This window comes from Providencia sp. PROV122 (assembly GCF_028482365.1).
In the GTDB taxonomy this organism is placed as follows: Bacteria; Pseudomonadota; Gammaproteobacteria; order Enterobacterales; family Enterobacteriaceae; genus Providencia; species Providencia stuartii.
Window position 1 is genome coordinate 115,343 of record NZ_JAMPQI010000012.1, and the last position, 48,490, is coordinate 163,832.

The following is a 48,490-nucleotide window of genomic DNA, read 5'->3' on the forward strand; positions in this document are numbered from 1 at the left end:
CTCAAGCCGCAGAGTATCTTAGCTTTGCGCTGGCGAGAACGCCTATTGAATTAGTTTACAGTAAATATGCTAGAGACCTTGTTGCCGCCTTGCAAACTCGGTTAGAAGACGCCCATATGTGGATAGACTTCAACCGTTCCCAACAAAACCTTGCAGGCCGCTATGCTCAGCGTTGGGCATTGATTCAAAACTGGTTACAAGGGCTATGTTCAGTGCCTGAATTTGCCCATCTTACGCCTTATATTCCGGGTGCAATCGCCATTATTATTTTAGACAAAGTCGCATCAGCACGTTATAGCGAAGCTGATCTGTACTTCAAAGTTAATGGGTTATTAGGCGAACATCCAACGATAGAAAATCAAACCCTCTCGTTGAGCTTAGATAACTATTTCAGTCGCATGCGTTTTCAAAGAAAACGGTTTATTCCCGCATTCCGTGAATATCAAGCGTTACGCCAACGTGTTGTCATTGAAGAGCGCCGTCGTTTGAAGCTGCATGAGTTTAAAGCGCACCCTCTTAGCTCCTTTGTTCGTAATAAACTGATCAACGACGTCTATTTACCGATTATTGGTGACAATATGGCGAAGCAAATCGGTGCTTTAGGGGAAGGTAAACGTACCGATTTGATGGGGCTACTCTTGATGATCTCCCCGCCTGGTTACGGTAAAACCACATTGATGGAATATGTTGCTGACCGCTTAGGCCTCATTTTCATGAAAATTAACGGGCCTGCGTTAGGTCATGACGTGTTATCACTCGACCCAGACCAAGCACCAAATGCAACTGCACGTCAGGAGCTAGAAAAACTCAATTTAGCGTTAGAGATGGGGAATAACGTGATGCTCTATGTGGATGATATTCAGCATACGCATCCTGAGTTTTTACAGAAATTTATTTCTCTGTGTGACGGAACAAGGCGCATTGAAGGGGTTTGGAAAGGAAAAACGAAAACCTATGACATGCGTGGTAAAAAATTCTGTGTTGTTATGGCAGGTAACCCATATACCGAATCAGGTGAAGTGTTCCGCATACCGGACATGCTCGCCAACCGCGCTGATATCTATAACCTAGGGGAAGTGCTTGGCGGCATGGATGATGCCTTCGCATTAAGCTACATTGAAAACAGTCTAACCTCAAACCCTGTACTTGCGCCGCTTGCTCTACGTGATCTCAATGACCTCTACCTTTTCGTTGATAAAGCAATGGGTAAATCAGTCTCAACTAATGCTTTGAGCTACCCCTATTCAGATGCAGAAATCAGTGAAATTGTCGCTGTCATTAAGCGCCTAATCACGCTACGCGATGTCGTACTCAAAGTGAATCAGCAATATATTGCCAGTGCAGCACAGTCCGATAAATACCGCACCGAGCCAGCCTTCCGTTTGCAAGGTAGCTATCGAAATATGAATAAACTGAGTGAAAAAGTGTCCTCTGTCATGAATGAAGAGGAGCTTGAACGTTTATTGGATGATCACTACCTCGGTGAAGCACAATTACTCACCACAGGAGCAGAAGAAAATTTACTCAAATTAGCTGAAATTCGCGGTAAGCTCACGGAGCAACAGGCCGCACGCTGGCAACAAATCAAAAAGGACTTTATGCGCAATAAAGCACTAGGTGGGGATAATGCAGATGTGGGTGACCGTGTTGTTGCACAACTTGCTGATCTGGTTGAAAGTGTACAAGCATTAAGCCAGCAAGCATGAAACAGTGGTTGAACCAACGACTGAAACTACTTGCTATTTTGGCTGGGCTATTGGTCATCATCCAAGTGATCAATAGCCTAACAGGCTATTCGTTAAATCGCTTTGGTATCATACCCAGAAGCTTAGAGGGCCTCATCGGTATCCCCCTTTCCCCCTTTATTCATAGTAGTTGGGGACATTTACTGAGTAACCTTCCTCCTTTACTGATCCTCAGCGCAGTACTGCTACATAGAGAGATCCGTGAATATCTATTAGCTTCGCTCTTTATTATTATTACTGGTGGATTAGCTGTTTGGTTAGTTGGTCGCTACGCCATTCATGTTGGCGCAAGTGGTTGGATTTTCGGGCTTTGGGGGTTACTGATCGCCCAAGGTTATTTTCGTCGCAAACTTTCTGACATTATCATCACTGTCTTGGTGCTATTTTATTTTGGCGCAATGACATCCGGCTTGCTGCCCGTTCATCAATATATTTCAACTGAATCGCATATTGCTGGTGCAATATCGGGTATTTTCTATGCATGGTGGGTTAATCGCCGCAAGAAAAGCGCCCTTTCACCTACAGAAAGCTAATTTTTAGCTAACGTGATCAGATTCACTTTTAATATTTTTTTATTTTTATGTATCCTTTTTTATCTACTTGGTTCACATATTAATAATTTAACTATTATTTAACTCTTCATTTACAAATTAGTGATTGTTAGTCTCATAAAACAATAAAAAATGGAGACTCACCTGATGAAGATAAACAACTTATTATCTGCGGTTATTATTTTTGGATTAACAACACTTTCATCTACTGGCTATGCCGAACCGAATAAAATCAAAATCGATCGAGATAGCTACGGCGTTCCTCATATCTATGCCGATGACGTATATAGCCTTTTTTATGGTTATGGCTATGCTGTCGCCCAAGACAGGCTTTTCCAGATGGAAATGGCAAAACGCAGTACCCAAGGCACCGTTTCAGAAGTGCTCGGCAAAGATTTTATTGCCTTTGATAAAGATATCCGCAGTAATTACTGGCCTGACTCCATCCATCAACAAATTAAAAATCTCCCTAAAGAAGAACAGGATATCCTACGTGGCTATGCAGACGGCATGAACGCTTGGATCAAACAAGTGAATGCGACACCAGATAAATTAATGCCTAAACAATTTATTGATTATGGCTTCACACCATCTCAATGGAACAGCTTTGATGTTGCCATGATTATGGTGGGCACTATGGCTAACCGCTTCTCAGATATGAACAGTGAAATCGATAATCTAGCCTTATTAACCGCCTTAAAAGATAAGTATGGTGAGCAAACAGGGTTAGCAGTATTCAACCAAATAAATTGGCTAAACAACCCTAATGCCCCCACCACTATTGATGCTCAAGAATTTACCTATTCAGATACAAAAAATAAAAACAAGCAATCTCAGGTGAATCAAATAAACGATTACCGTCTAATTCCCCCTATGTTTGAGCGCCCTGCAAAGGATGCCTCCGGCAAATTAATCGCATTAACAGCACAGCAAAATAGCCAATTGATTGCCAAGCAATATGAGCAAGGCGGTGCGAACGGGTTAGCAGGTTACCCAACGACGAGTAATATCTGGGTTGTCGGCAAATCAAAAGCCGATGGCGCTAACGCAATTTTGCTCAACGGCCCACAATTTGGCTGGTTTAACCCAGCCTATACCTATGGCATTGGTTTACATGGTGCTGGTTTTGATTTGGTTGGCAACACCCCTTTCGCTTATCCAGCAATATTATTTGGCCATAATGGCAACATAGCATGGGGATCAACGGCTGGTTTTGGTGATGGTGTCGATATTTTTGCAGAGAAACTCGACCCAAAACGTCCTAACTATTACCAACATCAAGGCCAATGGAAAAAAATGCTCAGCCGCCAAGAGGTCATTAACGTGAAAGATGCTTCGCCTGTCACATTAGATGTTTATCGAACGGTGCACGGCAACATAGTCAAACAAGATAACAGCGCTAACATCGCATACAGCAAGGCTCGAGCGTGGGATGGAAAAGAAGTCTCTTCTTTGATGGCATGGGTAAAACAGGCACAAGCCAAAAATTGGCAGCAATGGCAAGCTCAGGCACAAAATCAAGCACTGACCATTAATTGGTATTATGCCGATCGAGATGGCAATATTGGTTATATCCATACAGGACATTACCCTGAGCGCCAAGAAAACCATGACCCTCGCCTTCCAGTGCCAGGTACCGGGGAGTGGGATTGGCAAGGTATGCAACCCTTTGCCAATAACCCAAAAGTGTATAACCCGAAATCCGGTTATATTGCCAACTGGAATAATTCCCCAGCCAAAAACTACCCCACTAGTGATTTATTTGCTTTCTTATGGGGTTCGGCTGATCGAGTGACAGAAATAAATAGACTGATAGAATCAAAAGCTTTGTTAAACCAAGAGGATATGTGGGATATCCTAAAACAAACCAGCCGTGTTGACCTCAATCATCGCTTATTCACCCCTTATATCATCCGTGCTACGCGTGATTTACCTGCCGATGATGATGCAGTAAAACTTGCTAATATACTGAACCAATGGGATGGCATTAATCATCTTACAAAGGATGGTAAGCATTATATTCAACCAGGCTCGGCAATATTAGATATCTGGCTCAAGGAGATGTTAAAAGCGACTCTCGGTCAAGCTGTACCGGCTCCCTTTGATAAATGGTATTTAGCCAGTGGCTATGAAACAACACAAGACGGCCCTACAGGTTCACTGAATATTAGTACGGGGGCCAAAATCTTATATGAATCGTTATTAGGACAACGCTCTGCAATTCCTCAAGCGATTGATCTCTTTGCAGGCAAACCTCAAGATGAGGTCATTCGCCAAGCATTACGCAATACTTATCAGCAGATGACCCTAAAATATGGTGATAATCTTGCAAGCTGGCAAACCCCTGCCACGGCACTCACTTTCAGAGCCAATAATTTCTTTGGCGTTCCTCAAGCTAATGCAAAAGAGCGTTTTCATCAAAATGAGTATCATAATAGAGGCACAGAAAATGATTTGATCGTGTTTAGCGATGGTAAAGTGAAAGCTTGGGATGTCGTCGCACCAGGCCAAAGCGGTTTTATTTCACCTCAAGGCAAACCATCACCTCATTATCAAGACCAATTGCCACTCTACGAACAATTTGAAAAGAAACCATTATGGCTCACAACGGAAGAATTGACGCCGCACATCGAATCTAGCGAACAGGTTGAGATCGAAAAATAGTCAATCTCAACAGGGCCGAGGTAACACTCGGCCCTATTTCATTTGCCGTACACGATAGACACAACGTCCCGCGCCATTTAACAAATATTGCTCACGCTCAACTGTCACATCACTTCCCATAATATCGCGAAACAGTTGCAATTCTGAACGACAAAAATTTTGGCAGACCGTCGCCGCAGCACAGATAGGGCAATGATTTTCAATAAATAACCAGCTATTACCATCTTGCTCAACATGTGCCATATAACCTTCTTCGTTGCGAACATCGGCTAATGCCTGTAATCGTTCAACGAAAGGTAAAGAGCCACATCGCGACAAATATTTCGCCTTAACTTCCCCTTCTCGTTGGCTAATTAGCTTTTCCAGCCCTTCATTACCAAAAATATTTTTTACAGAATCAATGAGCTGCAATGTTAATTGAGCATGTGTGTCAGGAAAGCGCTGATGCCCTAATGCTGTGAGCACCCAATTCTGCCTTGGTCGGCCCGCTCCGGTTTGAGAGGTACATTGCACCCCTTCAACTAAACCTAAAGACGTCAGTTTCTGAATATGCTGGCGTGCCGCTTCCCCCGTCATTGCCAAGTCTTTTGCAATCACAGCTGTCGAGATAGGACCTTTTGTTTTTATGCAAAACAAAACCTTATCAACCGCTTGGCTGATATTTAAATTATCAAAGTAATCACTTGCATTAATCATTCTGTCACTCTAATATCCAAGTCAATACTTGGATATTAACGTTTTTTTAACTCTCTCGTCTAGCAGGTCTCGCTATGAGCAATGAACCCTCCACGACAACTCAAGCTAAGTGGGCTGATTTACTTAGTGGTCGTAACGCATTATTGACGATTGCCCTCACCGGTGGTGTCGCTCTTCATGCTATCAATATTTATATTGTGACAACTATCTTACCTAGTATCGTCAATGATATCGGTGGTCTTGAATATTATGCGTGGAATACGACGATTTTTGTTGCTACTTCAATTGTGGGTTCAACACTGTCGAGTAAAATACTCAATCAATTAGGGCCTAAATTCGCCTATTTAACGGCTCTGCTTATTTTCTCATTAGGCTCCATTTGGTGTGCACTGTCACCATCAATGTTAATGTTACTTGGCGGGCGAGCGTTACAAGGGCTAGGCGGTGGAATTTTATTCGCCTTAAGCTACGCCCTTATTCGCGTTGTGTTTACTGAAAACCTTTGGTCACGTGCCATGGGCATTGTTTCCGGTATGTGGGGAATAGCGACACTTTGCGGTCCTGCTATTGGTGGAGTATTCGCTCAAACGGGTCATTGGCGCTGGGCTTTTTGGTCATTACTTCCCGTTGCACTTCTACTCGTTCTAATCGTGATAAATCAATTGCCTAAAAGGACAAATCAATCCCAACAGATCAGTAAACTGCCTGTTCTCGCCATTTCACTATTAGTGATTTCCGTCTTAGCGATTTCCATCGGTAGCTTATCCAGTCAGTTGATATTCAATGCCATTGGCCTATTCGTTGGCCTTATCTTATTGGTCACTATCGCAAAAATCGATGGTAAAAAAGGTAAGCGATTACTACCAACAGACACTTATTCATTAAAAAATTCACTCGGTGTGATTTATTTAACGATGAGCTTGTTGGTGGGTGGTATGACAACGGAAATTTATGTTCCTTATTTCTTACAAACCATCCACCACTTCTCCCCATTATCAGCAGGCTATCTTACAGCGATTATGGCAGCAGGTTGGACGATTGGCGCATTATTAAGTGCCAATAAAACTGGCCCAATCGTGTTAAAAATACTTCGTATAGGGCCAATCATCATATTTATTTCATTAATTGTGTTAGCCATTTTGACTCCTCATACGGAGCTTGTGAGTTCAATCTTACTGTTTACAATTTATTTAGTCGCAATGATGGGAGTTGGCCTTGGTATTGGTATTTGCTGGCCACACTTGGTGTTAAAAGTGTTCAGTGTCGCCCCTAGTGGTGAAGAAAATCTCGCGTCTTCATCCGTCATTACCGTTCAACTATATGCGACTGCGCTTTCTGCCGCGCTCGTGGGTGTCGTCGTGAATAACAGCGGGTTGATTTCCCCTGGTGGAATAGCAGGCGCTCAACAAGCCTCTGTTTGGTTATTTATTTTATTTGCCATTTGTCCATTCTTTGCCGCACTGTTGATCAGGAAAGTGAAGTAATACTCCCGCGTGGGGGATACGTGGTAAAAGCAGGGAAGTGTCATTTAATTCACTTCCCTTTATTCATTAACGTTAATTTTTACGGAAAAAGTAAGGGATACACAGCGTGCTGATTATGACAATAATCGCTGTCGATACCATGACACCAAAAAAGGCTTGATCAAACGCTATGTGCGCTTGATTTATCAATAAATTAGCACTTTCGTGCGGCAGATGCTCCGCAACAATAAAAGCTTCATCAATACTATCATAAGCTTTATTATCAACGACTAAGCTATCGGGCAATGATAATTTCATTGTATAAATGGCACTCATCAATCCGCCCATAAAGGTTACACCCAACACACTACCAATTTCATATGCGACTTCTTCAATAGACGCGGCCATACCGGCTTTTTTATCTGGCGCATTGAGCATCACGGTTGTTGAAGCTGTCGTAAAAATAATTCCTAAACCAAAACCAATTAAAAACAGGAATAACAATAAGATGAAACCTGTTGAGGTTTGATAAATAGAAATGAGACCAAGTACCCCTGCCAAAGTACAAACAAAGCCAATGACGGTTAAACGTCTTTCCCCCATTGTATGTAATAACATTCCAGTTAATGGGCCTGCTAATACAGAAGCAATCGGGATCGGGATAATATACAGCGCCGCTTGAAGTGGCGTATACCCCTGAACTAATTGTAGTCTTTGGCTCAATAGGAGTTCGACACCCACAATAATCACCATCGATAATATCGCCATTAAAATACCGGCACTAAAACGAGGGTTAGAAAATAATTTAAAATCAATCATTGGTGATTCAGACGCTATTTGTCTGCGGCTAAATAACCATAAAAATAGCCCACCGATAACCCCAACAATAGTCAACTCCCACCAATTGGTATAAGGCTTACCCAGCTCTTTTAGAGCATAAATAATGCCAACTAACCCGACTAGCACTAACCCAGAGCCAAGATAATCAATTTTTTGTGAGCCTGTTCCGCCACATTTAGGAATTAAAAAATAGGCAAAAGGTAATACCAGCAATACCACAGGAACATTAATTAAAAAGACCGATCCCCACCAAAAGTGGTTAAGCAGCGCACCACCAACCAAAGGGCCTATCGCAGCACCACCTGATGCCACCGCCGACCAAATACCTATCGCAAGTGCACGCTCTTTTGGATCTAAGAAAACGTGTCTAACAATCGATAAGGTTGCAGGCATACTCAGCGCCGCTCCCACAGCTAAAAAGCCTCTGGATAAAATTAGGCTCATTGCCGTCGGAGAAAATGCCGCACATAAAGAAGCGACCGCAAATAAAGGTAGCCCTAACAGAAACATGACCTTATGGCCAATGCGATCACTAAGCATACCCGCAGCAGGCAACAGCCCAGCGACAATTAATGGGTAAGCATTCATGATCCACAATTTTTCAGAAGATGTGGCGCCTAAATCATGCGTTAATCGCGGTAACGCGGTATATAACACCGTCACATCGATGACAATCAGAAAGAGTACACTTGATACTAAAAGTAAAATAATCCAGCGTTTATAATTTGCTAGCATAAAATCATCTCAACAAGTTTATTTAATCACTATTTATTCATGATCGTGCTACAATATAAATCCATACGTATGTATTGAAAAGAGGTTTTTGTTAAATGGGACGTCAACGAACTATCGATCGAGATAAAGTGCTCGATGCCGCTGAAAACATCGTACTTAACCAAGGTGCTGCTGCTCTGACGATTGATGCAGTCGCAAAATCCATGGGGATCTCTAAAGGAGGGGTTCAATACTGTTTTGGTAACAAAGATGCCTTAATCGATGCAATGTTTGAACGCTGGGGTTATACCTATGAGCAAATATTTAACCGTGAGATTGAAAAAGACAGCTCCCCAGAAAATCGTATTAATGCCCATCGGCTTGCAACCTATGAACATGACAAAGTCGCGATGGCGAAGGGGGCAGCATTAATGGCAGCTTTACTACAAACCCCTGAATACTTAGAAAGTACCCGTGTTTGGTATCGTGATAGATTGCGCCATTTAGACACCTCAACAGAGCATGGCAAACGCGCTCGGCTGATGTTTCTTGCTACCGAGGGCTCCTTTATGTTGCGCTATTTTGGTTTGATGGAAATAGACGAAAACGAGTGGCAAGAGATGTTCCATGATATGTCACGTTTTTTAGGCTAACGTGACAAACCTAGGAACTTATCCTATAAAAAAACAATCGTTCGTTGTATCGATACAGAGATACAAAAAATCGCTATTTTTCATTACGACGAAATAAATGGACGGGAATGATGCCAGAAACGGTAAGCAAATTAGGCGTATTTTTATTTGTGGGTATTTAGCCACTTCTTTGCCTGCAAAATTAAAGGTAAATCTACCATTTTGCCATCCACTTTAAAGGCATACTGCTCTTGAGATTGTTGTAATACTTTTTTTGACCAAGCCAGCTGCTGCTGTGTTATATCAAACGATCGCTTGATAATAGCAATTTGATAGGGATGAATAGCTAATTTTGCTGTAAAACCAAGAGCTTTAGCATGCAAACACTCTTGCTCTAAAGCAGCCAAATCATCAATATCTGGTGTGACACAGTCGATAGGAGCTAAAAGATTTGCAAGGCGAGAAGCAAGCACCACTTGTGTTCTTGCAAACAACAGTGATTCACGAGACATGTCACACTGCATATCAAGAGAAAAGTCTAAAGAGCCGAATGCAAGGCGCTCAACACCTGAATGTGCGATATCATAAATACGGTGTAACCCCCATGCCGTTTCAATGATAGCAATCATCGATAGTTGCGGATTATCAAAGAGATGTTTTTTAACATCGTTGATCATCGCTACAGATTCAACTTTAGGTATAACAAGGTGAGATAAATAGATGAATAAGTTATTTTTCTTTAGCCAATCAATATCTTGATTATATTCAATACTATTTGGCTGGTTAATTCTAATGGCTATTTTTTGCGTTACCTCCTTTTTTGGATAATGGAGTAACCAATCCATAACTTCCTGCCTAGCAAGAGATTTATGTAAAGGATGGACTGAATCCTCCAAATCTAAAATCAACACGTCTGAGCCACTAATACACGCTTTATCAAAGAATTGAGGGTGATCTCCGGGTACAAATAAATAAGTTACAGAACAATTAGTCATCGTGAACCTTCCTAATCAATCATTTGAATAACATATTATTTTCCCTTACATCTCAATTGAGAATAAAAAAAACAATAATTATCATTTACTATTTTTTTCGGCAATGCTAACTTTATTACCAATATCTTTCAAGTATTCAAAATTATTTTTCTAGTTAATGATATTCATCATTAATTAATTCGTTCTCATAGCTATAAGAGGCTAATCATGACGAATACCCCTAAACAAACAAATGTTTTAAATATTAATGCTGAATTTTCTCATCATAATAGCTTTAGGCGTTTAATTCATTGCTTGTTTGCAGAAAAACTGATTGATAAAAAACAATTTTATTGGGATTTTGATTATTGTGGATATATTTATCAATCCATAACATCATCATTTAAAATCCTTTTCACCGATGTAGATATATACCCTGCCAATACCGTATTAAGTTATGGAAATATTTATATAATCGATAAAAACAATCAAAAGGAAATTATTCAAACGATAGATGACATGCTTGATATATTAAAAGAAGATTTAAATATAGCGTTTACCCCTAACAATTTAAATAAATTAAAAAATGATATAAAAAACAGTGTCGATAATGACATTAATGCACGCAACTTCCGCATTAATTGGTCACACGATATTAGCCAACAAATGTCTAAATACGGTTTTAATGACTTAACTGATTGGGTCGTTCATAAATACAGTATCCGCGATGCGGCTTTGTTTCTCGACCAATGGGGCTCACTTGAAGGGCATCCCTATTATCCAACATGGAAAAGCCGACCAAACATGAAAGCCAAAGATGTTATGGCTTACTCTCCTGAATTTAATGCTACGGTGAATCTTACTGTCGCAGCTCTACGCCGAGATATGGCCTATATTGAAGCATTGCCGCATGTCGCTAATATTCACCTCTGGTTTCTTCAACAATTTCCACTTATTGGTCAACAATGGTGTGATTGGCTTGGGCAACAAGGTAGGGATCCTCAACAATGGCTTCCATTACCCATTCATCCCTGGCACTTAAATCATTGGGTAAAAGAGCAAGCAGCAGAACTCATTCAAGATGAAATACTGCTTATTGATGGGCCTCAATTAGAAACCAAACCGACGATGTCCTTTAGGACCATGCTCCCCACAGATGCCACTAATAAGGCATTTGTTAAATTACCCATCGCAGTTTGGATGACAAGTGAAATGCGTAGCTTGCAAGCAAAATCCATCCATATGGGGCCTAGAATTAGTCAGTTAATCGATACCATCTTAAAACAAGAGAAAAACTTTCATGGGAAATTAGAATCTCTACGTGAAGATCTCGGTATCCACTACCGACATGCCATTGAACAAGATGATTCAGCTGGGCGCTTTCTTTCTGTCGTATTTCGTTGCACGAATTCTTATGAAAGAAGTGACAATTTATTGCCTATCACGGTTGCAACACTCTTTACTGCTTTACCAAATCAACAAAAACCGATTTTCACTGAACTCATTGAAAAATCAGGATTAACTCCTCGTGAATGGTTCCGCAGCTATACAAAAGTTATTTTAGAGCCTGTTATATCTATGTATTTGATATATGGCATTGCTCTTGAAGCTCATCAGCAAAATACCCAAGTACTCTTCACATCAGAAGGTATCCCTGAAAAATGTTTAATCCGTGACTATGGTGATGGCCGAGCCTTTTTACCCCTATTGCACCAACAAGGCTATCAATTACAAGCCTACTCTTGGCCCGGTATTTTACCGACCGTTTTTGAAGAGGATATAGAACCTGTACGGAGTTTTTTGATTGACGCTTGTTTTGTAAGCCATTTACATGAACTAGCTGTCCATATTACTCGTTTTTACCGCTTAACTAACCACCAGCTTTGGAGGGAATTAAAAAATATAACTCAATATATTTTTGAATCAGTTAAGCCTCGAATTGATGAAAGTTTTTGGAGGCAAGAATATGAAATATTTATGAATTCACCTTGGCAAACTCGCTCACTACTCACTATGCATATCCAACGATATATTAATTACCGAATACAACATGGTTTAACGAACCCATTTTTATTATTTCAATAGAAGGTAATACTAGGTTTGTTTCCTTCCTTGTAAATAAAGCGAATAAAACGACTAATTCAATATGAAAAATAACTTATTAACTATACCATTTAAAGACATAGCAAAACATAAAATTACCTATCACTCTTTATTTTGTGTAGTAATTTCATTCTTTTATCCTAATACCCTTTTTGCTAAATCAGATAATAAGCTCAGCAAAGATAGTATCATCGTATCAGCTAAGGGTAATAATAACCTACAACCTAACCTTTTTTCTTCAAGATCAATGCAAGCGGGGCTATTAGGGGATAACGATATTATGGATATTCCCTTTAATATCACTAATTACAATTCAACTTATTTAGAATCACAACAAGCACAACAAATTTCAGACATTCTTTCTCACGATACTTCGATACAAATTAGTAGCTCTAAAGGTGGACTACTTGACTCATTATATATTCGAGGCTTCCCTATAACGGAAGGTAATATCGGTGAGTTTGCGCTTAATGGTATCTATGGTGTATCCCCTAACTTTCAATTATTAGCAGACTACGCTGAACGTGTTGATATTCTAAAAGGACCAGCATCTCTGTTATATGGTATGTCACCTGAAGGGGGGGTTGGTGGTGTTATCAATGTCGTAACCAAACGTGCCAGTGCGCAGCCTATCACTCGCTTAACCGCCCAATATCTAAGTGACTCTCAGTTAGGTGGTAAATTAGATGTTGGCCGTTTATATGACCTAGGGAATAACCAATATTTTGGTATTCGCGTGAATGGAAGTTACACCAATGGTAATACTGCCGTTGACCATCAAGACCGTCGGCTCGGCGTCGGTGCTATCGCGCTAGATTATTCTAGTGAACGCTTTCGCGCTTCATTGGATCTCATTACTCAAAACCAAAATATGAATGCGACTAATCGTCCATTTTTTTTAGGGGAAAATGGGGTTGTTCCACCTGCGCCTAGTGGGAAAACCAATTTAGCTAGCCCATGGACATGGTGGAAATCCAATGATGATTCCGCCTTATTACATATGGAATATGATGTGCTAAGCAATACCTCATTATTTATGGATATTGGTGGTGCTCGAACCCGTATCGATCGGGTTAATGAACAAACCTACACCGTCCTTAATGATCAAGGGGATATCTCCACATATATCATGAATTTTCAAAGCAAAACCCAGCGTTACTCTGTTGGCACTGGTATCAAAAGTGAATTCATGACAGGAAATACCTCTCATCAACTCGCATTACAGTGGAACCGCTATTTTGATCGTTATAATGTCGGTACAAATGCAGGCACGCCATACAATACCAACTTATATCACCCTACTTATATTGATAAACAAATCCCTGATTACCCAGAAATAACAAAACGCTCCGAAAATACACTTTCAGGGGTTTCATTGGTCGATACAATTGGCTTTTTTAACGATAGCTTTATGGTCACCCCCGGTATTCGCTATCAAAATATAAAATCTGATAGCTTTACTTTAGGGGCTCTTTCAACAACTTATGATGAATCCGCTATTACCCCATTAGTCGGTTTATTGTTTAAACCTACTGATAATATCTCGCTATATGCGAATTATGTTGAAGGTCTCAGCAAAGGAAGTACTGCTCCGGTTAATGCTAAAAATAGCGGCGAAATGATGAAGCCATTTCGTTCTAAGCAATATGAGTTAGGCGTTAAATATGAACAACCCGTCGCAATAACAACACTGAGCCTTTTCCAAATCAGTAAACCAAGCGGGTCATTAGACCCTAACAGCCTGATTTATTCTGCCAACGATGAACAACGTAATCGTGGTATTGAGCTAAGTGTCTCTGGTAAGCCATTTGATTCTCTCCGTTTAACCGGCGGCGTCACTTATATTCAAGCAGAGCTCACCAAAACTGCATCTGGGCAAAATAAAGGAAATGAACCGATTGGCGTTTCCCCTTGGGTCGCAAATTTTGGTGCGGAATATGATATCCCTTCTGTTTCAGGTTTAAGTATCAATGGCAATATCAATTACCATACTCGTCAATACGTTAATAAAGAAAATACTCATTCAATACCTTCATGGACAACCGTCGATATTGGCTCTGCCTATAAGACTAAGATATCGAATACGCCTGTTACGTTGAGACTAAATATCACCAATATTTTAAATGAGCGTTATTGGTCTGGTGTAGCCTCCTACAGCACATTCGCTCAAGGCTCTCCGCGAACCGTACTCGGTTCTATTTCAGTTGATTTCTAAGAGGTGAAATCATGGTGAACCAAACTAACTTAACCCATTTTTTATCGGTACCTTATCAATCTATCAAAACCGTAGCGCCAACAGAATTACCGCCGCTCATGGATGAGCAGGTCAAACGGCTATGTTTTGAAAATAATGAAAGGCTGGTAGAACTGGTTAAGCAGTATGGTTCCCCATTAAATGTGATTTTCCCTCATACCATGCAACAAAATATTCTAAAACTGAATGCTGTTTTTCAAGAACATGGTGTAACAGGGCGCATTATGTATGGTGTGAAAGTTAACCAATCCAATATCCTAGTCAAAATAGCCGTTGAAGAAGGTATTGGCGTTGATGTATCAAGCCTTCATGAATGGCAAGATGCCTATGACTATGGGATTTCACCAGAGAAAATTTGTGCTACTGGTCCTGCGAAGACCAATGAATTTCTTTGGAAACTGATATTACATAACTCACTGATTATCGTTGATTCTCTTGAAGAATTACAAGATATCCTCAACCTATTATCAGGAACATCATTCATCGCGAGGGTTCTATTTCGCTATCAACCACAAATGAGCCGCTCTAGGTTTGGCATGAAATCTGCTGCATTTATAACGGCACTTCAATTAGCCAAACAGCATGCAGGCTTACTTTGGCAAGGTATCCATTTTCATTTAGGTGGCTATAAAAGCGCTTCACGCGTACAAGCTTTCCGTGAATTACAGCCACTTATAAAATCAGCACTGTCATTGGGGTTTGAAATTAAAACCATTGATATTGGCGGCGGGCTACCTGTTCAATATGTTTCAACGAGGCAATACCAATCATGGATAGATAATCAAACGAGCCAATATTACCAAAATAACCGTATACCAACCGATTTTTACCCTTATGGAGGGGAACAATCAGCCACCCAATGGTTAACTACATTCCTATCATCCCAATACACAGAAAACGAAACCATCTCTCAATACCTTAAGAAAAACCATATCACACTAACGATAGAGCCCGGCAGATGTTTAGTCGATCAAAGTGCAATATCGCTATTTCGAGTTGTGCGCGTTAATCAGCAATTCCAACATCCTATTATTTTTGTTGAAGGCAGTAGCTTTAGTGCCTGTGAAACTTGGTTTAACTCAGAGTTTTTACTCGATCCACTACATGTTTTAGTACCACACTCAAAACAACATAAACAGCGCCCCACCCGAGTATGGATAGCAGGACATAGCTGTTTAGAAAATGATGTGATCACCCATCGCTTAATTTTATTTACTCACCTTCCTCAAGCCGGTGATTTGCTCATTTTCATAAATACAGCCGGATATCAAATGGACTTACTTGAAAATCAATTTCATCGGCACCCTATTCCTTGTCGATTGTATGCACTGGAAAATCATGATGGGCAGTTTATTTTTTTCAAAGATAACAAATAGGAATATTTATGATCAGCAGCAAAGTCACTGATTTGATCGGCAATACACCTGTTTTACGTATCGCTGTTCCCCACAAAAAAAGTGCTCTATTTCTAAAAATGGAAAAGAACAATCCAGGGGGAAGTATGAAAGACAGAATGGCTCGAAACATGGTTATTGCTGGCCTTAAATCAGGAAAAATAAAACCTAAAAGCACTATTATCGAATCCTCATCAGGTAATACCGGAATAGGACTCGCGCTGGCAGCAATCGAGTTTGATTTGCATTTTATCGCGGTTGTTGACCACCATGCCGCCCCCGACAAAATTTCTATTATGAAGGCGCTAGGCGCAGATATTCGCTATGTTACAGGTGATTATCAAGAGGATGAAGTGGCTGTTGTTGAACGGCAACGCCTTGCCAGCGAGTTAGCATCTCAACTGCCTAATGCAACCTTTTTGAATCAATCAGATAATGCCGCTAATTCAGGAGGTTATGCAGCTTTAGTCTGTGAGCTTATTGAGCAAATAGGTAAAATTGATGCTTATGTCGGTTGTGTCGGTACAGGTGGCTCTATTACTGGCATCTCTCAAGGGTTAAAGGCTCATAACCCACAAACGATTACCGTCGCTGTAGAGCCTGAAGGCTCAATTATTTTTGGTAACCCAGGCAAACCCTATTATCAATCAGGAACAGGGACGCCAAAAGGGGACACCGTAGGCTTAGTGCTCGATTACAGTTGTATTGACCATAATGCTCAAGTTTCTGACTGCCAAGCTTTTGAAACAACCCGTTTTCTCGCCAACAAATACGGTTTATTAGTAGGAGGGTCAACCGGAGGCATTGTCTATAAAGCCTTAGAATATATAAATACAGATATTCTTAGCGGCAATGTCGTGGTCATTGTTGTTGATGGCGGTGAAAAATACCTGAATACAATATTCAACGAACAATGGTTAAGCGCTCGCAACCTGATTTCAGAGGAGATTTCGCATCAACTCAATCGTTGGCTAACGAATACCATTCCACTAGAGCAAGCTAACTAGAGGAAACCATGATGATAGATAACAAACAGCTCAAGGTTGTTGTCTGTGGGGGAGGCCAAACCGGTCATTTAGCGGTTGCTCTGTTTAGCCATTTCGCTCATGTTAAGGCATCATTACTTACCCAAAATCCTATAACCGTCGAACGCCACCAGCAGCAGAACCAAAAATTATCAGTTCACTATCATGATGGAAAAGTTATTGATTATTCAATTGAATTAATAACTAATTTACCGCAAATCGTCATACCTCATGCCGATATAATTATTCTTACTGTTCCTTCCCACCAACAAGCAAATTGGCTAAATTTTATCTCACCCTACTTATCGACATCCCACACGGTGTTTATTGGCGCCATTCCCGGTATAAATGGCTTTGATTGGCTTGCTGAACAATTTTTTAAAGATAAACCTAATGTCGTAATATGGGGCATGAAAGATGTGCCTCATATTGCATGGGGTTTAGAACTTGGCACAAAAGTTTGTTTCGGTGGTGAGAAATCTGAACTCTTTATTGCGTTTCATCATCGAGAAAATGAAACAAATAAAAACCAACTCCATTGTTGGTTATCGGAAATATACTCGGCTCCTATTACCATTCTTGATAATTACTTAGAAATAACCCTCACTCCCGCAAATCCTATTATGCACAGCTCAGTCATTTATGGGCTGATAGGCCCCTACGCTCAATGGCATCAACGCAATTTTGAATCTCCACTGTGCTGGTGGAATGATTGCCCTGAACTTGGTGCTTACTATTTACAGTGCTGTGATGAGGAGCGACTGGCGATTTGCCAATATTTAACCAAAGAATTGGCAATCTCACTTAATACCGTAAAACCTTTAATTGAAGAATTACGAGAAGCTTATACCGAACAAATCGAGGATGCCAAAACACTATGGTCAATTCTTCGTTCAAACAAGGCCTACCATGGTATTCAATTACCTCTTATAAAGGCTGAAGGCGGTGGCTGGGTCTTCAATAAAAACCATCGCGTTTTTCAGGAAGATATTATTTATGGTTTGTGCTTACTCGTTAATTTAGGGAAGCATCTCAATATCCCTATTCCCTATATGCAAGAGATCTACACTTGGTGTATGGATTATTTAGGGCTAAAACCTGAAATTCATCACCCTATATTTACCAAGATAGACCTCACTCAATATAGGGTGGCTAAACGGTGAAATTGCTTAAAAACCATCTGATTATTGGGTTCTTATTCGGTATTCAAATAATATCAATGGGTGCAATGGAAATGAGTGGGCCATTTTGGCCAATTCATTTGCAAAATAACAGCTCAGATTCACTACTCCCTTTCGCCCTAACAATGGTCTATGTAGCCCCCATGATTGGCATCATGCTAACCAGTACTTTTTGGGGGAAAGTTGGTGACCGGATGGGGAATAAAGCAATGATAATCCGAGCCTTGCTTGGGTTATCAATTACCCAAATTTTACTGTCATTCTGTAATGACCCTTGGTTAATTTTACTATTAAGGTTTATTCAAGGAGCATGTGCGGGGTATATAGCGCCAGCGCAAGCTTACGGGGTGGCAGTAACAGCCCCTAGAAAACGGACTCATCTCTTTGCCCTACTACAAGTATCAACCAATATAGGCTCTCTATTAGGGGCGCTGGCTGGTGGGTTAATTTTAGATTATCTCAATTTCTTTTGGATCAATATGATGGCTGGGTGGCTTTGTATGTTAAGTGCCGTGGCTGTTTTTCTATTTTTACCATCAGATAAGCATTCCCCCCTTTTATCCCCCGCCAATACAGCCCATACAACGAAAAAAAACGGTTCCCCTCAAACTATCGTTAAACAATTGATGTTGCTTACAGGGTTATTATTAATGATCCGGCTTATCACCCTGCCCAGTTTCTCCTTATATATCGAAAAAACCTATTCAACAGACTATTGGGTAATAGGGCTTATTTATGGATTACAAGCGATGGGGGTGATCCTATCGGCTCAATTATGGGCTAAATGGTTTGAACACCAATCCATTGTTGCCTCTTTGACACGCTTAAGATGGATTATCTTTGGCTGCGCGGCTATTGCCGTCAGTCTCGCAAACGCTTCAATTATTTGGTTTGCCTTACTCTATTTTATTTGGGGAATTTTACTAGGCGCGACCACTCCCATCTTAACAGCACTGATCTCCTCAGCATCGCCAGCAGAACATCAAGGTTATGTACTTGGTTTATCGCAAAGTATTAATCAATTTGCATCAATCGGGGGGATCTCTCTCGGCAGTATTCTTATTATTTACCCTGGAATCAATATGCTTTTTTATTATATTTCAGTCGGTTATCTAATATGCCTTAGCACGATTATTTTACTAACAAAACATATCATCAATAAGGAACAATATGAAAAAAAAGTATAGGCTACACCAGCAAATGGCTAAATTTTTACTTATTCTTTTTGGGTTATTATTTTCCACAATAATCTCAGCAAAACCGACCGTTGTTACAGATATACTTGGTAGAAAGGTCACCGTAAATATCCCCATAAAAAAAGTCATTTTAGGTGAAGGGCGTATGCTCTACCTTGTCGCCATGCTAGATAAAGATAATCCAGCAAAACGTATTGTTGCGATGGGGAATGATATGCAAACGTCAGATCCTGCAACATGGCGACAATACAGTACTTATTTTCCTCAACTAAACCGTATTCCCACATTTGGCGGCACTGAAAAACGTTCACTCAATATTGAAAAAGCATTAGCGCTACAACCCGATGCTATCATCATGAATATTGAGGCAAAAACAGCAATAGAAGAACAAGGGTATGATAAAGCATTAGAGAAAGCAGGGATCCCTATTGTCTATATTGATTTTCGCTATAACCCATTAAAAAATACGACGCCAACGATGCGCCTATTCGGCACTTTATGGGGTAAAGAAGAAATAGCAGAAAAGTTTATTGAATTTAGAGATAAGCAATTAAAACGAGTGAGTGATGTATTAAGTAACCAAAATCCTAAAAAGCCACGTATTTTTATTGAGCGCATTGGTGGATATACCGATGAATGCTGTCTGACATTTGGCAATGGTAACTTTGGGCGTTTTGTTTCACTCGCCGGAGGTGAAAATATCGGTGAAAAAAATGCGCCTAACACATTTTATATGATGGATCCGGAGCAAGTTATTGCCGCAAATCCTGATAAAGTCGTTGTTACCAGTGCAAACTTTTCATCATTTATGCCTAATGGTGATTGGATTGGTTTAGGGCCAAATGAAAATATGGAAGCGGCAAAAGCGAAGCTAAAAAAATACCTAAAAAAGCCTGCTTATACCGGAAGTAATGCCGTCAAAAACCAACAATTTTATGCAATTTGGCATCAATTTTATAATAGTCCATACGATTTTATTGCAATCCAACAATTAGCACGTTGGTTCCATCCCGAATTATTTCCAGATTTAAATGCAGATGAAACATTTAAGGCGCTTTACGATAAATTTTTACCGATCAGCTATGAACCTGGTTACTTTGTAAGTTTAGGTGATAAATAACCATCTTGATAAGAAGGAAGGGGTATGACTATCAATACCTATCATATTGAACTGAAGCCAATACAATTTCTTTGCTCATCAGAAGAAACGGATCAATGCCACGTCGACTATTTAAGTAAAAAAATAATTGGTGAGGGTATTTGGACAACCCCTATTCCTTGCGAAATAAACTCCGGCATTATTATGGATGGCAACCACCGCTATCAAGTGGCTAAGCGGTTAAATCTGACTTTTCTCCCCTGTATTTTACTAAATTACCAAGATGAACGAGTCAAAGTACACCATCAAAACTCAGATCAACCTTATAATATACAAACAATTTTTGATGTTATTTTACACCAAAACAAACTCCTTCCTTATAAAGCAACGTGTCATTACTTTTCACCATCATTGCCAATAATTGGTATTGATCTCAGCATGTTAAGATAAAAATAAAAAATCCGATTATGCAGTTAAAAGCATAATCGGATTTAATGTATTTAAATTTTAAATAATTCTAATTTATTCAACCGTCACTGATTTAGCCAAGTTACGTGGTTGGTCAACGTCAGTACCTTTGATCAACGCAACATGGTAAGAGAGCAGTTGTAGAGGAACCGTATAGAAAATCGGCGCAATCAACTCTTCAACATGTGGCAACGGAATAATTTTCATATTCTCACTCGCTTCAAAGCCTGCATCTTGATCTGCAAACACATAAAGCAAGCCACCACGAGCGCGTACTTCTTCGATATTAGATTTCAATTTTTCTAACAGTTCGTTGTTAGGTGCAATGATAATGACAGGCATATCGGCATCAATCAAAGCCAATGGACCATGTTTCAATTCACCCGCCGCATACGCTTCTGCGTGAATATAAGAGATCTCTTTGAGCTTTAATGCACCTTCAACCGCAATAGGGTACTGCTCGCCACGACCCAGGAATAGAGCATGATTTTTATCAGAGAAATCTTCCGCCAGCGCCTCAATCACTTTATCTTGAGATAACATGCTTTCAATGCGCGCAGGCAGTGCATGCAGAGCATTAGCAATACTCTCTTCTAATTCAGGACTTGCGCCTTTTATACGTCCCATATAGGCGACCAGCATCAACAGTACGGTTAATTGCGTGGTGAACGCTTTGGTTGAAGCAACGCCAATCTCTGCACCTGCTTTAGTCATTAGTGCAAAGTCTGATTCACGTACCAATGAAGAGCCAGCCACGTTACATACCGCAAGAGACGTCAAATAGCCTAGCTCTTTCGATAAACGTAATGCTGCTAGCGTATCAGCCGTTTCACCTGACTGTGATAGCGTGATCATCAGGCTGCCTTTACGATGAGCGGGCTTGCGATAGCGGTATTCAGAGGCAATCTCAACATCACAAGGAATGCCAGCCAAAGATTCAAACCAGTAACGAGCAACCATCCCCGCATTGTAAGATGTACCACAAGCTACAATCTGAATATGCTCAACTTGAGATAATATTTCACTTGCTTTAGGGCCTAACTCACTCAGATCGATGCCATTGTCTTTGCTAAAACGCCCTTCAAGGGTGTTTTTAATCGCCATTGGCTGCTCATAGATCTCTTTTTGCATATAGTGGCGATAAACACCTTTATCACCTGCATCATATTGAACATTAGATTCAATTTGCTCTCGTTCAACAGCCTGACCTTGCTTATCAAAGATACGTACAGTGCGACGAGTGACTTCCGCAATATCGCCTTCTTCAAGATAAATAAAACGACGTGTAACAGGCAATAATGCAAGTTGATCCGATGCGAGGAAGTTTTCACCCACACCTAAACCAATCACTAATGGGCTTCCCGAACGGGCTGCCACCAATAATTCAGGAGTACGACTATCCATGATCACCGTGCCATAAGCACCGCGTAATTGTGGGATAACGCGCTGAACCACTTCAACTAAAGCACCACCTTTTTGTTGTTCATGATGAACAAGGTGTGCGATCACTTCGGTATCAGTATCAGAACTAAAGATATAGCCAAGTTGCTTTAACTCTTCTTTAAGTTCTAAATAGTTTTCAATGATCCCATTATGAACAACGGCAATAAAACCAGAAGTATGTGGGTGAGCATTACGTTCACTCGGAACACCATGGGTTGCCCAGCGGGTATGTGCGATCCCCGTTCCACCTGATACAGGGTTTTTCTCCGCTTCTTCCGCCAGCATTTGTACTTTACCAACTTCACGTAAACGCTGAAGATGGCCTTCATGATCAACGACAGCCATACCAGCAGAGTCGTAACCACGATACTCAAGGCGGCGAAGCCCCTCTATCAAAATTTCTGCGATATCACGTTGTGCAACAGCACCTACAATTCCACACATATTAAATTTATTCCTAAACAAAGGGCTCCAGCCCTTATGATGTCGCTACCTGATTGTTGTTACAGCTTTTGCTGCTCCCCAAGCCTTGTAGAAAATGGGGTTTATTATATTTTTATCTTATTAACGCTACTATTGGAGAGGCACATTCACCTCTCCTAAAAATGTATTTTATTTTTTCTTCACTGGACGCTGCCAGTTTTTAATATGGACTTGTTTCACACGACTCACGACTAACTCACCTTCATTAACATCACGAGTTACCGTTGTACCAGCACCAATGGTTGCACCATTTGCAACAGAAACAGGGGCAATTAACTGGGTGTCGGAGCCAACAAACACATCATCACCAATGATAGTTTTATACTTATTCGCACCGTCATAATTACAGGTGATCGTTCCTGCACCAATATTGACGTTTTCACCAATCTGAGCATCGCCCAAATAGGTTAGATGGCCAGCCTTAGAACCAACACCTAATGAGGCATTCTTCATTTCAACAAAGTTACCTACATGGGCTTTGGCTGCCAATTTAGCACCAGGACGTAAACGAGCAAAAGGACCGACTGTACATTCCGCAGATAATTCAGAGTTTTCTATCACAGAATAGGGGCTGATAACCGAGTTATCACCAATAACACAATTTTTAAGAATACAGCCTGATTGAATATGTACGTTATTACCTAACGTCACATTACCTTCAATAATCACATTCGTATCAATGATAATATCGCGCCCATGTGTCAATGTACCGCGAATATCAAAACGTTCAGGGTCAATTAGCATTACCCCTGCAAGCAGGAGCTTTTCTGCTTGTTCTCTTTGATAAATACGTTCAAGAGCGGCAAGTTGTAAGCGGTTATTCACCCCTTCCATTTCACTCAAACGGCTAGGGTGAACAGTTTCAATCTTGTTCCCCTCTTTATGAGCTAATGCAATAACGTCAGTGATATAGTATTCACCCTGAGCATTATTATTATCCAGTTGGGATAACCAACGTTTAAAGTCTTTACCACTTGCAACCATGATCCCAGTATTGATTTCTTGAATCTTACGTTGCTCTTCAGTTGCGTCTTTTTGTTCAATGATACCGACAACTTCACCGTTTTCACGGATGATACGGCCATAACCAGTTGGGTTATCTAAAATTACCGTTAATAAACCGATACCACCTTCAGGCTTAGCTTTAATTAAGCGTTGCAGCGTATCTTTCGCAATTAATGGCACATCACCATAAAGCATGATGATATCTTCATCATCTTGAAAGTGTGGGGCAGCTTGTTGCATTGCGTGCCCTGTACCGAGTTGCTCTGCTTGTAATACCCAATTGAGGTTTTGTTCACCCAATTTTTCTTTCAGTAAATCGCCACCATGTCCATAAACAAGGTGAATGTCTGATGCCCCAACAGATTTAGCTGTATCAATAACATGCTGAACCATTGGTTTACCTGCTAATAAATGCAGGACTTTAGGCAGTTCTGAATACATTCGAGTGCCCTTTCCAGCAGCAAGAATGACGACACTTTTTCTTTGCACAGTCATAATTTCCTGAAACTCCAACTTTGGGATAAAAGTAAACCTATTTCCTACATAAATTACTACATATTTCGCACAAATAAAAAAGCCAGTCAGGTATTAACCGACTGGCTTTTCTTTATACTGCCTTCATTACATCAGCTTTTTAGTTAACTCGATAACTCGAAGTTTCGCTATTGCTTTCGCAAGTTCTGCCGATGCCTGAGCATAATCAACATCACCGTGAGCTTTACGGACATGTTCTTCCGCTCTGCGTTTAGATTCCAGCGCACGCGCTTCATCTAAATCTTTACCACGGATAGCTGTATCAGCCAGTACGATAACGCCATTTGGTTGCACTTCTAAAATACCGCCAGAGAGGTAAATTAGCTCTTCTTCACCAAATTGCTTAGTAATACGTACCATGCCCGGTTTTATGGCAGTCAGCAGTGGGGTGTGCTGTGGATAAATTCCCAGTTCACCTTCACTACCTGTCACCTGAATTTTTTGTACCAGCCCTTCAAACATCTGTTTTTCAGCGCTGACAACTGTCAGGTGGTATGTCATTGCAGCTACCATATCAACCTCCCGTCAGCCAGATTAAAGCTTCTTAGCTTTTTCCACAGCTTCTTCAATGGTACCAACCATGTAGAACGCTTGTTCTGGCAGGTGGTCGTAATCGCCGTTCAGAATGCCTTTGAAGCCACGGATAGTGTCTTTCAGGGAAACGAACTTACCTGGTGAACCAGTAAAGACTTCTGCAACGAAGAATGGTTGAGACAGGAAGCGCTGGATCTTACGAGCACGAGCAACAACCAGTTTGTCTTCTTCAGACAATTCATCCATACCCAGAATTGCAATGATATCTTTCAGTTCTTGGTAACGCTGAAGGATAGACTGAACGCCACGTGCAACATCATAGTGCTCTTGACCAACGATGAGTGGGTCAAGCTGACGGCTAGTTGAATCCAGAGGGTCAACCGCAGGGTAAATACCCAGAGAAGCGATTTGACGGCTCAGAACCACTGTTGCGTCCAAGTGAGCAAAGGTTGTTGCTGGTGATGGGTCAGTCAAGTCATCCGCAGGTACGTAAACAGCCTGTACAGAGGTGATAGAACCTGTCTTAGTAGAAGTGATACGTTCTTGAAGAACACCCATCTCTTCTGCCAATGTTGGCTGATAACCTACTGCTGATGGCATACGACCTAACAGAGCCGATACTTCTGTACCTGCCAGTGTATAACGATAGATGTTATCCACGAACAACAGAACATCACGGCCTTCGTCACGGAATTTCTCAGCCATAGTCAAACCAGTCAATGCTACGCGTAGACGGTTCCCTGGTGGCTCATTCATCTGACCATAAACCAGTGATACTTTGTCAAGAACGTTTGAATCTGTCATTTCATGATAGAAGTCGTTACCTTCACGGGTACGCTCACCAACACCTGCGAATACTGAGTAACCTGAGTGCTCAATCGCGATGTTACGGATAAGTTCCATCATGTTTACCGTTTTACCAACACCCGCACCACCGAACAGACCAACTTTACCACCTTTCGCGAATGGACAGATCAAGTCCATGACTTTGATACCTGTCTCTAGCAGTTCAGTTGAGCTCGATAGCTCTTCGTAGCTTGGTGCAGCGCGGTGAATAGACCAACGCTCTTCTTCGCCGATATCACCTTTCATATCAATAGGGTCACCCAGAACGTTCATGATACGTCCGAGTGTTGCTTTACCTACTGGTACTTCAATTGGGTGTTCTAAATTTTTAACTTCTAAACCACGGCTTAGGCCATCTGATGTACCCATTGCGATACAACGGACAACACCACCGCCTAACTGTTGCTGAACTTCCAGCACCAGTTTTTCTTTACCGTTAACAACCTCAAGCGCATCGTACACTTTTGGTACTGCATCTTGAGGGAACTCGACGTCCACAACGGCGCCGATTACCTGGATAATCTTTCCAGTAGCCATCTTGAATCCTCTACGTAATTCGTAAACCTAGCTGTTAAACCGCGGCAGCACCCGAAACAATTTCGGTAAGCTCCTGAGTAATGCTGGCCTGACGAGCTTTGTTGTAAACCAACTGCAACTCTTTGATCAGGTTTCCACCATTATCGGTAGCAGCTTTCATTGCTACCATTCGTGCGGCCTGCTCACTAGCCAGGTTTTCAACGACGCCCTGATAAACCTGCGACTCGATATAACGACGCAGCAGGGTATCCAGCAACGCCTTAGGATCGGGTTCATATAAATAATCCCAAGATTTTTTCTTCAATGACTCGTCATTACTTTCAGGTAATGGCAGAAGTTGAAGAATAGTTGGCTCCTGAGACATTGTATTGATGAACTTATTGGTCACCACATACAGTTTATCCAAACGCCCTTCATCATAGGCTTGTAGCATAGTGTTAACTGGGCCAATCAAGTCTGAAAGCGTTGGGTTATCCCCCATTCCTGTCACCTGTGTGACAACATTGCCACCAACAGAGCCAAAGAATGATACTGCTTTAGAACCGATCAAAGCCAAGTCAACTTGAACGCCTTTTTCAGACCACGTCTTCATGTCTGACAACAGCTTTTTGAACAGGTTAATGTTCAAGCCACCGCACAAACCACGGTCTGTAGAAACAACCAGATACCCAACACGCTTAACTTCACGCTCTTCAAGGTATGGATGTTTATATTCCAGATTCCCTAACGCAAGGTGACCAATCACACTGCGCATAGTCTCTGCATAAGGACGGCTGGCCGCCATGCGTTCCTGCGATTTACGCATTTTGGACGCAGCGACCATTTCCATCGCTTTAGTGATCTTCTGCGTGTTTTGCACGCTGGCGATCTTGGAACGTATCTCTTTTGCGCCGGCCATTTCTGCTTCTCCTTTTAACCAGACGGCCCATTTAAATTTACGGGCCGAATAGTATTACCAGGACTGAGTTGCTTTAAATGATTCGAGCAGTTTTTTCAACTTGCCTTCGATATCATCGTTATAGTTACCCGCCTGGCCGATTTCATTCATAAGGTCAGCATGCTCGCGCAATGCATAAGAAACTAATGCAGCTTCAAACGCACCAATTTTCGCTAACTCAACATCTTCCAGATATCCACGTTCTGCAGCAAACAGAGACAGTGCCTGCTCTGCAACTGACATCGGTGCATATTGTTTCTGTTTCAGCAGTTCAGTTACTTTCTGACCATGATTCAACTGCTTACGCGTTGCATCATCAAGGTCTGAAGCAAACTGAGAGAATGCTGCCAGTTCACGATACTGAGCAAGTGCTGTACGGATACCACCAGAGAGTTTCTTGATGATTTTCGTCTGAGCAGCACCACCAACACGCGATACAGAAATACCTGGGTTAACCGCTGGACGAATACCAGAGTTAAACAGGTTAGATTCTAGGAAGATCTGACCATCTGTAATCGAAATTACGTTAGTCGGAACGAATGCAGAAACGTCACCAGCCTGAGTTTCAATGATAGGCAATGCTGTCAATGAACCTGTTTTACCTTTAACTTCACCTTTTGTGAAGTTTTCAACGTATTCAGCGTTAACGCGAGCAGCACGCTCCAGCAAACGTGAATGCAGATAGAAAACGTCACCAGGGTAAGCTTCACGTCCAGGTGGACGACGTAGCAATAGTGAAATCTGACGATACGCGACAGCCTGCTTAGACAGGTCATCGTAAACGATCAGTGCATCTTCACCACGGTCACGGAAATACTCACCCATCGCACAACCAGAGTATGGTGCTAAGTATTGCAGTGCAGCTGATTCAGATGCAGTTGCAACAACAACGATGGTGTTAGCTAATGCGCCGTGTTCTTCCAGTTTACGAACAACGTTAGAAATCGTTGATGCTTTCTGACCGATAGCAACGTAAACACATTTGATGCCAGAATCACGTTGGTTGATGATTGCATCGATTGCCAAAGCAGTTTTACCTGTTTGACGGTCACCGATGATAAGCTCACGCTGACCACGACCGATTGGAATCATCGCATCGACTGATTTATAACCAGTTTGTACAGGTTGATCAACAGATTGACGGTCGATAACACCTGGAGCAATCACTTCTACTGGTGAGAAGCCATCGTGCTCAACAGGACCTTTACCATCAATAGGTTCACCCAGTGTATTCACAACACGTCCTAGCAGGCCACGGCCCACTGGAACTTCAAGAATACGACCAGTACATTTAACTTTCATGCCCTCAGCTAAGTCAGCATAAGGACCCATAACAACCGCACCAACGGAGTCGCGCTCCAAGTTCAATGCGATTGCGTAACGGTTACCAGGCAGAGCGATCATTTCACCCTGCATGACTTCGGCTAAACCGTGAATACGAATGATACCGTCACTAACGGATACAATCGTACCTTCATTGTGAGCTTCACTCACAACATCGAACTGAGCAATACGCTGTTTGATCAGTTCGCTGATTTCGGTGGAATTCAGTTGCATATGCTCCAGTCCCCTTAAGACTGCAAGACGTCAGTTAAACGCTCTAAGCGACCGCGGACACTCCCGTCAATAACGAGGTCTCCAGCACGAATAATCACTCCGGCAATAACAGACTTATCAATTTTGCAATTCAGCTTAACTTTGCGTGACAGACGTTTTTCCATCGCTGCAGAAATTTTGGCTAACTGCTGTTCATTCAATTCGTTAGCAGAGATAACATCAACTTCAATCGTTGATTCCAGGGTATCGCGCAATTGGATAAATTGAGCTAACACTTCTGGTAGCGTACTCAAACGCCCGTTTTCAGCCATAATACGAATCAGATTTTGAACATGCTCGTCAATTTCATCTCCACAAACAGAGATAAACGTTTTTGCTAACCTATCAGGGGCAATAGACCCAGAAAGTAGCTCACCAACCTGTTCATTGCGCGTCACCTCAGAGGTGAAGGCCAGCATATTTTGCCATTTTTCAACAGATTGATTTTCCACAGCAAAGTCAAAAGCTGCTTTGGCGTAGGGGCGAGCTACAGTAGCGATTTCAGACATGCCCCTCCCTCCTTACAGTTCAGCGACTAGTTTATCAACGATGTCGCTGTTAGCAGCTTCATCCACGGAACGTTCGATGATCTTCTCGGCACCTGCGACAGCAAGCATCGCAACCTGTTTACGTAGCTCTTCACGTGCACGTTTACGCTCAGCATCAATTTCTGCTTGGGCTTGTGCGACGATTTTTGTACGTTCTGCTTCAGCTTCTGCTTTTGCTTCTTCAATCATCTGATTGCGTTGTTTATTCGCTTGTTCGATGATGACCTGAGCTTCAGCTTTCGCTTTTTTCAGTCGGTCGGTTGCGTCGGTTTGCGCCAGTTCCAGGTTCTTTTTAGCACGTTCTGCGGAAGATAAACCGTCAGCAATTTCTTTTTGACGTTTTTCAATGGCCGCCATAATCGGTGGCCATACATACTTCATACAGAACCAAACAAACAGGACAAACGCGATAGCCTGGCCGAGGATTGTTGCATTTAGATTCACAGACAATACCTCTTATTCAATTATCACTTGATATTCAAAATAGTTAGCGGTTTAGGGCTAACTAGCAAACATCACATATAGGCCCAGACCAACTGCAATCATCGGAATAGCGTCGACTAGACCCATTACGATAAAGAACTGAGTACGCAGCAGAGGGATTAAATCTGGCTGACGAGCAGCTCCTTCTAAAAATTTACCACCTAGGATGCCGATACCGATAGCAGCACCGATTGCCGCTAATCCCATCATTACAGCGGCAGCCAAGATACCAAGTTCCATGATAGTCTCCAGTTTGTTTCAGTTTAATCAATAATTGATAGTTAAATTAATGCTCTTCAGATGCCATCGACAGATAGACAATCGTTAGAACCATAAAAATAAAGGCTTGTAACGTAATAATCAGTATGTGGAAGATAGCCCAAGGTAGGCTTAACAACCACTGTGACCACCACGGAAGCAGAGCCGCGATAAGAATAAAGATCAATTCACCCGCATACATATTACCAAACAGTCGCAGACCGAGTGATATAGGTTTTGATAGCAGGCTTACCCCTTCAAGAATTAAGTTGATAGGAATAAAAACTGGATGATTAAATGGCTGAAGAGTTAACTCTTTAGTAAATCCACCAATTCCTTTCATCTTAATGCTGTAGAAGAGGATTAGGATAAACACGCCAATCGCCATAGACATAGTGATACTGACATCTGCTGTTGGAACAATACGCAGAGCAGGTAAACCTAAATAGTGCTCACCAATGTATGGAATAAAGTCGATAGGGAGTAAATCCAGAAGGTTCATCAAAAATACCCAGACGAACACAGTTAATGCCAAAGGAGCAATAACTTTGCTCTTGCCGTGATACATATCACGAACGGTATTATTAACAAAACCAATGATCAGTTCTATTGCAGTCTGTAACTTACCGGGTACGCCACTAGTCGCTTTAACTGCAACTTTTCTAAATAGCCACAGGAACAGAGCCCCGAGAACTATCGAGAAAAAAAGCGAGTCAATGTTCAACGTCCAAAATGTTGGACTAGCGTGGGGATCGACCAACTCAAAGGTACGTAGATCCAACTGAAGGTTTTTCAGATGGTGACCTATGTACTCATTTGTAGTCATCACTTCTCCTGATGCAGACATGATGCCTCTTACCCTTTTGTAGTTTAAAATTACTTACCGTTTAAAAACGGCTGGTGCAACAATCTGAACAATTAGCACAGCTAAATAGGCCAAACCCAGTGGTGTTAATGACGCTTTAAACACACCAAAAGCAACAACTAGTACGATAATAGTTGTAACAACCTTTAGCCCTGCTCCTAATGCAAAGAACCAGGCAATGCGGACAGGTTCATCCTCTTCTTTTGCTTTCTGAAAGTGGACTAGCAGCATAAATACGATATTTGGTAACCAGCATGCTAAACCACCCGCAAGAGCAGAGGCCCCCCATTCTATACTATTTGCACAGAAAGCCCCACTGAGGATCACAAAAGTTATTAACTGAAAAGACAACTGCTTTACAGCATATTTGTTGTCGTAAAGGGATACAGACATAACTTTTTGTACTCCCAGCTATTCTCAGCCTCAGAAACGCTAAGTGTTGTATAAAACTGTCTTTGCTTAAATGTGTCAAGAGACAAAAACGAGCAAATTATACGGGCAGGCGAAATGAATTCAATCAGTAAGTAGCGAAAAGGTGAATAAATATTTAATTTTTTCGAGATAGCGCAGAAATGTGGCAATAATAATTAATAAATAGTTAATGACTCGACAACTAAAAACATTTTTCTGTGATGAGTATCACAATATTTACTGTTCAGATTATTAGCGGACTCCCGCGTTCTCACTAAGAAAAAAAAGATTTGAGCCATAAATCAAATAATTAAAAGCGATATTTTTTAAACAAAAAAAAGCCATAATAAATCAAATATTTCATTATTAATTAACTAAGACACAAACTGGATTTATCTAAAATATCCATTTAGAGATATTTTTTAATCTCTAATGTTCATTTTTGCTAGTTATTCGTTATTACCGTGTAAATATCACGTAAAACCCGAATTGAGAGAATAAGGTAAAAATAAAAATAGCAGTAACATTGTAAATGCTACTGCTAAAGCTCTAAAAGATAAAAATTTATTGATGAAAAGCAACTTTATTTTAAAGATAAAATCACTAAATGACGTTGTTCATCAAGTTCAGGCACTTTCAATTCAACGATGGTATCAATTGAAAAATTATCAGGTAAGTCAGTCAGTTCCTCTTCACGCACCGCTCCCTTCAATGCATAGAACTTCCCAGAAGCATTTGGCAGATGATGGCACCAGCTCAACATATCACTTAAGGAAGCAAATGCGCGGCTAATTACGCCATCAAACCCTGATTCAGGCTGATACTCTTCAACACGTGATTGAATCGGCTCAATATTATTTAACCCTAGCTCATGTTGGACTTGTTTGAGGAAGCGAATTCGCTTCCCTAAACTATCAAGCAAAACAAAATGCGAATCAGGTCGAACAATCGCTAACGGTACTCCAGGCAACCCCGGCCCCGTTCCAACATCAATAAATGATGTGCCCTTAAGCTGACCGTTCACCACTATGCTATCCATAATATGACGGATTAACATTTGTTGAGGGTCACGAACAGAGGTCAGGTTATAAGCCTTATTCCATTTCGCCAGTAGTTCGACATATCCCACTAGCTGCTGCTTTTGTTGATCAGTTAATTCAATGTTCGCGAGAGCCGATAAGCGCGTTAGTTGTGCTAATAAACTCATTATTAAGCGCTCCTACGCAACATGCCTTGCTTTTTTAACCAAACAAGCAAGATGGAAATTGCTGCTGGAGTAATTCCCGAAATACGCGAAGCTTGACCAATTGAAGTTGGCTTATGATCATTTAGCTTAGCCATCACTTCATTTGATAACCCTTTGACTTGCTTATAATCAAGATCAACAGGCAATAAGGTGTTTTCATTGCGTAGTTGGCGCTCAATCTCTTCTTGCTGACGAGCGATATAACCTTCATATTTCACTTGAATTTCAACTTGATCCGCAGCTTGAGGATCGGTGATCCCCGGTGCAAAACGGCTTAGTGAAATTAATGTTTGGTAATCCATTTCAGGGCGACGTAATAAGTCTTCCCCGTTCGCTTCTTTAGAAAGCGGAACTGACAGTATCTGATTGATTTCATCATGACCTTCAGATTTTGGATGAACCCAAATATCTTTTAGGCGTTGACGCTCTTTCTCAATCAACTCAACTTTGTTGTTAAAGTGAGCCCAACGGACATCATCGACTAATCCTAACTCACGGCCTTTTTCTGTTAAGCGCAAGTCAGCATTGTCCTCACGTAACATTAATCGATATTCTGCACGAGAAGTAAACATACGGTAAGGCTCTTTTGTTCCTAGGGTGCAAAGGTCATCCACCAGCACTCCCATGTAAGCTTGGTCACGACGAGGGAACCAACCTTCTAAATCAAAAGCATATTGAGCCGCATTTAAGCCAGCTAGCAACCCTTGCGCACCAGCTTCTTCATAACCTGTAGTTCCGTTAATTTGACCAGCAAAGAACAAACCATTAATAAACTTACTTTCAAGTGTTTGTTTTAGGTCTCTAGGGTCAAAGAAATCATACTCAATAGCGTAACCCGGACGTACGATCCTTGCATTTTCCATCCCTTTCATTGAGTGGACAATTTGCATCTGTACATCAAATGGTAGGCTGGTGGAGATCCCATTAGGGTATATTTCATTGCTCGTTAACCCTTCAGGCTCTAAAAAGATCTGGTGAGCGTCACGATCGGCAAAGCGCATGACTTTATCTTCGATCGATGGGCAATAACGAGGACCGATCCCTTCAATGATCCCAGCATACATTGGGCTACGATCAAGGTTATTTCTAATCACATCATGGGTTTTTTCATTCGTATGAGTGATATAGCAAGGCATCTGTTGTGGATGTTGATCCTGTGATCCTAAAAAGGAAAATACAGGCATTGGATCATCACCAAGCTGTTGAGCTAATTGGCTAAAATCTATTGTTCTAGCATCAATTCTTGGTGGTGTACCCGTTTTTAAACGATTAACACGTAAAGGTAATTCTCTTAGGCGCTGTGACAGTGAAACAGATGGGGGATCCCCTGCTCGTCCACCACTGTAATTTTCTAAACCAATGTGGATTTTTCCATCAAGGAAAGTACCGACTGTCAACACAACTGCTTTGGCTTTAAATTTCAGCCCCATACGGGTTACCGCACCAGTAACCGTGTTATTTTCCACAATTAAGTCTTCCACGGGTTGTTGGAAGATCATGAGATTTGGTTGATTTTCTAAAGCCGTTCTTACCGCTTGGCGATAAAGGACGCGGTCTGCTTGTGCTCGAGTTGCACGAACAGCTGGCCCTTTACTGGCATTGAGGGTTCTAAATTGAATACCCGCTTTGTCTGTCGCGATAGCCATTAGGCCACCAAGGGCATCAATTTCTTTTACCAGATGCCCCTTACCGATCCCACCGATGGCTGGGTTGCAAGACATCTGGCCCAATGTATCAATATTGTGAGTCAGTAATAGGGTTTGACGCCCCATACGTGCAGCTGCCATTGCTGCTTCAGTACCGGCATGACCACCACCAATTACGATGACGTCAAATTGCTCTGGATAAAACATGTGTGAACCTTAACGTTAGAAAAATGCTGAGTGTTGCATTCGAGGAGAGAATTCTACTCAAGTTTTAAGGATAGACCAAGCTAAGTTGATCCGAGCCTTATTATATAAAGATCTTTTTATTTAAAGATCTCTTTATTAGATCTTTTATTAGGATCATCGATATCTGTGGATAACTGACTTTTCACTTTAAAGATCATAAAAGTGTAAAGGATCATATACTGTGAATGATCCGTGATCCTTTTGCGTATAAGCTGGGATCTAAAAGGGGGGTTATGCACAGGCATCCGACCCTTTAAAACTTATACTATGGATAACTACGGGTTAATACCGCGATCTTACCAGAGTTATCCACATCTGTTCGTTGTTATTTTGAACAAACTAGAGTTCGTTTGCCCAAATTTTAACCCATTCCCCTGCCGGATCTTCCGGTATTTCGTGTTGCTGTACATCGATTTCTAGTGGCTCACCGATCCTTTTCGCCCCATGATCGACTAATAGGCGACTTAATTTATGGATCGCGCCACAGAAAGTGTCATATTCAGAACTACCGATACCTACACTACCAAACAGCACCTGACTAAGATCAGGGGATTGGCTTTCAATTTGTTCAGCTAGAGGTTGAATATTTTCAGGAAGATCGCCTGCCCCATGAGTGGAACTCACCACCAGCCATAAACCTTCACGTGGAAGTGAGTCAAGATCAGGCCCATGCTGCACTTCTGTTTCATAACCAAGTTCTTCTAAGATCTCAGCCATATGTTCTGCAACATACTCAGCACTGCCCATTGTGCTGCCACTTATTAGGGTTACTTTTGTCATGGTGATTCCCGATAGCAATATTAGGGCGTTATTGTACGCTGTGAATGAGCTGGGATCTACCTGTGGATAATGTGGTTATATAAATTTTTTTCTATGGGGTGATTGTTCTCATGATCGGGTTCTGTAGCGAGATCAGCGTTTCTGTCGATTGAATTTCATCGATAGTTTGAATTTTGTTGATAAGTAGGTCTTGGAGGGCATCAATAGATCGGCACATCACCTTAATAAAAATACTGTACTGCCCAGTCGTATAGTAGACCTCAACTACTTCTTCTAGGGCGTCTAATTTTTTGAGGGCGGTGTGATAATCTTTAGCACTTTTCAAAATAATGCCAATAAAGCAGCACACATCAAAACCGAGTTGTTTCGGGCTGATATCAATACGTGTTCCTGTAATGATCCCTGCCTGCTTCATTTTTTCTACACGGACGTGAATAGTACCTGGGCTAACGGAGAATTTTTTAGCAAGTTCAGCATAAGCTGTACGTGCATTGCGCATTAATTCGTGAAGTATGTCACGATCGAGATTATCGATTTGATAATTTTCAGGCATTATTACCTCCTTAATTTAACGAATTCTCATTTTTATACCCATTTTTTTAGATAAAATAAATGGGAAAGTGTTTTTTTAATGAAGTATATTGAATTCCACCCCTGTTTTGTTGCTTAATCTACACATCGGCTAACGCAGCTAACAAATTATGGGTAAATAAAATGGACAAATCATTCATCGAACAACAGCAGCAAATCAGCTTTGTTAAATCTTATTTTTCACGTTTACTTGAAAAAGAGCTTGGCTTAATTGAAGTTCAAGGTCCTATCTTAAGCCGTTTAGGTGATGGAACTCAGGATAACTTGTCAGGCCATGAAAAAGCGGTTCAAGTAAAAGTAAAATCAATTCCTGACGCAACCTTTGAAGTGGTTCACTCCTTGGCTAAATGGAAACGTAAGACATTAGGCCGTTTCGATTTTAAACAAGGCCAAGGCCTTTACACTCATATGAAAGCGTTACGTCCGGACGAAGATCGCTTAACACCAATCCACTCTGTTTACGTTGATCAGTGGGATTGGGAAAAAGTGATGGCAGATGAGGAGCGTACACTTCCTTATCTGAAGCAGACAGTGGGTAAAATCTATCAGGCAATAAAACAAACAGAAGCCGCAATTAGCAGCGAATTTGGGCTGGCACCGTTCCTGCCAGACCAAATTCACTTTATCCACAGTGAAGAACTGCTACAACGCTATCCTGATTTAGATGCAAAAGGCCGTGAACGTGCGATTGCTAAAGAATTAGGCGCTGTTTTCCTTATCGGTATCGGTGGGAAGCTATCAAACGGTGAAGCGCATGATGTGCGTGCACCAGACTACGATGACTGGACAACTGAAAACGAAGATGGCTTTAAAGGCTTAAACGGTGACATCATTGTGTGGAACCCAGTGCTGCAAGACGCATTTGAAATTTCGTCAATGGGGATCCGTGTTAGCCCTGAGTGCCTGACTCGTCAGCTAAGCTTAACAGGCGATGAAAAGCGCATGGAGCTAGAATGGCACCAAGCATTAGTCGAAGGCAAAATGCCACAGACTATCGGCGGCGGTATTGGTCAGTCACGTTTAGTGATGTTACTGCTCCAACGTCAGCACATTGGCCAAGTTCAATGTGGTGTTTGGTCTCCAGAAACTCGTGAATCTGTTGCGGGTATGCTGTAGTTAGCGACTAAAGCGGCGCAATAACCTGCTTTTTAATCCGGTATCAAAGCGCCAGATATGATCAAATATCTTCATGATGCCGGGTTTCCCATAATTTGAAACAGATACCGCATGGAAGCGGTATTTCCCTACCTGCTGAAGGGATCTTATCTTTTTGATTAATTCGTCAGGCAAACGTTGAGAAACAAAATCGGAAATCACCACCGCGTCAGCATCTGACCATGTCGGGGTTTCGAGTTTTTTGACCGTTTCTTGCAAACAGTTAGCTAAATCTGTTCCTCCACGAAATGTTTGGTGTAAAAAACGAATACACTGCTCTAAACCATCCACGGAGAGTAAATCATAATGGACGAGTTCAGTAGAAAATAACATGATGTGACATGAACGGTTATCCGCCAGCGCAATTTTTAATAATGCGAGGCAAAATGCTTTTGCACATCGCTCATTTATTCCCCCCATAGAGCCTGAAGTGTCAATACAGACAATAAAAGGCCCTCTAGGTTGCTCTTCATGATGATGGTGAGTTACGGGGCGCAATACTCGTCTTTCTTGCCAACTTTCCCCTTGGAGACGATAAGTGATTAACTGCTTTTCAAGCAGTTTTCGATAGAACTCAAACTCAATTTCTTCAAGCCCTAACATCGCTAATTCGGTAGGTAATAGTCGTAATACGTCATCACTTTGGCTTAATCCATCAACTTGCTCTGGTATTGTTTCAGGGACTTTCTCGAAGATAGTCATTGGCTCTAGCAGCACGCTATCTTCAGGCAGGGTGCGAGCAGATTGGCTGCGGCCTAATAATTGAGCTATCTTTTCCAATTCTGGTTGTTGGCGTAAAAAATCACTATATTGATTCAATAACTTATCATTATAGGCTGATGCTGTATTTAGCCCTTTACTTAAATCCCATAACCGGCCAGCAGCCCGCTCATTTTCACCTAAAATCTCTTCAAGATTACCGCTTAACGCGAGCCGTTGTTGTAGTTCAGCGAGTAACTGCTCTTTTTCTTGCTCTAATAACTCCTTATGTAAAGTTGTCACCTGCAATATCAAACTGATCCGCCAGCGTTGGATAAATAAACTTTGCCTAGCGCTTTTATTCTCTATTTTACCTGAACTTAATTTGCAGGCTTCGGCATAAAAAGGAGAGTCTATGGCTTTTAGTGTTTCAATAATCTCGGGTAATTGATTAAAAAATAACTCAGTCGCTTGACCAAGAGACTGTTGATAAAGTTGAAACTCCTCAGCGAGCTGAGCAGGCACTAAGGCATCTTGCAGCTTTTGTTTAAGATCTTTTTTCCATTCCGATAAATCTTTTAACAGGGCTTTTTTAAGTCGAGGGTGTTTTTCAAAGAAAACGGCGAGTTGAGGTGTGGCAAGAAGAGAGATAATAATCTCTTCTATAAGCTGGCTTTCATTAACGGAAAGCAATAAGTCTAGCGTGGCTAAACTCAGCATAGTTAATCCGCCATTTTTCCTGTTATTTGATTACGTAACTGAGTGAGCTTTTCAGTTAACTTCATAAAGCTTCCTTCGATTCCTGCCAGCCAGCTTGATTCAATAAATAAATTGGGCTGTTGTTGTTCAAATTGATAACGCGCCGATTGAATATCTTGTTGGATCTTATCAAGCTTTTCTAACCATTGTGTGTTATCCGTTTTATCGACGGTGGTGGTGGATTCTTGTAAATAAAGAGTGGAAGCTTGGTGACTCACATCTAATAGCTGAATCTGATTTAAGTTATTAATTTCAGCAGCAATTTCTTGTGCAAAACCAATACCATTGAGGTGAGCTGATAGAGTAGTACCTTTCGTTAGAAAATGAGTCAGTAACTTTTTATCCGTGGTAATAAACGTTACTTTTATATCATGTAACTGTAGTGGCTTATGCAAAAATAGTGTTAAACGCCCCTCTTTGATATTTTCTGGAAGAGTGTACGTTGGCTTACGAGCAAACATTGGCGTATTTTTATTGACCTTAAAAGCATTTTGATTGTTTTGATCTTGGGTTGATGAGGTCCACTCTTGGTAGAGCATTTCTATTTCACGAGAGAGTTTTCTCTGTTGCCAGCCATCTTCTTCTAATATGGACTTGAGTAATTGAGGTAAGGCATTCATCGATTGCATGTCATGCCATAAACAATCTTTTAATAGGATGATATCAAGGGGTGAAATGGTATTTCGCCCATTAAAAAACGCACTGGCTTGTAATAAATAGACCGCTTTTTTCCAGCGTCTATCCGAGACATAAAGGTGTTTATCGGTGGCATCCAGTTGCTGGCGGAGTTGATAAATAAGTTCAAAACAGTGATCGGGCAGCGTAATTTTAGGGATTTGCTGTTGCCACTCTTTATATTCATCATCACTGATTTTTAAGTGTTCAGGAACCAGTGACTCATCTTGGGGGGATTTACCTGTCAGCAACGCTCGGAAGTTTTGTTTTTCTTGTACTTTATCGAGCCAAATACGGATAAGCATTCGGTCAAATAGCGCTTCCAAGCTATTGTCAGCATCAGGAAGCTCGTTAGATGCGGTGACTAATAAACGCATAGGAATAGCACTTTCACCATCTCCATTACGGAATTTCCGTTCATTGATAGCGGTGAGTAGGGTATTTAAGATAGCGGGGCCAGCTTTCCAAATTTCATCAAGAAAAACCACCTCAGCATCAGGTAAATAGCCTTTTGTTAGTCGTTGATAGCGCCCTTCATCTTTTAAAGCTTGGATGGATAATGGCCCAAAAATTTCCTCTGGTGTGGAAAAACGGGTCATTAAATATTCGAACGCATTCGCGTGGCGAAACGCATACTTCATGCGGCGTGCAATTAAGCTTTTAGCGATACCTGGAGGCCCTAAAAGAAAGACACTTTCACCACTTAATGTGGCCAATAAACATAAACGAATTGCTTGCTGGCGTTCATACAAACCACTTTCAAGGTAATTGCTAAGTTGGGCGATTCTTTCCGCTAACTGCATATTCGTTCCTTTTATTATTTATGTCATTTATTGCTAGGTTATCCATCGAGGTGCCAATTTTGCAACGAATTTTGTCATTTTTCTTTGATTTAGACTCACTATCAACAAAAACGATTCAGCTATAACTAATTCAATACTTTCATCTTTTTTTCTCTTTTTGGCGCTAACGAAACGTTTCGATGGCGATCACAAATCTTAGCCAACAACATTGTGTTGTTCATTTTCTTATCTATGATTAGATTTAGCGAAACGTTTCGCTCATAAGGAAACGGCGGGAACAATGAAAAAAGGTATTTTGCTTAATTCCAATATTACATCCGTGATAGCAAAGTTAGGTCATACCGACCATATCACAATTGCTGATGCTGGGTTACCTATACCACAGCAGGTTGAACGTATTGATTTAGCTATTACACAAGGTTTGCCCGATTTGATGTCGGTATTGAGTGTCATTACTCAAGAGATGCAGATTGAAAAGGCAATTTTGGCTGGCGAGATCACGACCGTTAATCCTGAAATGGAACATGCGATATTGGCACATTTGCAGGCATTAGAGCTTGCCCAAGGAAAACCAATAACAGTGGAATATTGTAGTCATGAAAGCTTTAAAAAAATGACTCATGACAGCAAAGCGGTGATTAGAACAGGGGAGTGTTCACCTTTTGCTAATGTGATCCTTTGTTCTGGTGTGACGTTTTGAGGTGTGTATGCAGCCTTTATTAGAGCTTATTGGCATTGAAAAGTCTTTTCCCGGAGTAAAAGCACTAAACGGTGCTGCACTTAAAGTTTACCCAGGAAAAGTGATGGCGCTAGTCGGTGAAAATGGTGCGGGTAAATCCACCATGATGAAAGTGCTTACAGGTATCTATAGTAAAGATGCTGGCGCTATCCGTTATTTAGGGAAAGAAGTGGTCTTTCATGGCCCTAAAAATTCACAAGAAGCAGGGATTGGTATTATTCATCAAGAGCTTAATTTGATCCCTGAACTGACAATTGCTGAAAATATTTTCCTTGGTCGCGAATTTGTTAATAAATTCGGCAAAATCGACTGGAAAACCATGTTCAGTGAATCCGATAAGCTACTAAAACGCCTGAACTTGGATTATGACAGCCATCAATTGATCGCTGAGCTTTCTATTGGCGAACAGCAAATGGTTGAGATAGCGAAAGTGTTAAGTTTTGAATCGCAAGTCATCATCATGGACGAACCAACGGATGCCCTCACAGATACGGAAACAGCATCACTCTTTCGAGTTATTGAAGAGCTTAAAGCGCAAGGGCGTGGAATTGTTTATATCTCTCATCGCTTAAAAGAGATTTTTGAAATCTGTGATGATGTAACCGTGTTTCGTGATGGACAATTTATCGGTGAAAAACCTGTCAAAGAATTAGAAGAAGAAACCCTGATTGAAATGATGGTGGGCCGTAAATTAGAAGACCAATACCCACGTATTCATGTTCCGGTGGGAGAGGTTCGCTTACAGGTTGAAAATGTATCAGGCCCTGGTGTCGATAATGCCAGCTTTTCATTGAGAAGCGGTGAAATTCTAGGCGTTTCTGGTTTGATGGGAGCAGGGCGTACTGAATTAATGAAGATCATTTACGGCGCTGCGACAAAAAAATCAGGTGAAGTACGCCTTGATGGCAAAAGTATTTCATTAAAAACGCCACAAGACGGTTTAAATAACGGCATTGTCTATATCTCGGAAGATCGTAAACGTGACGGTTTAGTACTAGGCATGTCCGTCAAAGAGAACATGTCGTTGACAGCACTTCGTTACTTTAGTCGTGCTGGCGGCAATCTTAAACATAAAGAAGAACAACAGACGGTCGGTGACTTTATTCGCTTATTTAATATCAAAACCCCTTCCATGGATCAGATTATTGGCAACCTATCGGGAGGAAATCAGCAAAAAGTCGCGATTGCGCGTGGTTTGATGACAAGGCCTAAAGTCCTGATTTTAGATGAACCAACTCGAGGTGTGGATGTTGGGGCTAAAAAAGAGATCTATCAATTAATTAACCAATTTAAAAAAGAAGGGCTGAGCATCATCTTAGTTTCTTCTGAAATGCCAGAAGTGATTGGGATGAGTGACCGCATTCTCGTTATGCATGAAGGGCATATTAGCGGTGAGTTTTCAGCTAAACAGGCCACTCAAGAAGTCTTAATGGCTGCCGCTGTTGGCAAAAGCTACGGCTCAGTTCAGGAGTTATCAGAATGACATCGAATACCACAACCTCAAAACGTTGGTTCAGTAAAGCATGGCTAATGGAGCAAAAATCACTGATTGCATTATTAGTGTTAATTGCCATTGTTTCATCCCTTAGCCCGAATTTTTTCACCCTTAATAACCTGTTTAATATCCTGCAACAGACATCGGTTAACGCCATCATGGCTGTGGGGATGACGTTGGTGATCTTAACCTCCGGTATTGACCTATCTGTTGGTTCATTACTGGCTTTAACAGGGGCTGTTGCGGCATCGATGGTGGGGGCTGATGTGAATGCCTTCGTCGCCGTTGCGGGAGCATTAGCCCTTGGGGCTGCTATTGGTGCTTGTACGGGGGTGATTGTCGCCAAAGGTAAAGTTCAAGCCTTTATTGCGACATTAGTCATGATGTTGTTATTGCGGGGGGTGACACGTGTGTATACCGATGGTAGCCCGATCAATACAGGTTTCAGTGATAATGCGGATCTTTTCGGCTGGTTTGGTATTGGTCGTCCCTTCGGGATCCCGACCCCTGTTTGGTTGATGATCATTGTGTTTGCCGCGGCATGGTATCTATTACACCACACCCGTTTGGGTCGATATATCTACGCATTGGGTGGAAATGAAGCCGCGACGCGCTTATCCGGCATTAATGTCGACAGAATTAAAATTATTGTCTATGCCCTGTGTGGATTATTAGCGGCATTGGCGAGTGTTATTGAAGTTGCTCGACTGTCGTCAGCGCAACCAATGGCTGGTAATGGTTATGAGCTTGACGCAATTGCCGCTGTTGTTCTTGGCGGTACAAGTCTGGCTGGTGGTAAAGGACGCATTGTTGGAACTTTGATTGGTGCTCTTATCTTAGGTTTTCTCAATAATGGCTTAAACTTACTAGGTATATCATCAAACTATCAAATGATTGTAAAAGCGGTTGTCATCTTACTTGCCGTACTCGTTGATAATAAAAAGTAACTTATACCCTACAGGAATACGATTATGAAAATGAAAAAACTCGCAACCTTGCTATCAGCCGTCGCTTTAAGTGCTACTGTGAGTGTTAATGCGATGGCGAAAGAGAGTATCGCTCTGGTTATTTCCACACTGAACAACCCGTTCTTTGTGACAATGAAAGATAGTGCTCAAAAAGAAGCCGATAAATTAGGTTACGAACTAATAGTACTCGACTCTCAAGATAACCCTGCTAAAGAGCTAGCTAACGTTCAAGATTTAACTGTTCGTGGCACTAAACTCATGTTGATTAACCCGACCGATTCAGATGCGGTTGGGAATGCCATTATCATGGCCAATAAAGCAAAAATTCCTGTTATCACCCTAGACCGCGCAGCTAACAAAGGTGATGTAGTCAGTCATGTCGCTTCTGATAACCGAATGGGCGGTAAGATGGCGGCAGATTTTATCGCTGAAAAAACAGGTAACGACGCCAAAGTGATCCAACTCGAAGGGATCACAGGAACTTCCGCAGCTCGTGAACGCGGTGAAGGTTTTAATACCGGTGCAAAAGAGCATAAATTTAATGTATTAGCCAGCCAGCCTGCTGATTTCGATAGAACAAAAGGCTTAAACGTGATGCAAAACCTACTGACAGCGCATCCTACTGTGCAAGCGGTATTTGCTCAAAATGATGAAATGGCATTAGGGGCGCTAAGAGCGTTACAAACCGCAGGACGTGATGATGTATTAGTTGTCGGGTTCGATGGAACCAATGATGGTATTAAAGCGGTTGAAGGGGGCAAACTAGGCGCAACAATTGCACAGCGCCCTGATCAAATTGGCATTGTAGGTGTACAAATCGCCGATAAAGTTTTGAAAGGTGAAAAGGTCGAGCCAACAGTACCTGTAGAACTAGAACTGGTTGTTAAAAAGTAATAAAGATTAACCGCCGTTATCCTTAACGGCGGTTTGCTCTATTTGCGAATAAAATAAAAAAGGCAAAAGGAAATAAATGTTATGGGCGCAGCTAAACTTGTGGTTTTAGGTAGTATCAATGCTGATCATATTCTAAACATCGGGCAATTTCCGCAACCGGGAGAAACGGTTAGAGGGAATCACTATCAGGTTGCTTTTGGTGGTAAAGGTGCGAATCAGGCGGTTGCTGCTGGACGAAGTGGTGCTGACATAACATTTATTGCTTGCGTCGGTAACGATAGCATTGGGCAAAGCATCAAAACGCAGCTCAAAAATGATCATATTGATGTTGAATGTATTGATGTCGTTGATAATGAAACAACGGGTGTTGCACTGATTTTTGTAAACCAACAAGGTGAAAACGTAATTGGTATCCATGCTGGAGCCAATGCGCATTTAACTAAAGAAAGAGTGAACCACTATCAGCAAAAAATCATTGATGCAGATGCCGTACTGATGCAATTAGAATCCCCTATTGAAGCGGTTCAGTTAGCAGCGGAAATTGCACAAAAAAACAGTACAAAAGTCATCTTAAACCCTGCACCTGCCCAAGCTCTTCCTGACTCGTTACTTGCTTTAGTCGATATTATTACGCCAAATGAAACAGAAGCGGAGCATTTGACTGGAATTACCGTCAAAGATGATCAGAGCGCACAAGCGGCAGCTCAAGTATTGCATGATAAAGGTATCAGTAAAGTCATGATTACGTTAGGGGCGAGAGGCGTTTGGTATAGTGAAAAAGGTTCAACAGGTAAAATTATCGCTGGATTTAAAGTGAAAGCCGTCGATACAATTGCGGCAGGGGATACCTTTAATGGCGCTTATGTTACCGCTTTACTTGAAGGGAAAAGTGATGCTGAGGCTATTGTTTTCGCTCATGCAGCGGCTGCAATTGCGGTAACTCGACCCGGTGCACAACCCTCTGTACCATGGCGCAATGAAATCGATGCATTTTTAACTCAACAGGAATAGCTTGTGGCAACAATGAAAGATGTTGCGCGCCTTGCTGGCGTGTCGACATCCACCGTTTCTCATGTCATCAACCAAAATCGCTATGTCAGCGAAAGTGTGACATTACGAGTCAAAAATGCGATTGAGCAGCTAAATTATGCTCCATCGGCGTTAGCTCGTAGCTTAAAAATGAATCGTACTAATACGATAGGTATGTTACTGACAACCAGTAATAACCCTTTTTATGCAGAAGTGGTTCGTGGGGTTGAGCGCAGTTGTTATGAACGTGGTTATAGTTTGATCCTCTGTAATACTGAAGGCGACCTTCAGCGGATGAATCATAGTTTAGAAACACTATTACAGAAACGCGTTGATGGTTTACTGATGATGTGTACAGAAGTTCAGGGGCCATCAAAAGAGGTTCTTTCCCGTTATCCCGCAGTGCCTACCGTGATGATGGATTGGTCTCCCTTTGAGTCTGATGGCGATATTATTCAAGATAACTCTTTTCTTGGCGGGGAGATTGCCGCACGTTATTTAATTGATGCGGGGTTCACCCAAATTGCTTGCATCGCAGGCCCCCAAGACAAATCACCAGCACGTGCGCGTTTCCAAGGTTTCATGCAGGCGATGAAGCAAGCATCGCTGAATATTCCTGATGAATATATTATTTTTAGTGATTTTGAATTTGCTGGTGGCTTTAATTCAATGAATAAACTGTTGGCGCTTGCTAACCCACCTAAAGCTATTTTTGCCGGGAATGATGCCATGGCCGTTGGCGCTTATCAGGCGATATTTCGTAAAGGACTGAAAGTACCTGATGATATCTCAATCATTGGCTACGATGATATCGACTTATCACCTTATATGATCCCGCCATTAACGACGATTCATCAACCAAAAGATGAATTAGGTAAATTGGCTGTCGACCAGCTTATTTTTCGGATGGATAACCCTGAAGCCGACGCTAACGTTTTGGTGTTGACGCCCAAACTGGTTGAGCGCCAATCCGTTAAACGAAATTAGTTCTTATCTGATGGTTTAGACTTATTTTTTATTAAGTTTTGACCATCACTTTTCTTCAACAACAAGAAGACAAATGCAGAAAGTAATGTAATAGCACCGATAGTTATAAAGGTGTAATGGAAATTATCTACAGTATTCCCATGTGGTAAGCCTTCATAGAAGCTCAATATTGCCGCACTGACTGCAATACCAAAACTGATCGATAGCTGTTGAGTCACCGCTAACATACTATTCCCCGCACTGGCATTATTATCTGTTAAATCAGCTAAGCAAATCGTATTCATCGCAGTAAATTGCGTTGACATAACCATCCCAAGCACAAATAGAGGTATCACCAGTAAATAGATAGACATAGTCGGGGTCTGGAGAGAAAACTGAGCTATCATAAAACTAATAATGACCGTCACGGTAAACAGTGTTTTTCGATAACCAAAGCGAGTCAGTATCCGAGTTACTGCTGATTTTGCGATAATTGACCCTATAGCCATTGGAGCCATCATCATACCGGCGATAACCGCTTCGTAGCCAAAACCAACCTGCAACATTAATGGCATCAAAAATGGAATACTTCCTGTCCCTAATCGAGTGGCAATATTACCGCTAATACCAATACTAAAAGTACGGGTTTTAAATAAATTTAGTGGAATGATGGCATGTTTTATACGTCGAGCATGAAAAACATAAAGAAATAGGCATACAAAACCACCGAGTACGATGGATGCTGGAATGTAACCGGGCAAGGACTTGTCGCCAAAGAGATCCAGACTGACTGATAACATGACAAGACCAAAGCCAAAGAGAATAAACCCAAGAACATCAAACTTACGTTTTGGCATTTTAAAATCAGGCATTGATTTTAAGGCGTACAAGATCCCTAAAATACCAATCGGAATATTGATAATAAAGATCCAATGCCATGTGGCATAAGTCACTAATACACCGCCTAGTAAAGGGCCTAAGATAGGACCTACTAATCCAGGGATAGTAACAAAGTTTAATATTGGGAGTAATTCACTGCGTGGATAGGCACGGATCAATGCAAGGCGCGCAACAGGCATCATCATTGCCCCACCAATACCTTGGATAACGCGGGAGGTGACTAAGAATGTCAATGACGGTGATAGCGCACAAAGAAGGGAACCAAAGGAAAACAGTGAAACAGCGATAATAAAAATGCGACGAGTGCCGAACCTATCTGCAAACCATCCACTCACAGGAATTAATAATGCAACTGTTAATGTATAACTGACAATCGCAGATTGCATGGCGAGTGGTGAATGGTGGAGGCTTTTGGCGATATCAGGTAGCGCCGTGTTCAAAATGGTTGCATCAAGGGCTTGCATGAAAAATGCCATTGCGGCTATCCATGGAAGGCCTGACATGCTTTTAGCTGTTTTTAACATCGGTAACCTATTAAATAAAAAGTTAAAGCAAACATGGAAAGTTATCGTGTTAGGTTTGTTTTCCAGTAATAGTTAATAACTTATAGCAGAGATCAAACGCTTTGGCGCTATTACCTTTTATTATGGCATTTGCCAGTTGCTGATGAATGTCTACTTCAATAACGTCATTTTCTGTAATCGCATCAAAATAGAATTGATAGACAGAACGGAATAAATTGGCAAAGGAGATCAAAAATGGATTGGCACAAGCTTCATAAATCGTTAGATGAAAACGGTGATCAACATCTATCCAACGTTGCCTATCAAATTGCTTTTCTAATAATTGCATTTCATTGGCGAGTGCTTTGAGTAAATTATTTTGCTTGTCTGTGGCATGTTTTGCGGCAAGGTAGCAAGCTTGCGGTTCAATCGCGAGTCTTACAACATGAAAATGCCTAATAACGACCGTTTGTTCATCACTGCTTATCCACCATTTAAGCAGATCTTGATCCAAAAAATTCCAGTGGGATGAAGGCATAACTCTTGTGCCAATGCGAGGACGCGCAAGTAACATCCCTTTTGCTGCTAACATCTTAACCGCTTCTCTAATCGCTGTGCGGCTGGCTTGGAATTTATCAGATAACTCTATTTCACTGGGAAGAATAGAGCTTGGTAAATAAGTGCCTTTCAAAATCTCTTGGCCTAGCTGTTCGGCAATAAGATAAGAAAGGTTTTTTTGCGAAGCAGTTTGCTGCTCACTAAATTCCATAATTAGTCCCAATACATAACCTTGAGCAATTATATTACGTGAGTTGGGGGATAATTGCTGCTGAAATAATCAATTCTACCGTTGTTTTAGTTGATTTATCACCGTTTTGATGAAAAAAAGCGCGAACGAAAAGAAAATGCAAAATAAG

The 48,490-nt window shown here is 41.4% G+C and carries 42 protein-coding genes (1 of these 42 only partly in view); 20 read left to right on the plus strand and 22 right to left on the minus strand.

Annotation, left to right across the window (positions count from 1 at the left end; translation table 11 throughout):
- The 3 genes from PSE69_RS10655 to PSE69_RS10665 form a co-directional block, all read left to right on the plus strand.
- Nucleotides 1–1,706: the end of a DNA repair ATPase gene (locus tag PSE69_RS10655; protein WP_014657155.1), read on the plus strand. It extends 3,235 nt beyond the left edge of the window; 1,706 of the gene's 4,941 nt are visible here — the last part of the coding sequence; its start codon lies off the left edge, out of view; its stop codon occupies nucleotides 1,704–1,706.
- Entirely contained in the window at nucleotides 1,703–2,278 is a 576-nt protein-coding gene (locus tag PSE69_RS10660) for a rhomboid family intramembrane serine protease (protein WP_036942428.1), read from the plus strand. Before PSE69_RS10655 ends, PSE69_RS10660 begins: the two co-directional genes overlap by 4 nt.
- 150 nt (nucleotides 2,279–2,428) lie before the next feature.
- Nucleotides 2,429–4,960 (plus strand): penicillin acylase family protein, encoded by a 2,532-nt coding sequence (locus PSE69_RS10665; RefSeq protein WP_412033770.1) that lies wholly within the window; start codon nucleotides 2,429–2,431, stop codon nucleotides 4,958–4,960.
- A gap of 33 nt (nucleotides 4,961–4,993) precedes the next feature.
- Here PSE69_RS10665 and PSE69_RS10670 read toward each other — a convergent pair whose 3' ends face one another.
- Entirely contained in the window at nucleotides 4,994–5,656 is a 663-nt protein-coding gene (locus tag PSE69_RS10670; RefSeq protein ID WP_104873105.1) for a helix-turn-helix transcriptional regulator, read from the minus strand.
- A gap of 74 nt (nucleotides 5,657–5,730) precedes the next feature.
- On the opposite strand from PSE69_RS10670, the gene PSE69_RS10675 reads away from it, so the two are divergent.
- Nucleotides 5,731–7,140, plus strand: a complete 1,410-nt coding sequence (locus PSE69_RS10675; RefSeq protein WP_154610483.1) for an MFS transporter — start codon at nucleotides 5,731–5,733, stop codon at nucleotides 7,138–7,140.
- Nucleotides 7,141–7,212: 72 nt separating this feature from the next.
- Here PSE69_RS10675 and PSE69_RS10680 read toward each other — a convergent pair whose 3' ends face one another.
- Nucleotides 7,213–8,694: an MFS transporter gene (locus tag PSE69_RS10680; RefSeq protein WP_004924034.1), complete on the minus strand. Its 1,482-nt coding sequence runs from the start codon at nucleotides 8,692–8,694 to the stop codon at nucleotides 7,213–7,215.
- Nucleotides 8,695–8,789: 95 nt separating this feature from the next.
- Between PSE69_RS10680 and PSE69_RS10685 the strand changes: the two genes are divergently transcribed.
- Nucleotides 8,790–9,326, plus strand: a complete 537-nt coding sequence (locus PSE69_RS10685; protein ID WP_154610484.1) for a TetR/AcrR family transcriptional regulator — start codon at nucleotides 8,790–8,792, stop codon at nucleotides 9,324–9,326.
- 143 nt (nucleotides 9,327–9,469) lie between these two features.
- Here PSE69_RS10685 and PSE69_RS10690 read toward each other — a convergent pair whose 3' ends face one another.
- A complete protein-coding gene (locus PSE69_RS10690; protein ID WP_154610486.1) occupies nucleotides 9,470–10,300 on the minus strand; it encodes an HpcH/HpaI aldolase/citrate lyase family protein in 831 nt (276 codons plus the stop codon).
- A gap of 207 nt (nucleotides 10,301–10,507) precedes the next feature.
- On the opposite strand from PSE69_RS10690, the gene PSE69_RS10695 reads away from it, so the two are divergent.
- The 8 genes from PSE69_RS10695 to PSE69_RS10730 all read left to right on the plus strand — a co-directional run bounded on the left by PSE69_RS10695 (nucleotide 10,508) and on the right by PSE69_RS10730 (nucleotide 20,981).
- The gene (locus PSE69_RS10695) at nucleotides 10,508–12,364 is read left to right on the plus strand and encodes an IucA/IucC family protein (RefSeq protein WP_154610488.1); all 1,857 of its coding nucleotides are present in this window, start codon (nucleotides 10,508–10,510) and stop codon (nucleotides 12,362–12,364) included.
- Between the two features lie 298 nt (nucleotides 12,365–12,662).
- Entirely contained in the window at nucleotides 12,663–14,597 is a 1,935-nt protein-coding gene (locus PSE69_RS10700; protein WP_230088989.1) for a TonB-dependent receptor, read from the plus strand.
- 11 nt (nucleotides 14,598–14,608) lie between these two features.
- Nucleotides 14,609–16,012: a Y4yA family PLP-dependent enzyme gene (locus PSE69_RS10705; protein ID WP_121874765.1), complete on the plus strand. Its 1,404-nt coding sequence runs from the start codon at nucleotides 14,609–14,611 to the stop codon at nucleotides 16,010–16,012.
- 8 nt (nucleotides 16,013–16,020) lie between these two features.
- Complete coding sequence (locus PSE69_RS10710) at nucleotides 16,021–17,037, plus strand: PLP-dependent cysteine synthase family protein (RefSeq protein ID WP_004924012.1); 1,017 nt, start codon at nucleotides 16,021–16,023, stop codon at nucleotides 17,035–17,037.
- Between the two features lie 11 nt (nucleotides 17,038–17,048).
- A complete protein-coding gene (locus PSE69_RS10715) occupies nucleotides 17,049–18,218 on the plus strand; it encodes an NAD/NADP octopine/nopaline dehydrogenase family protein (protein WP_121874766.1) in 1,170 nt (389 codons plus the stop codon).
- Complete coding sequence (locus tag PSE69_RS10720; RefSeq protein ID WP_121874767.1) at nucleotides 18,215–19,423, plus strand: MFS transporter; 1,209 nt, start codon at nucleotides 18,215–18,217, stop codon at nucleotides 19,421–19,423. Before PSE69_RS10715 ends, PSE69_RS10720 begins: the two co-directional genes overlap by 4 nt.
- Nucleotides 19,407–20,552 carry an ABC transporter substrate-binding protein gene (locus tag PSE69_RS10725; protein WP_121874768.1) on the plus strand — a complete coding sequence of 382 codons (1,146 nt, stop codon included), beginning with the start codon at nucleotides 19,407–19,409 and terminating at the stop codon, nucleotides 20,550–20,552. Before PSE69_RS10720 ends, PSE69_RS10725 begins: the two co-directional genes overlap by 17 nt.
- 24 nt (nucleotides 20,553–20,576) lie before the next feature.
- Nucleotides 20,577–20,981, plus strand: a complete 405-nt coding sequence (locus PSE69_RS10730; protein WP_121874769.1) for a ParB N-terminal domain-containing protein — start codon at nucleotides 20,577–20,579, stop codon at nucleotides 20,979–20,981.
- 72 nt (nucleotides 20,982–21,053) lie between these two features.
- Here the strand turns inward: PSE69_RS10730 and glmS are convergent, their stop codons facing one another.
- The 15 genes from glmS to asnC all read right to left on the minus strand — a co-directional run bounded on the left by glmS (nucleotide 21,054) and on the right by asnC (nucleotide 35,950).
- Nucleotides 21,054–22,886, minus strand: a complete 1,833-nt coding sequence (gene glmS, locus PSE69_RS10735; protein WP_004923999.1) for a glutamine--fructose-6-phosphate transaminase (isomerizing) — start codon at nucleotides 22,884–22,886, stop codon at nucleotides 21,054–21,056.
- A 168-nt stretch (nucleotides 22,887–23,054) separates the two neighbouring features.
- On the minus strand, nucleotides 23,055–24,425 hold the full coding sequence (glmU, locus tag PSE69_RS10740; RefSeq protein WP_121874770.1) for a bifunctional UDP-N-acetylglucosamine diphosphorylase/glucosamine-1-phosphate N-acetyltransferase GlmU: 1,371 nt from the start codon (nucleotides 24,423–24,425) through the stop codon (nucleotides 23,055–23,057).
- 126 nt (nucleotides 24,426–24,551) lie between these two features.
- On the minus strand, nucleotides 24,552–24,977 hold the full coding sequence (locus tag PSE69_RS10745; protein ID WP_004923991.1) for a F0F1 ATP synthase subunit epsilon: 426 nt from the start codon (nucleotides 24,975–24,977) through the stop codon (nucleotides 24,552–24,554).
- A 21-nt stretch (nucleotides 24,978–24,998) separates the two neighbouring features.
- Entirely contained in the window at nucleotides 24,999–26,381 is a 1,383-nt protein-coding gene (atpD, locus tag PSE69_RS10750; RefSeq protein WP_004923990.1) for a F0F1 ATP synthase subunit beta, read from the minus strand.
- A 34-nt stretch (nucleotides 26,382–26,415) separates the two neighbouring features.
- Nucleotides 26,416–27,279, minus strand: a complete 864-nt coding sequence (atpG, locus tag PSE69_RS10755; protein WP_004923989.1) for a F0F1 ATP synthase subunit gamma — start codon at nucleotides 27,277–27,279, stop codon at nucleotides 26,416–26,418.
- Nucleotides 27,280–27,333: 54 nt separating this feature from the next.
- Nucleotides 27,334–28,875, minus strand: a complete 1,542-nt coding sequence (gene atpA, locus PSE69_RS10760; protein WP_004923988.1) for a F0F1 ATP synthase subunit alpha — start codon at nucleotides 28,873–28,875, stop codon at nucleotides 27,334–27,336.
- 14 nt (nucleotides 28,876–28,889) lie between these two features.
- Complete coding sequence (gene atpH / locus PSE69_RS10765; protein ID WP_004923982.1) at nucleotides 28,890–29,423, minus strand: F0F1 ATP synthase subunit delta; 534 nt, start codon at nucleotides 29,421–29,423, stop codon at nucleotides 28,890–28,892.
- 12 nt (nucleotides 29,424–29,435) lie between these two features.
- Nucleotides 29,436–29,906, minus strand: coding sequence for a F0F1 ATP synthase subunit B (gene atpF, locus PSE69_RS10770; RefSeq protein WP_004923980.1), 471 nt, complete (start codon nucleotides 29,904–29,906; stop codon nucleotides 29,436–29,438).
- Between the two features lie 57 nt (nucleotides 29,907–29,963).
- A complete protein-coding gene (atpE, locus tag PSE69_RS10775; protein WP_004923979.1) occupies nucleotides 29,964–30,185 on the minus strand; it encodes a F0F1 ATP synthase subunit C in 222 nt (73 codons plus the stop codon).
- A gap of 46 nt (nucleotides 30,186–30,231) precedes the next feature.
- On the minus strand, nucleotides 30,232–31,050 hold the full coding sequence (atpB, locus tag PSE69_RS10780; protein WP_004923976.1) for a F0F1 ATP synthase subunit A: 819 nt from the start codon (nucleotides 31,048–31,050) through the stop codon (nucleotides 30,232–30,234).
- A 33-nt stretch (nucleotides 31,051–31,083) separates the two neighbouring features.
- The gene (gene atpI, locus PSE69_RS10785; protein WP_004923974.1) at nucleotides 31,084–31,461 is read right to left on the minus strand and encodes a F0F1 ATP synthase subunit I; all 378 of its coding nucleotides are present in this window, start codon (nucleotides 31,459–31,461) and stop codon (nucleotides 31,084–31,086) included.
- Nucleotides 31,462–32,062: 601 nt separating this feature from the next.
- Nucleotides 32,063–32,686, minus strand: coding sequence for a 16S rRNA (guanine(527)-N(7))-methyltransferase RsmG (rsmG, locus tag PSE69_RS10790; RefSeq protein WP_121874771.1), 624 nt, complete (start codon nucleotides 32,684–32,686; stop codon nucleotides 32,063–32,065).
- Nucleotides 32,687–32,688: 2 nt separating this feature from the next.
- On the minus strand, nucleotides 32,689–34,578 hold the full coding sequence (gene mnmG, locus PSE69_RS10795) for a tRNA uridine-5-carboxymethylaminomethyl(34) synthesis enzyme MnmG (protein WP_004923968.1): 1,890 nt from the start codon (nucleotides 34,576–34,578) through the stop codon (nucleotides 32,689–32,691).
- 378 nt (nucleotides 34,579–34,956) lie between these two features.
- Nucleotides 34,957–35,397, minus strand: coding sequence for an FMN-binding protein MioC (gene mioC / locus PSE69_RS10800; protein ID WP_004923965.1), 441 nt, complete (start codon nucleotides 35,395–35,397; stop codon nucleotides 34,957–34,959).
- A 91-nt stretch (nucleotides 35,398–35,488) separates the two neighbouring features.
- Nucleotides 35,489–35,950, minus strand: coding sequence for a transcriptional regulator AsnC (gene asnC / locus PSE69_RS10805; RefSeq protein ID WP_121874772.1), 462 nt, complete (start codon nucleotides 35,948–35,950; stop codon nucleotides 35,489–35,491).
- Nucleotides 35,951–36,111: 161 nt separating this feature from the next.
- Here asnC and asnA point away from each other — a divergent pair, with 161 nt between their 5' ends.
- A complete protein-coding gene (gene asnA, locus PSE69_RS10810) occupies nucleotides 36,112–37,104 on the plus strand; it encodes an aspartate--ammonia ligase (RefSeq protein WP_004923963.1) in 993 nt (330 codons plus the stop codon).
- On the opposite strand, the gene viaA is transcribed toward asnA, so the two are convergent.
- Entirely contained in the window at nucleotides 37,105–38,562 is a 1,458-nt protein-coding gene (gene viaA, locus PSE69_RS10815) for an ATPase RavA stimulator ViaA (protein WP_004923962.1), read from the minus strand. It abuts the gene before it with no gap.
- 2 nt (nucleotides 38,563–38,564) lie between these two features.
- A complete protein-coding gene (gene ravA / locus PSE69_RS10820) occupies nucleotides 38,565–40,079 on the minus strand; it encodes an ATPase RavA (protein ID WP_004923961.1) in 1,515 nt (504 codons plus the stop codon).
- 280 nt (nucleotides 40,080–40,359) lie between these two features.
- Here ravA and rbsD point away from each other — a divergent pair, with 280 nt between their 5' ends.
- The 6 genes from rbsD to rbsR all read left to right on the plus strand — a co-directional run bounded on the left by rbsD (nucleotide 40,360) and on the right by rbsR (nucleotide 46,191).
- Nucleotides 40,360–40,779, plus strand: coding sequence for a D-ribose pyranase (rbsD, locus tag PSE69_RS10825; protein ID WP_004923960.1), 420 nt, complete (start codon nucleotides 40,360–40,362; stop codon nucleotides 40,777–40,779).
- Between the two features lie 7 nt (nucleotides 40,780–40,786).
- The gene (gene rbsA / locus PSE69_RS10830; RefSeq protein WP_004923958.1) at nucleotides 40,787–42,301 is read left to right on the plus strand and encodes a ribose ABC transporter ATP-binding protein RbsA; all 1,515 of its coding nucleotides are present in this window, start codon (nucleotides 40,787–40,789) and stop codon (nucleotides 42,299–42,301) included.
- A complete protein-coding gene (gene rbsC / locus PSE69_RS10835; RefSeq protein ID WP_004923956.1) occupies nucleotides 42,298–43,260 on the plus strand; it encodes a ribose ABC transporter permease in 963 nt (320 codons plus the stop codon). Before rbsA ends, rbsC begins: the two co-directional genes overlap by 4 nt.
- A 24-nt stretch (nucleotides 43,261–43,284) precedes the next feature.
- Complete coding sequence (gene rbsB / locus PSE69_RS10840) at nucleotides 43,285–44,175, plus strand: ribose ABC transporter substrate-binding protein RbsB (protein WP_014657139.1); 891 nt, start codon at nucleotides 43,285–43,287, stop codon at nucleotides 44,173–44,175.
- An 81-nt stretch (nucleotides 44,176–44,256) separates the two neighbouring features.
- Nucleotides 44,257–45,186, plus strand: coding sequence for a ribokinase (gene rbsK / locus PSE69_RS10845; RefSeq protein WP_004923951.1), 930 nt, complete (start codon nucleotides 44,257–44,259; stop codon nucleotides 45,184–45,186).
- A gap of 3 nt (nucleotides 45,187–45,189) precedes the next feature.
- Entirely contained in the window at nucleotides 45,190–46,191 is a 1,002-nt protein-coding gene (gene rbsR, locus PSE69_RS10850) for a ribose operon transcriptional repressor RbsR (protein WP_014657138.1), read from the plus strand.
- On the opposite strand, the gene mdtD is transcribed toward rbsR, so the two are convergent.
- On the minus strand, nucleotides 46,188–47,594 hold the full coding sequence (gene mdtD, locus PSE69_RS10855; protein WP_004923945.1) for a multidrug transporter subunit MdtD: 1,407 nt from the start codon (nucleotides 47,592–47,594) through the stop codon (nucleotides 46,188–46,190). The genes rbsR and mdtD overlap by 4 nt on opposite strands.
- A 49-nt stretch (nucleotides 47,595–47,643) precedes the next feature.
- Complete coding sequence (locus PSE69_RS10860) at nucleotides 47,644–48,342, minus strand: FadR/GntR family transcriptional regulator (RefSeq protein ID WP_004923944.1); 699 nt, start codon at nucleotides 48,340–48,342, stop codon at nucleotides 47,644–47,646.
- Nucleotides 48,343–48,490 lie beyond the last annotated feature (148 nt).

What these genes read in the sequence shown, in the direction of transcription:
- PSE69_RS10665 (WP_412033770.1), top strand. Translation starts at nt 2,429, where the DNA reads ATGGAGACTCACCTGATGAAGATAAACAACTTATTATCTGCGGTTATT.
- PSE69_RS10860 (WP_004923944.1), bottom strand. Translation starts at nt 48,342, where the DNA reads ATGGAATTTAGTGAGCAGCAAACTGCTTCGCAAAAAAACCTTTCTTAT.
- mnmG (WP_004923968.1), bottom strand. Translation starts at nt 34,578, where the DNA reads ATGTTTTATCCAGAGCAATTTGACGTCATCGTAATTGGTGGTGGTCAT.
- PSE69_RS10670 (WP_104873105.1), bottom strand. Translation starts at nt 5,656, where the DNA reads ATGATTAATGCAAGTGATTACTTTGATAATTTAAATATCAGCCAAGCG.
- rbsA (WP_004923958.1), top strand. Translation starts at nt 40,787, where the DNA reads ATGCAGCCTTTATTAGAGCTTATTGGCATTGAAAAGTCTTTTCCCGGA.
- atpH (WP_004923982.1), bottom strand. Translation starts at nt 29,423, where the DNA reads ATGTCTGAAATCGCTACTGTAGCTCGCCCCTACGCCAAAGCAGCTTTT.
- PSE69_RS10705 (WP_121874765.1), top strand. Translation starts at nt 14,609, where the DNA reads ATGGTGAACCAAACTAACTTAACCCATTTTTTATCGGTACCTTATCAA.
- PSE69_RS10725 (WP_121874768.1), top strand. Translation starts at nt 19,407, where the DNA reads ATGAAAAAAAAGTATAGGCTACACCAGCAAATGGCTAAATTTTTACTT.
- ravA (WP_004923961.1), bottom strand. Translation starts at nt 40,079, where the DNA reads ATGCAGTTAGCGGAAAGAATCGCCCAACTTAGCAATTACCTTGAAAGT.
- PSE69_RS10700 (WP_230088989.1), top strand. Translation starts at nt 12,663, where the DNA reads ATGGATATTCCCTTTAATATCACTAATTACAATTCAACTTATTTAGAA.
- asnA (WP_004923963.1), top strand. Translation starts at nt 36,112, where the DNA reads ATGGACAAATCATTCATCGAACAACAGCAGCAAATCAGCTTTGTTAAA.
- atpI (WP_004923974.1), bottom strand. Translation starts at nt 31,461, where the DNA reads ATGTCTGTATCCCTTTACGACAACAAATATGCTGTAAAGCAGTTGTCT.
- atpD (WP_004923990.1), bottom strand. Translation starts at nt 26,381, where the DNA reads ATGGCTACTGGAAAGATTATCCAGGTAATCGGCGCCGTTGTGGACGTC.
- glmS (WP_004923999.1), bottom strand. Translation starts at nt 22,886, where the DNA reads ATGTGTGGAATTGTAGGTGCTGTTGCACAACGTGATATCGCAGAAATT.
- PSE69_RS10730 (WP_121874769.1), top strand. Translation starts at nt 20,577, where the DNA reads ATGACTATCAATACCTATCATATTGAACTGAAGCCAATACAATTTCTT.
- PSE69_RS10745 (WP_004923991.1), bottom strand. Translation starts at nt 24,977, where the DNA reads ATGGTAGCTGCAATGACATACCACCTGACAGTTGTCAGCGCTGAAAAA.
- asnC (WP_121874772.1), bottom strand. Translation starts at nt 35,950, where the DNA reads ATGCCTGAAAATTATCAAATCGATAATCTCGATCGTGACATACTTCAC.
- PSE69_RS10695 (WP_154610488.1), top strand. Translation starts at nt 10,508, where the DNA reads ATGACGAATACCCCTAAACAAACAAATGTTTTAAATATTAATGCTGAA.
- PSE69_RS10685 (WP_154610484.1), top strand. Translation starts at nt 8,790, where the DNA reads ATGGGACGTCAACGAACTATCGATCGAGATAAAGTGCTCGATGCCGCT.
- atpG (WP_004923989.1), bottom strand. Translation starts at nt 27,279, where the DNA reads ATGGCCGGCGCAAAAGAGATACGTTCCAAGATCGCCAGCGTGCAAAAC.
- rsmG (WP_121874771.1), bottom strand. Translation starts at nt 32,686, where the DNA reads ATGAGTTTATTAGCACAACTAACGCGCTTATCGGCTCTCGCGAACATT.
- atpA (WP_004923988.1), bottom strand. Translation starts at nt 28,875, where the DNA reads ATGCAACTGAATTCCACCGAAATCAGCGAACTGATCAAACAGCGTATT.
- rbsC (WP_004923956.1), top strand. Translation starts at nt 42,298, where the DNA reads ATGACATCGAATACCACAACCTCAAAACGTTGGTTCAGTAAAGCATGG.
- atpE (WP_004923979.1), bottom strand. Translation starts at nt 30,185, where the DNA reads ATGGAACTTGGTATCTTGGCTGCCGCTGTAATGATGGGATTAGCGGCA.
- viaA (WP_004923962.1), bottom strand. Translation starts at nt 38,562, where the DNA reads ATGCTGAGTTTAGCCACGCTAGACTTATTGCTTTCCGTTAATGAAAGC.
- rbsB (WP_014657139.1), top strand. Translation starts at nt 43,285, where the DNA reads ATGAAAATGAAAAAACTCGCAACCTTGCTATCAGCCGTCGCTTTAAGT.
- PSE69_RS10690 (WP_154610486.1), bottom strand. Translation starts at nt 10,300, where the DNA reads ATGACTAATTGTTCTGTAACTTATTTATTTGTACCCGGAGATCACCCT.
- PSE69_RS10715 (WP_121874766.1), top strand. Translation starts at nt 17,049, where the DNA reads ATGATAGATAACAAACAGCTCAAGGTTGTTGTCTGTGGGGGAGGCCAA.
- PSE69_RS10660 (WP_036942428.1), top strand. Translation starts at nt 1,703, where the DNA reads ATGAAACAGTGGTTGAACCAACGACTGAAACTACTTGCTATTTTGGCT.
- rbsD (WP_004923960.1), top strand. Translation starts at nt 40,360, where the DNA reads ATGAAAAAAGGTATTTTGCTTAATTCCAATATTACATCCGTGATAGCA.
- mioC (WP_004923965.1), bottom strand. Translation starts at nt 35,397, where the DNA reads ATGACAAAAGTAACCCTAATAAGTGGCAGCACAATGGGCAGTGCTGAG.
- PSE69_RS10675 (WP_154610483.1), top strand. Translation starts at nt 5,731, where the DNA reads ATGAGCAATGAACCCTCCACGACAACTCAAGCTAAGTGGGCTGATTTA.
- mdtD (WP_004923945.1), bottom strand. Translation starts at nt 47,594, where the DNA reads ATGTTAAAAACAGCTAAAAGCATGTCAGGCCTTCCATGGATAGCCGCA.
- rbsK (WP_004923951.1), top strand. Translation starts at nt 44,257, where the DNA reads ATGGGCGCAGCTAAACTTGTGGTTTTAGGTAGTATCAATGCTGATCAT.
- atpB (WP_004923976.1), bottom strand. Translation starts at nt 31,050, where the DNA reads ATGTCTGCATCAGGAGAAGTGATGACTACAAATGAGTACATAGGTCAC.
- PSE69_RS10680 (WP_004924034.1), bottom strand. Translation starts at nt 8,694, where the DNA reads ATGCTAGCAAATTATAAACGCTGGATTATTTTACTTTTAGTATCAAGT.
- PSE69_RS10710 (WP_004924012.1), top strand. Translation starts at nt 16,021, where the DNA reads ATGATCAGCAGCAAAGTCACTGATTTGATCGGCAATACACCTGTTTTA.
- glmU (WP_121874770.1), bottom strand. Translation starts at nt 24,425, where the DNA reads ATGACTGTGCAAAGAAAAAGTGTCGTCATTCTTGCTGCTGGAAAGGGC.